We start from the raw sequence: 40,649 nt of genomic DNA on the forward strand, positions 1-40,649 counted from the left end.
TCCAGGTAGTACCAGTCGTTGCCCTGCTTGGTCCAGCCGGTGACCATGGCGCCGGACTCGTTCAGGAGGTACCAGTCGTCACCCTGCTTGGTCCAGCCGGTGGCCAGAGTGCCGTCTTCACCGAGGAAGTAGAGCTTGCCACCGACAGCCTGCCAACCGGTACCCTGAGCGCCGGACGGCTGGTAGTACTCCCACTTGCCGTCATTGTTGTACCAACCGGTGACCATGTAACCATTCTCGTCAAAACGGTAGGTCTTGCCGTCGATCATCTGGACGGCACCCTTCGGGTAGCTCTTACCATCCTCGTTCTGGTACCACCAGCCGTTAACGTCGTACTTCCACTCGCCCTTCTTGGGCTGTTCGGTGGTCGGCTCGGTGCCGGGGGTGGTCGGCTCGGTGCCGGGGGTGGTCGGCTCGGTGCCGGGGGTGGTCGGCTCGGTGCCGGGGGTCGTGGGCTCGGTGCCGGGGGTGGTCGGCTCGGACGCGACTGGGCTGGTTGCTCCGGCGACCGGAGTGTCATCAGCATACGTCGGCAGGATGACGCCGGCGGAGACAGCGGCAGCGCTCAGCGTTGCAATGGCGGCGCGGCGAAGATTGGAGGCACGCATATTGTTTCCTCTCGGGGAAAGTAGTGAAGACGAATGTGTCACGTGCCGTGACATATCCACACATCATTAGTGTCATCGGGGTGAACCTACGACGGTCACTTGTTGAGTATGTACGACAGTTTGTTGCAAATCAAACGATAAGGGGTATCGTTGGTCCAGTTTTCCATTCAGTTAATGCAGATGCACGTAAATTGATTAACCGGTCGATAGCTTGGCAGTTGTTGACTAAAGGTTAGCAATTTGCCTTATATTCTCGAAGAGTGACCATCGGGTAATTCGTAGAATGTGAGGTATGTAATCAAATATCGTGTGACTCTCTATATGATCAACCAACAGGTCGGTATTGTTAGATATACGGTGGGGTAAAACAGGAGTCTCGCTAGGCCTTAAAGACTGTCATGTCATTGTTGCGGAGAGTTAAGTTGTTCTTCGCATTTAAGGGTGTGGAAGGTGTTGGAATCCGCCGGAGTGGAGGAGGCAGTGTAGACGGTAGTTACGGTGGCTGACGAATCCTTGAGCGATGCCGCGTAGGTGTTGAAGGGGCCGTTGCTGGTGTGGGGGTCGTCGAAGTAGGCCAGGATGTCCCCGGCTCTGCGTGTGAAGGTTGTGCCCATGCGGGCTAGTTCGATGCATGTGTGTGGCAAGCCCGGGCGGGTGAGCGTCGTGATGAGCTGGCGGAGGGTGTTTTTGCCGCGCCTGGGGTCACGGTCACGGTAGGCCGCTAAGAGGTCCTGGTAGATCCTCCAGGTGGCGTGCACGTCGGCGTGGTCGGGGCAGGCGAATACGGCATCTAGGCGCGCCTGGGATGTGTCTGTGAGGATGTCGGTGCCGGTCAGCAGTGTTTTGCGGGCCGCGTACAAGGGGTCGCCCTTGCGGCCGCGATGCCCCAGGGTTTCTTGCTGGACGCGCTGGCGGCACTGCTCTAGGGCGTCGATGGCGATATGAACAACGTGGAAGGGATCCATTACCGTCACCGCCCCTGGTAGCTGGCTGGCTGCTGCGCTCTTATAGCCACTGAACCCATCCATTGCCACGATCTCAATGTTGTCTTTCCATTCTTGGGGGCATGCGGCCAGCCAGGAAGACAAGACATATTTGGAGCGGCCTTGCACCACGTCTAGGAGGCGGGCCGGGCCAGTATGGTCGCGTACAGGGGTCACCTCCACGATCACCGTGGCGTACCTGTCCCCACCCCGATGACGCCACACGTGCTCATCGACCCCAATGACGCGCACTCCTTCAAAGCGAGTCGAATCCGCCAGCAGGAGTTCTTCCTCATAGGCCTGTATCGCCTCGTTAGCGGTATGCCAGGCCACCGCCAGGTGAGCGGCAATGCGATTAATGGACATATTGTCAGCGATCAAGCACACAAGCCCCCAGCGCAAGGCCCCAAAGGAGAGCTTGGCGCGTGGGGGAGCCGCCTGGCTGATGTCATCACACCAGGAACGAGAACACGCACGACAGCGGTAACGCCCTACATACACCACCAGCATCGTGGGCTGATGCCCCCGCGGTTCGTACGCTAAACGCCTGGTACGCGACCCCAGCGCATCCCCCGGGCGCCCACACCCTGGACACAACCGAGCCGGATTAACCGCACGGCACTTCAGGACGAACCCGCCCTCCTGACAACGCATCCCCACAGCCACCAAGCCCAGCTCCACCAACCCGCAATAGGTCGTCATATCCAGAGCAGAAAAGGTACCATTACCCATGTCGGGGCCTCCCAGCGTTTGAAGTGCCGCAACCCCAATCATCGGGCAGGCCCCGACCCCATGCCAACACCACTAGAACCTAGAACGAGCCAGTTACGTTTCGCTGCACACGACACAAGGAATCGGCGTGCCTAGTTATCTGATCGTCACGCAACGTTCCATGATCCTGACTTGAACCTGCGTCGCTCAGTCGCATCATCGACGTCATGGTGTGTGCTCGTATCCTCCTCCCCACTGATGAGATGAACCACTTCACTGTGCCTGACTGCCTCTTTCTGTAACTGCCCAGACGAGACGCCACTGCCGGGATTGTCGCTCCCGCATCATGATCGGTAATGCGATGATGTCCAAGAAACGGAAGGCAGTTCATGACGAGGCAGGGGTTCCCTCGTACCTTTACGCGCTGAGACGGGAACAGACAGCGCCCGGAGGCACGACTTTGATTGCCTCCGGGCGCTTGTCGTGATGCACTCAGCCCGCGTCGACCGCCTGGTTGGCGATCTGGCGCTCACACACGTCGATGAGCTCGCGGATGATGCGCAGCGTACCGGCAGAGGCGTCGGCGTGAGTGTCGATCCACGCCTTGCCCGACGCGACCACGTCGACCTCGGTTGTGTAACCGGCCAGAGCGGTCGGGAACAGCAGCGTGGTCAGGTCTTCGGCGGTGTGGAAGGTGAAACGCTCCCAGATGCCCGCCAGTGCGTCGAAGTATTCTGCGACGTAGGGGGCGTAGGCCGAGGGGTTGGTGCGTGCCTGTGCCCAGAAGCCTGAGATCATCGCCCAGCGGGTGTCGTTGGGGATTGAGGTGTCGGTGAGGACCTTGTCCCACACGTCGGCCTTGATCCATTCGCCTGCGCGCGCGGCGCGGCAAGCCGCAGCGTTCTGATGGCCGGTCATCGTGTCGTCCTCGGCCTCGAGAGCGTCGATGTCGGACTCGGTGGCGACGCTGCCGCGCACGAGCGAGACCAGGAGATCCCACTTGAGGTCGACGTCCAGGTCCAGGCCGTCGAGGGTCTGGGTGGCGTCGAACAGGCCACGGATGGCCTCGAACTGCTCCTCAGAGGAGGCATTGCGCGCGGCTGCGGCCACGAGCATGCGCTGCGTGTCCGAGCCGGAGGCGGCGGTGCGAGCCAGGAGCAGCAGGCGACGGCCCGTGTCCTCGGCTGCCTCGGGGCGAGCCTGCGGTGCGACGAAGGTGCGCACGGCCTCGTCGATGTGGCGCAGGGTCAGCATGAGCAGGCTCATGTTGTCCTCAACCGGGATCGAGGTCAGCGCGAGGTTCAGGTAGTCGCGAGCCGGCATCTCGCCGTCGCGGGTCATGTCCCACGCCGAGGCCATGACGACGCCGCGCGTGAGGGAATCCGTGAACTTGGTGATGTTAGCGACCGCGAAGGCCAGGGACTGTTCGTCCAGGCGCACCTTCGCGTAGCCGAGGTCACCGTCGTTGACAAGGATAAAGTCCGGACGAGCGATGCCCGCAGCGGCCTCGACGACCGTGGACGCGCCGTTGACATCGAGCTCCTCGCGGAAGACCTGGGCGAGCGTCCCCTCCTCGGTCAGTGAGTAGCCCGCGACGCCCAGGCGATGCGGACGCAGGGAGGCACCCTCGGAGAAGGCTTCCTGCGTGATTTCGAGGCGCTCAATCGTGCCGTCCTCGGCGGTCGTGACGACCGGACGCAGCAGAGTCACGCCGGCTTCCTCCAGCCACACCTTCGACCACGAGGCCAGGTCGCGGCCCGACGCAGCGGCCAGCTCGGTGAGCAGGTCGTCCAGGGTCGCGTTGGCGTAGGAGTGCTTCGTCAGGTACTCGTGCAGGCCCGCGAAGAAGGCGTCGCGTCCCACGTAGGAGACGAGTTGACGCAGCACGGAGGCACCCTTGGCGTAGGTGATGCCGTCGAAGTTGACCTCAACGTCGGCCAGGTCGCGGATCTCAGCCGTGATCGGGTGCGTCGTGGGCAGCTGATCCTGCTTGAGGCCCCAGTCTTTGCGGACCATGAAGCCGGTCCAGCCTTCGGTGTACTTGGTGGCCTCGGCCAAGGCCAGGTGGCTCATGAACTCAGCGAAGGACTCGTTGAGCCACAGGTCGTTCCACCACTTCATGGTGACCAGGTCACCGAACCACATGTGCGCCAGCTCGTGCAGGATCGTGTTGGCGCGAGCCTCCATCTGAGCCTCGGTGGGACGGGTACGGAACACGTAGGCGTCGCGGAAGGTCACGCAGCCCGCGTTTTCCATGGCACCCGCGTTGTACTCGGGCACGAAGATCTGGTCGTACTTCGTGAAGGGGTAGGCGATACCGTAGGCACCCTCGAAGAACTCGAAGCCGCGACGGGTGATGTCGATGATCTCGTCGGCGTCCAGGTGATCGACGATCGAGGCGCGCGCGTACACGCCCAGGTCGATCGTACGGCCGTCGGAGGAGGTGAGCGAGGCCGTGGTGCCCTCGTAGGGGCCGGCCACGATCGCGGTGATGTACGTCGACATCTTTTCCGTGGTCGCGAAACGGTAGGTCCACGCGTCGCCGTCTTCCTCGGGGGTGGGGGTGGGGGCGTTGGAGAAGACCTTCCAACCCTTGGGGACCTTGACGGTGAGAGTAAAGACCGACTTCAGGTCGGGCTGCTCGAAGGTCGTGTAGACGCGGCGCGCGTCCGGGACCTCGAACTGGGAGTAGGTGTAGGCCTGGCCGTCCGCGGGATCGACGAAGCGGTGCAGACCTTCGCCCGTGTGCATGTACTGGCAGGACGCGTCGACCTCGAGGACGTTGTGCTCCGCCAGGTTGTTCAGCGCGATGCGGTTGTCCTGGTGGGTGGAGAACGGGTCGAGGCCGACGCCGTTGAGCCGAATCGAGTGCACGTTGTTGGACACGAGGTCCGCGAACGTGGACGCGCCTTCGCGCGCGTCAAACTCGATGCGGGTGAACGATCCGAAATCGGTGTCGCCGCGCGTGAGGTCCAGTGAGATCTCGTAGCGTGTCACGGAGGAGATGACCGAGGCGCGCTCGGTCGCTTCCTCGCGAGTGAGGTTCAGGCCTGGCATGGGGTGCCTTTCCGTCGATGGAATGGGGGCGCTGTCGCGCCAAACATTCCTATGGTGTCATGTGTTGCAGGTGAATGCGAGGGGCGCGCCGAAATGTGTCCGCTGGGACACGCTTTTACCAAATGGTGACGCGTTCGGCCGGATCGAGCCACATGCCGTCCCCGGGCTTGACATCAAACGTCTGGGCGAAGGCATCCAGGTTGCGCAGCACCTGGTTGCATCGGAACTCCGCGGGGGAGTGGGGGTCGACTGCCAGCATCTGTCGGGCGAACTGGGGGCGGGTCGCGGTCCGCCAGGCGCGCGCCCACGAGAGGAAGAAGCGCTGAGCTCCGGTGATCTCGTCGATGACCGGGGCCGTTCGCGGGGTGAGTCCCTGCTCGGCCAGCGCGGCCACCCACGCCTTCCATGCGATTGTCATGCCGCCCAGGTCGCCGATGTTCTCGCCGATAGTCAGGGCGCCGTTGACGTGGGGGAGCGAGCGCTCGGTGCCGTTTTCGCTGTCGTCGGCCACGGCCTCGTCACCCTCGGTGGGCAGGAGGACGGAGGGCGTGAGGACGTCGTACTGTCCGATGAGGGCGTGGGTGCGTTCCTCGAAAGCGGCCCGGTCCTCCTCGGTCCACCAATTCGACAGGTTGCCGTCGCCGTCGTATCGGGAGCCCTGGTCGTCGAAGCCGTGGCCGATTTCGTGGCCGATGACCGCGCCGATCGCGCCGAAGTTCACCGCGTCGTCCGCCTGCGCGTCAAAGAACGGGGGCTGGAGGATCGCGGCGGGGAACACGATCTCGTTCTGGGTGGGGTTGTAGTAGGCGTTGACCGTCTGGGGAGTCATGTACCACTCGTCGCGGTCGACGGGGCCGCCCAGCTTGGCCCACTCGCGGTCGGTGGCGTGCGCGTTGGCGGCCCGCACGTTGTCCACGAGCGTGGCGGAGGAGTCCAGGTGCAGTGTCGAGTAGTCGCGCCACTTCACGGGGTAGCCGATCTTCGGGTTGAAGGTCGCCAGCTTGGCCAGCGCCTTGACCTTAGTGTCCTCGCTCATCCAGTCGAGGCCTCGGATCGACTCGCCGTAGGCGTCGAGGAGGCGCTGGACGAGCGCATCCATCGCTTCCTTTGCGTCGGGCGGGAAATGGCGGGCGACCCACGCGCGGCCCATGGCGTCGCCCAGGTAGGACTCGATGAGGGACAGCGCGCGCTTCCATCGGGGACGCAGCTCCTGCGTGCCCGAGAGAGTGCGGCCGTGGAAGTCGAAGTTCTCCTCCACGAAATCGGCCGAGAGCAGGGAGGCGCGCACGTCGATGGTCGATGCGCTCAGCCACTCTTTGAGGGTGGCCAGGTCGGTGCTTTCCCACAGGGAGGCCGCGCCGCGCAGGAAGTCGGGCTGGTCCACGTTGACGACGAGGCCGCAGACCGGCATGCGGGCTCCGCGCGCCCAGGCGTCCCAGTCGAAGCCGGGGGCGAGCGACGCCAAGCGGGTCCACGGCGTCGGGTTATCTGACAGGAGCGGGTCGCGGTTGGACACAGAGTCACGGTGATGTGAAGCCAGGGCTGTCTCCAGGGCCATGATGCGGTGTGCGGCACCTTCGGGGTCGGCCACGCCCGCGAGGGCCAGGAGGCGTCCGGTGTGGGCGACGTAGGCCTGGCGAATTGACTCGTAGTCCTCCTCACGGTAGTAGGCCTCATCGGGCAGGCCAATGCCGGACTGGACGAGGGAAACCATGTAGGAGGAGGAATCATGAGGGTCAGTACCCACGTAGGCACCCACCAGACCACCGATGCCGGCGCGCATAAGCGCGCCCATGGCCTCGGCTAACTCCTCTCGCGTCGCGCAGGCGTTGATCGCGTCGAGTTCGGCGCGCAGGGGAGCGGCACCAGCGGCCTCGATAGTGTCCTCGTCGAGGAACTGCGTCCACAGGGTTGCGATGCGGTCCGCGTCCGGATCGTCGAGTCTGCCGGCGGCCGCGTCCTGCGCAATTGCGCGGGCATATTTTTCGGATGCGTCGCGCAGTGCGTGGAAGGCGCCGTCCATCGGGCGGTCGGCCGGAATTTTGTGGGTCGCCAGCCAGGTGCCGTTCACGTGGCGGTAAAAATCGTCTTGGGGGCGCACGGAGGGGTCCATGTTCGAAGATTCGAGGACGCGTGCGAGCAGTGTGTTTGTCATGCTCTCACTCTAGGGGGTCTGGTGCCTGTGGCGTGGATCGTAGCGATGTCGGCGAGGCGCAAACGGAATTACGTGACACGTATTGGTTGTTATTCCCGGTTTTGCGGGGTATTCAAGGCAAAGACGTGCGAATGAAACTTTGGCGCACGCCGCGGATGCACATATGTGCATAGGGGTCTGCGAATTCGTTCAAATGGGGGCGTTTGGGGCAGAATTGTGAGCGCAATGAGGCACATCCTCATGAAGACGTGAAGGGAAAAACACGGTGAAGACACTTCGCACTGACGTGTGCGTCATCGGTGGCGGATCCACCGGTGCCGGCGTCGTCCGCGACGTCGCAATGCGCGGCTTTTCTGTCGTCCTCGTCGACCGGGCCGATATCGCTCAAGGTACGTCCGGTCGCTTCCACGGTCTACTCCACTCCGGTGCGCGCTACATCGCCTCCGACCCCGAGTCGGCCACCGAATGCGCCGAAGAAAACGAGATCGTCAAGCGCATCAACTCCAACGCCATCGAGGCCACCGGCGGCCTCTTCGTGGTGACCGCTCACGACGATGAAGATTACGCGGACCAGTTCCTGGCCCGTGCTGCCGCTGCAAAGGTGCCGGCAGAGGAAATCTCCATCGCTGAGGCCCTACGCCGCGAACCCCGTCTGGACCCGCGCATCAAGCGTGCGTTCGCAGTCGAAGACGGAACGGTCGACGGCTGGCAGATGACCTGGGGAGCCATCCGCTCCGCACAGGCCTACGGTGCCCAGATCCTGACCTACCACCGCGTGACCAATATTGAGCGCGACGGTGACCGCATTTGTGCCGTCATCGTTCGCGACGAGCGCGGCGGCGAAGACGTGCGCATCGAATGCGGATTCGTCCTGAACTGTGGCGGCCCATGGGCTGGAAAGATTGCTGGCCTGGCCGACTGCCACGGCGTCGACGTTGTCGCCGGTGCCGGCATCATGATCGCCATGAACCACCGCCTTACGCACTCGGTCATCAACCGCTGCGTGTGGCCCGCCGACGGTGACATCCTGGTGCCCGACCACACGGTGTGCATCATCGGCACGACGGACCTCAAGTCCGACGACGCCGACAACCTGCCGATCCCCGCTGACCAGGTCCAGCAGATGCTCGACTCCGGCGAAGCCATGATTCCCGGCTTCCGCAAGGCTCGCGCGGTGCACGCGTGGGCGGGTGCTCGTCCCCTCATCAAGGACTCTCGTGTGTCGGAGACCGACACCCGCCACATGGCGCGCGGCATGAGCATCATCGACCACAACTCGCGAGACGGCGTCTACGGCATGCTCACCATCGCGGGCGGCAAGCTCACCACCTACCGCCTCATGGCCGAGCGAATCGTCGACATCATGTGCACCGAGATGGGGGAGACCCGTCCGTGTAAGACCGCCGACGAGGCTGTGCCCCCCGCCAAGGAAGCGCGCCTCTACACGATCGGCCACCGCCTCGAGAACGTCGAGTCCCGTAACGAGGGACCCACGCACGAGCAGATCATCTGTGAGTGCGAGATGGCCACCCGTGCCATGCTCGAAAACGTCATGGATACGCTGCCTAAGGGCCAGCTGGACGACGTGCGTCGCCAGATGCGCCTGGGTATGGGGCCGTGCCAGGGCGGCTTCTGCTCCCAGCGCGCCGCGGGCATCGCGCACGAGCGCGGTGATATCGACTCGGAACGCGCCAACGGGCTGCTTCGCCTGTTCTTGAAGAACCGCTGGATCGGCCTGTGGCCCATCCTGTACGGCAAGCAGGCCAGGCAGGCTGTTCTCGATGCATGGATCCACGAGGGCACGCTCGACGTCGAGCACCTGCCCGCAGCCAAGGAAGAGGTCGTTCGATGAGAGACGTCGTTGTTATCGGTGCCGGCCTGGCCGGTCTGTCCGCCGCGATCAAGGCCGCCGATGCGGGTCTGAGTGTCACCCTCATCACCAAGGGTGTGGGCGGTATTCAGCTCGGCACGGGCACGGTCGATATCCTCGGCTACGGCCCCGACCTGATTGACAAGCCTCTCGAGGCGCTGGAAGCCCACGTCGCCTCTCGTCCCACGCACCCCTACGCGCATATCACCCCGGCTCACGTCGGTGCGTCCGTCGCGTGGCTGCGCGACACGGTTGGCCCAGACGCCCTCATCGGCGACGAGACGCGCAACGTGCGCATCCCCACCGGCGTCGGCGCGCTGCGCCCCACCTGCCTGATCCCGCCCTCCATGGAGGCCGGTATCCCTCAGGCGGGTGCCCGCTACGCCATCGTGGGACTGAAGCGACTCAAGGACTTCTACCCCAGCCTCGTCGCCGAGAACCTGTCGCGTCAGACCGGCCCCGACGGCAAGGCGATCACTGCGCGTGCCCTGAGCGTCGACTACGTCGTGCGTGACGGTGAGGTCGACTCCGTGGGCACAGTGCACGCTCGCAGCCTTGACCACGAGGAGAACCGCGCGCGCCTGGCCGCCCAGATCCGTCCTCTCCTTCAGGACGGCGAAATCGTTGGCCTGCCCGCCGTGCTCGGCCTCGACGATCCGAACGCGTGGCGCGACCTGGCCGACAAGCTCGGTCACCCGGTCTTCGAAATCCCGATCCAGCCCCCGTCGATTCCCGGCATGCGGCTGAACGCACAGCTGACACGCATGGCTTCCGCCAAGGCGCGTGTCATCCTCGGCTCGCCCCTCACAGCGATTCACGCCGCGGATGGGCGCATCCAGGCCGTCGACTACGCCAGCGCTGGACGCGCCACACGCGTCGAGACACGCGCTGTGATCCTGGCGGCGGGCGGCTTCGAGTCCGGTGCCCTCGAGCTGGACTCCTACGGTGCCGTGGCCGATACCGTGTGCGGCCTGCCCGTCATGGGCCCCACCGGCCAGCTGCTGCACGCCGATTTCTGGGGCGACGAGCAGCCCCTGTTCCTGGCAGGCCTGGCCGTCGACGACTCCATGCGCGTCGTCGATGATAACGGCACGCCCGTGTACACCAACCTGTTTGCTGCGGGCGGCAACCTGGCCGGTGCCACCCGCTGGCGTGAAAAGAGCGGCGAAGGTATCGCGCTGGCCAGTGCCCTGGCCGCCGTCGACGCAATCGTGGAGGAGCTGAAATGACCCTGGAAATGTCAACGCTGATGGGACCGGGCGTGGAAGAAACCGACGTGCTCTCCCTGGAGGGTGACGCGGCGCTGCGCGCCAGCCTGGACGCCTGCGTCAAGTGCACGATCTGCGAGACGCAGTGCCCCGTCATGCGCGTCACTGACCTGTTCGGTGGCCCGAAGTACTCCGGCCCGCAGGCCGAGCGCTTCCGCAAGGACGGGCAGATGGTGGATAAGTCCATCGACTACTGCTCCTCGTGCGGCACCTGCTCGCTCGTGTGTCCCCAGGGCGTGAAGGTCACCGAAATCATTCACCACCGTCGTACCGCGATGAAGGAAGCGCACGGCATTCCGTTGCGTGACCGCCTCATCGGCCGCACCTCACTGATCGGCACCATGATGACCCCGGTCGCTCCGATTGCGAACTGGGCGCTGGATGTCAAGCCGATCCGTGTGGCGATGGAGGCCGTTATTGGTGTGCATCGCTCGGCTCCCATGCCGCGCGCCTACGGGCGCACCTTCGAGTCCTGGTTCAAGAAGCACACGCCGCTGCCCGGCTCGGGCACGCGCGGCCAGGTGATCTTCTTCCACGGATGCGCCGGCCAGTACTTCGAGGTCGAGACCTCCATCCACTCGGTCATGGTGCTTGAGCACCTGGGGTACGAGGTCTTGGTCCCCAAGCACGGCTGCTGCGGTCTGGCGCTACAGTCCAACGGCCTCTATAAGGATGCGCGCAAGTACGTCTCGAAGCTGACCAACGACCTGCGCAGCGTCAACCGCGATGCGCCGATCATCTCCGCGTCCGGTTCGTGTGCGGGCATGCTGCGCCACGAGGCGCACGAGATCCTGGAGATGGACACGCCTGAGCTGACGGATGTGGGTAGCCGCATGTGGGACATCAGCGAGTTCTTGCTGCACCTGTACGACAAGGGTGAGCTGGATACCAACTTCCAGCGCATCGACGTCACTATCCCGTACCATGCGCCCTGCCAGGTCAAGTCTCAGGGCCTGGGCAAGCCGGCCATCGAGCTCATGAGTTTGATTCCCGGCGTGACCGTCAAGGATTCCGAGCAGCCTTGCTGTGGCATCGCGGGCACGTACGGCATGAAGAAGGAGAAGTACGCGATCGCCCAGGCCGTGGGCGCTCCCGTCTTCGACTTCATCAAGCAGGTCAACGCCGAGCTGGCGGCATGCGACACGGAGACGTGCCGTTGGCAGCTGCGCACGGCCACGGGTGCGAATGTCGTTCATCCGATCTGGCTGATTCACAAGGCTTACGGTCTGCCCAACGGCTGAGACGCAAGCGAATATCCCCGGGCGCGCACGACGATGCGTGCCCGGGGATATTACTGTGTGCTCATGAGCATCTCTCGCCGCGTCGTCGTCACTGGAGCCTCTACCGGAATTGGGCAGGCTACCGCCCGCCTGTTGGCGAAGCGGGGGTGGAGGGTCGTTGCGGTGGCCCGTCGCCGCGAGCGCCTGGAGGCTCTCGCCGCCGAGATCGGTTGCGAGTACTGGGCGGCTGACCTGAGCGATGAGGCGCAGGTGGAGGAGATGGCCGCCCGCGTCCTGGAGGGTGGCCCCGTGGATGCGCTGGTCAACAACGCCGGTGGAGCTATCGGCGTGGACAGCGTCGCCGACAGTGACCCTGCCAGGTGGAGTGCGATGTTCGACCGTAACGTGCTGACTGCTCTGCACTGCTCGCGCGCTTTCCTGCCGGGTATGCGCGAGCGCGGGGGAGACCTCGTGTTCGTGACCTCGACTGCTGCCCACGACACGTATCCGGGTGGCGGTGGCTACGTGGCCGCCAAGCACGCTGAGCGCATTATTGCCAATACCCTGCGCCAGGAGCTGGTGGGCGAGAGCGTGCGCATCATCGAGATCGCGCCCGGCATGGTGCGCACCGAGGAGTTTTCTCTCAACCGCCTGGGCTCCCGGGAGGCGGCCGACCGCGTCTATGAGAGGGTTGCTGCCCCGCTCGTCGCCGAGGACATCGCCGAGGCGATTGTGTGGACCCTGGAGCGCCCGTCCCACGTCAATATTGATTCGATGATCGTGCGCCCGGTGGCTCAGGCGACGAATACTCTCGTGGCCAGGAACGCCCTCGAGGCGTAGGCGGCGAGGCCGAGCACCGAAGTGGGACGAGGCCGGGGTGGGGTGGTCCGTGGCGAGCGTGCCGTTCGTGGAGACCACGGCCATGCAAAGCACACGTCATTCAGTGATCGATAGGGCCTAAACGTTCATAGGTTGTTCACAGTTTCGCCACAACGTCCCCTCATGAGTGGTCTGTAGGCTGCGAGGCAATGATGCATGGATGAACAGAAAGGAGCGTCCTTCATGTCGGACGTCAGCAAGAACCTGGTGGGTGACACGGAGCGCACCTCGGTTCTGTCCCGGTCGGGTGAGCAAGCAGCAGAGCAGACCGAGGTTCTCCCCACCCACGTGCCTCAGGTCGAAACGGTGCAGATGCCTCCCATCACTCATCAGGAGAGCGCCAATGCGTTTGCTGGTATGCCTCTGGAGTCTGTTGCGCAGTCTTCTGCCGACGAACAGGAGAGGGACGAGGCCGTAGCACCCGCTGCGCAGGTGAGTGAGCCTGCGTCGAAGAAGACCTCGTGGGGCAAGCGCGCGGCTATCGCCGGAGCGGCCGCCGCCATCCTCTCCGTCGGCTTTGGTGCGGGTATGATCACTCACGCCACCGTGATGGGGGATGGACAGGACTATTACGAACAGGGATACGAGGACGGTGTCAACGACCAAGGTGGCGGGACTGAGGGCGATAACTTCGGTCCGGGTCACGGTCAGGGCCCTGACAACGATCAGCAAGGCCCCGCTGATGACCAGCGAGGTTCCGGTAACGATCAGCAGGATCGTGGCAATGACCAGCAGGGGACCGGTTCGCAGCAGGGGGATACCGGTAGCAGACGGCCCGGTCCTCCGCCGGAGGGCGGACGAGGCCCCGGTAGCTTCCGCGGCAGTAGTCAGGATACGACCGGCGAGAACAGCGATACGAGTGCCAGTTGAGTGAAGCGGGCGCGCGAGACGGTCCTAGTCTCACGCGCCCGTTACGCGAGCGTGGCCGCCAGCGTTGATGCGGCCACGATGATGAGGAGGGCAGCAAAGACTAAGCCGAGGACGCGATTCGACACGCGCGCAGTCAGGCGCGCTCCCACGAACCCGCCCACCATCGAGGCACCGTCGAACAGCGCGACCATTGCCCCGGCCTCGGCGGTGATCGTCAGAGTTCCGGAGAGTGTGCGCGAAGCCAAGCCGAAAACAGCCGTGATGACCATGACCAGCAGGGATGTGGCCGAGGCGCGCCTCATCGGGTATCGCAGCGCGAGGTGTAGGGCAGGCACGATCGCGAAGCCTCCGCCGACGCCGAAAAATCCCGTGAGGAAACCCGTCAGCGTCGCGAGCGCGACGACCTGCCCCACGGTCGCGAGCGTCCACGAGCGTTGACCACGCAGCTGTGCCCCGGCCTCGTGCGACGAAGGCGAGGCGGATGGGTGCAGCTGGGAGCGAACCATGAAGATCGCGACCGCTACCAGAAGAGCGCAGAAGGACAGCATGAGGGTCCGGGCTGACACGAGCGGGGCCAGTGCCGCTCCCGCCCACGTGCCCGCCAGGCCAGCGAGCGCGAAGATCGTTCCCTCACGCCACGCGACGCTCCCGCTGCGAGCGCGCGTGGCCAGGGAGACGGCGGCTGTCAGCCCCACGATGATGAGGGACAAGCCCGTGGCCTGGTGCGGGTTTTGGCCGAGGATGTAGACGAGAATGGGGACGGAGACAATGCCACCTCCTGCGCCGAGCGAGCCGACGACGACGCCGACGAGCGCGCCGATGAGGAGGGCGTGAAGGATCATCGGAGCCCCTGCCCGGGTGCAGGCGTGGGAGGACGGACCCCCAGGGAGGCCGCGAGCGCGGGGTCCATGATGTCGCAGGCCTGCCTGCCCGCCGCGATGAGCATGCCGATGGCGCGCAAGGCGGGGGTAGCGTGCTCGTAGAAGGCGCGGTAGCCCTCGCACAGGTAGTTGTGTGCGCGCTCGCCCCGGCGGACGAAACGGTCTTTCGGACACCCGCCCCAACACAGGCGCAGGTACGCGCACGCGCGGCACTCCTCGTCCAGGTCGGGCTTGAGGCGCGCAAAGTCACGCATCTTATCGGAGGCGGCCAGCTCCGACAGCGACGAGGAAGTGATCGAGCCGACCAACCAGTCCGGCTCCACCCAGTGATCGCAGGCGTACACGTCGCCGTTAAACTCCATCGCCATATTCGCCCCGCACACCGGCGCGTGCACACACACCGACGCCGACCCGAACATAGCCGACAGCGTCGAATCCACGTCCTGAATGAAGACCTCACCCACGTCGGAGGCCAGCCACTGGTCGAACACCTCGCACAGGAAACGCCCGTAGGAGGCGGGGGACGTGGAGCGGCTCGTCACGCAGTCCCCGTCCTGTCGGTACAGGAGCGCCGAAGCCCCGGAGCGCCAGCCGCGCTCGGCCTGAGCCAGGTAGGCGGCGCGCACACGCTCAACAATGGGAATGAACTGCAGGTAGCGAGCCCCAAGCTCGTCACGGAAGTAGCGATACACCTGCGCCCCGTGCTCCTCGTTCGCGGCGTTGACCGTGCACAGGATGTTCGTTTCCACGCCCGCGCGAGCCAGAGCCTCCCAGCCGCGCACAACCATCGCGTGGGTACCGCGCCCACCACGGTTCAGCCGGTAAGCATCGTGCATGTGAGCGGGTCCGTCGATGGAGACTCCCACGAGAAACTCGTGGTCCGCGAAAAAACGCGCCCACTCATCGCTCACCAGCGTCCCGTTCGTCTGCAGGGCATGACGCACACGCTGGGTGGGGCGACGGTAGCGCTCACACAGCTCCACGAGGCGCTCGAAAAAGCCGAGGCCGCGCAGGGTCGGCTCCCCGCCCTGCCACAGCATCGTTACTTCGCCGTCGGGGCTCGACTCAAGGAACGACTGCACGTAGCGCTCCAGCGTCTCCTCCGACATGGTCTGCGCCGCCGCATCGTAGAGCAACTCCTTAGACAGGAAAAAGCAATACTGGCAGTCCAGGTTACATGCCGCACCCGTCGGCTTCGTCACCACAGAAAAGGGGATCTGGGCACTCACGAACGCTCACCCCCAGCGCACACCCCCACCCCAGGCGAGGCCGTGGCCCCTCCCCGGTGAGGCGCGCGCTCGCGGTCGGCGTCCTCGTCGCCCGACGGGTGGGCCGCGATGTAGGCGCAGCCCTGGGCGGCCCCGAGCGGTCCGAGCGAGGCCGCGACCACGTCGATGTCCCACTCCATGACGGGAAGGAGTTCCGCACGCATGTGGGCGGCGATATCCTCCTTAATCTGGGGGAAAGCGTCCACGATCTCGCCCGCCACAATGATTGCTTTCGGATTGATGAGCAACGCCGCCGACCCGAGCACGTAGCCGATCGCCCGTGCGGCTCCCTCCAAGGCCGCCAGCGCACGCTCATCGTCGGCGCGCACAGCCGCGCGCAGTTCCCTCAGATCGCGTGCCCCCGCTCGCTCGCATAGGGCAGGCACCGACGCGAGCGTCTCCACGCAGCCGCGCTTCCCGCACCCGCACAGTGCATCGTTTCCCGCCACCGTGATGTGTCCCAGCTCCCCGGCCAATCCCGTCGCCCCGCCCACCAGACGAAAATCGGAGACGACGCAGCCTCCCACGCCGCCCGACAGGCGCAGGTAAATGAAGGACGACATGCCCGACCCCGCGCCCCAAAGCCCCTCCGCGAAAGCAGCCATCCGCACCGTGTTGTCCACCACCGGGACAGCCTGCCACCACCGTCCCGTCACTGACGCGACGTCCTCTACGCTCGGATAGGCATCCGACGCTACTCGCGCATGACGGCCCATTGGAATCGGAGCCCCAACGCCCACTGCACGCACCCGCGACACGTCGATCCCCTGGGAGGTGGCGCTCGCAGACAGTGCCTCGCAGGTCTGTTCGAGGCACCCCAGGAGCGTCGGGGATGCGGGGGAGACGATGTGGGCGGAGGCCAGGACGGTGCCGGAGCGGCTGAGCATGACGGCGGCGCAGGAAGTGCGTGTGACCAGGAGGCCGACCGCGTGCGCGGCGGATGCGTTGAGGGTCAGGAGCTGGGTGGGGCGACCGCGCCCGGGCGCGTTGGAGCGGACGGGCACGACCGATCCTTCGTCGAGGAGGGTGGTCAGGGCGCGGCCGAGGTTCGTGCGGGAGGTGTCCAGGGCTTCGCAGAGCTGCGAACGCGTCGCCGGGGAGAAGGAGAGGTGGGCGACGATACGGTCCTCGAGGGTGGGGAGGGGGTGGCGCGTGGGGTAGTGCATGTCCGTCCTTCCCGGGTGTGTGCCGTGAGCGGTGCCCCGCCACGGCCTCGTTACTTTTATGATACGCATCACTGAGTGTGTCTCGTGGGTGGCGTGCGTCTGTGTGGGTGTCGCGGCGGCGGAAGTCTGGAGTCCCTTCCGCCGCCGCGCGTCTAGTCGCTCGTGACCTCGTCGAGGTCGGAGCGAGCCGTGTTGACCAGTGGGATGTCGAAGTCCGTCATTGCCGCCATCCACTTGGCGAAGGAGTGGTCTCCGCGCTCGCGCAGCTGCAGGTAGAGGTTCGTGGCCAGCTCCCTGCGGATGTCGTCGTACACGGGCACGGTGTAGACGTTGTTCATCTCGGCGGGGTCCAGGCGCAGGTCGTAGAGTTCGTTGATCGACTCGGGGTTGATGACGAGCTTGAAGTCCCGCGTGCGAAGCATGCGCTGCTGGAGGGGGAAGTGGTGGCCGTGGAACTCGCACACGATGTCCTCGCGCCAGCCCTCAACGTCCTCGCCGCGGGTGAGGTCCACGATCGAGCGGCCATCCTCCACGAGCGAGGTGTCCAAGCCCGCGATGTCCAGGACCGTGGCCGGCAGGTCGATGAGGGAGACGAACGCGTCGGAGCGGCCCACCGTGGACACGCCGGGGATGTGGGCGATGAAGGGGACGTTGTAGATGTCGTCGTACATCATCGGGCCCTTGTCGTTGAGGCGGTGCGAGCCTGTGAACTCCCCGTGGTCCGCGCAGAAGAAGACCGCCGTGTCGTCCAGGATGCCCAGCTCGCGCGCCACGTCCATGATGCGCCCGATCTCGAAGTCGATCATCGCCGTGTATCCCCAGTAGACCGCGATGAGTTTCTTCCACTGCTCGTTCGTGAACGAGGACGTGGACCAGTAGGTCGCGTAGTTCTCCTGGATCGGGGGCTTGCCGATGAGGGGGTCTCCGAAGTTTTCCGGCAGCTCCACGAGGTCGGGGTCGATCAGGTCGAACCACTCGTCGGGCAGGAAGTAGGGCAGATGAGGGCCGAAGAAATGCACGTCGAGGCAGAAAGGCTGTCCCGAGTTTTTCCAGTCGGCCGCGTACTCGCGCAGCTTCTCGATCGCGCGGTCTGCCAGGAATCGCTCGAAGGTGGCCTCCTCAGGCTGGTCCAGGCGTGCGGCGATGATATGCCCGTCGCGCCCGCCGGGGAGCTTGCCGCGCCACAGGTCGTGGGCGCGCACCGGCGGGAGGTTATTGGCCTCGAGCCAGGCGACGTACTTCTCGTTGGCCACGGGGTTTTCGGCACCCCAGTAGGTGTCGTCGTCCGCGCCGAAGGCGTCGGGCAGGTTGTATCCGCAGTGGTACTTGCCGACGATGCCGACGTTGTAGCCGGCGTCGCGCAGCTCCTGCGTGTACGTCCACGTGCCCTTGGGGATCGAGACCTGGTAGGCGATGTTCCACTCGGGGTTGGCCAGCACCTGGTGCTTACCCGGGCGCTTGCCGGTCATGAGTGAGGCGCGCGCCGGCGTGCAGATCGCTGTGGGGGTGAAGCAGTGGGTGAAGGCGAAGCCCGATTCGCCCATTGCGTCGATGACGGGGGTGTGGGCGTGGGGGTTGCCCAGGCAGCCGATTGTGTCGGTGCGGTGCTGGTCGGTCATGATGACCAGGACGTTACGTACGTTGTCGGGAATGTCCCGAGTCTTGTCGGTCATTGGTGTGCCTTTTCGTCGTTGAATTCGGGGGTTGGCCAGTTACTTCTGGGAGACGACCGCGTCCATGTCTTCGAGTTCGGTGCCGCTGGTTTCGGTCAGGAAGCGAGCGGTGAAGATGACGGCGAGGACGCCGAAAGCGCAGTAGATCCAGTAGGTGCCGGCCGGCGACCAGGCGATGAGGAATGGGAAGAGTAGAACGACCAGGAAATTGACCAGGAAGTCTGCGCCCGACGCGAGCGACATAGCGCCGCCGCGGATCGAGTTGGGGAACATCTCGCCCATGACGATGGAGAAGATCGGACCCCACGAGGAAGTGAAGCCCAGGAGGAAGGTGCACAGGGCCGCGACCGCCAGGAACGCCAGAACGGGGGAGTGTGCGACGTCCGGCTTGCCATCGACCGTGGGGGCGACCGTGAAGACCGTGGCCACAACGCCGAGGGAGACGAAGATGAGGGTGCCGCCGTAGATCAGCATGCGCTTGCGGCCCACACGATCCACCAACATGATGCCCGACAGAACGCCGACGATCTTGAAGGCCGTGATGAGCAGCGTCTGGGCCAAGGCCATTGACTCGGTGAAGCCGACGGCGGCGAACAGGGAGTTCGAGTAGAAGAACACGCCGTTGATACCGGTGAGCTGCTGGAAGGCGGCGATCGCCATGCCGACGAAGACCAGGCCGCGCCACTTCGAGGACAGGATCTGGCCAATCGACAGCTTCGCGCCGCCGGTGGCCGTCAGAGACTCGGCGATGGCGGTGACGCGAGCGGCGGGATCTGCCTCTGCGCTGACCTTCGCCAGGATGGCCTCGGCCTCGTCGGTGCGTCCCACGGAGACCAGGTAGCGTGGGGATTCGGGGATCTTCGCCGTGAAGACGACGAAGAGAAGCGCCGGAATGATCAGGCACGCGAAGAGAACCTGCCAGGTCATGAGGCCTCCGAACGCAGGCCGCGCCGCGCCGCCCGTGAACGAGACGACCGCCGTGTTGATGAGGCCCGCGAAGAACAGGCCCAGAATGATCGCGAGTTGGCGGAATCCGATGAGGCGCCCGCGGATGTCGGCTGGGGCGATCTCGGCGACGTAGCCGGGGGCAACCGTGGTCGCCGCGCCAAAACCGATGCCGCCAATGATGCGGGTCAGGAGCAAGAATGGGTAGCCGAAGCCGCCCAGCAGCGGAGAGATTGGGCCGAGGAGGGCCTCGAACAGGAGGAAAGGCCCGACCCACATGAGCGTGGTCTTGCGGCCGATCCGATCAGAGATACGGCCCGCGGCGAGCGCCCCGAACAGGCCACCGATGACGCCAGCCGCGCCCGCAACCCCCTGAAGAATAGGGCCGAGTTCGAAGGTGGTACCCACCGCCTTGATGGCGGCGTTGAGGACCATGCCCTCAAAACCGTAAAAGAACGGGCCGAGGGTGGCGATGATCGCCAGCGTTGTCGCATAGCGCCTCGCGTTCTTCTCGCGAGGCGTGAGTGAGGGTGTCGTAGACATGTCTTCGTCCTTGAAGGTGAGGAATGCGCCCGCGCCTGCCGTGTGCGCACTCCTCACGCTACGCGCCTCAATTTGTGTCCGAGCTAACGGACATAAACATAATAAGTGATCTAAGTCACTCACCATGTTGGTGTTCACCGCTTCTGAATCACAAACTCCGGATCCGGAGCACTCGTCACCTCCACCGACTCAGCATCAATAACCAACGCCTTCGCACCACGCAGACGCAACGTCCCACGCACCCGCACCCAACTATCCGCCGCAGGAACCGCTCCGTCCCACCGCACCGCAAAACCAATCGCATACGCGTCCGCCGCACAACACCAAATCGCCATACGCGCCACCGCGAAACTCTCCTCCTGCGTCAACCGCGGAATCGACGCCTGCCCCCGCGCCGAAGCCTCGCTCATCACAAAACCCGTCAACTCCACACGCTGACCATCATGCACCTTCCCATGAGACGCAAACTCCTCAACCTGAGCAGCAAAATTCTCCGTCGTCAGCTCCAACACCCCACTCGACGAGGCCTGGGACCCACCCCCGCTCTGGCTCCCACCCGGGGTGGCCGACTGCGCGCCCCCATCCGCGCTCGCGGGGGGAGCGGAGGGGCTGTCCTCGGATGGTGCGCCGGGGTCCGCCTCGGCCTCGTCTTCGGTGTCTGCGGCGCGCGCGCTAATCGTGGTTGCGGCCAGCTCAGAGGGGGACACGCGGAAGGGGAGAATCAGGATGAGGGCGGCCAGGATAGCCACGCAGGCGCGCGTCAGTCCACGACGCGACGACGCGGGCGCATGGGTGTGCTCCCCATGGGTGTGCTCACCTTCGCCCACCTCCAAACGTGACGACAACGCCAGTGCGCACGCCAACAACCCGACGCCCGACACGAGGATGCCCAGCCGCGCCGACGGTGGCACGAATGACCCGTAGCGTCCCGACAATGCCATCCACGCGAGCGCCGCGCCCAACCCTGCCAGTGACAAAGCCTCCAGGGTGGGAGCAATCCGATCCAACAGCTTCACGAGAGAACCCCCATCCACCAGGAGCCGCCAACAACCAACGCGGCAACTGTTGTCACCGTCACGAACAGGCGCGCCACAAACATTCCGCGGAACTGCGACGACAACAACGCCACGTTCTTTACGTCCATCATCGGCCCGTACACCATGAAGCCCATGAGAGCACCTGTCGGTGCCAATGAGGCGAACGAGCGTGCAATCAACGCGTCAGACGATGAACACAGGGACAGGGCGAAACCCGCTCCCATCATCAGCGCCAACACGCCCGCCGCAGGCAGCCCCGACAGCAACGACGACACCGGCCACAGCACCTGTGCCACCGTTGATGCGGCCACGCCTCCCAGTAAGAACGGCAAAATTCGCCCAAATGAGCGACCCGTCGCCGCCAGCACGCCAGAGACGCTCCGGTCGGGCATCTCGCACCCGTGCTCGCAACAACACGCGTCGCCCCCGTGATCGGTGTCCGACAGGCTCTCCTCGCGCAGTGCGCGCGGGGGAATGACCAGCATAGACAGGCCGACCGTGAGGGCGACGACGACGGAGAGGCCGACGCGCGCCGCGACGAGCGACCACGACCCGAAGGCGTAGAGCGTCGAGGCGAACACCAGCGGGTTGATCGCGGGGGAGGCCAGCATGAGGGTCGTCGCCGCCGACAGGGGAACCCCCTTGCGCAGGAGGGAACGGAAAATCGGAACGGCCGAGCAATCGCACACGGGCAGCACGAAAGCTGCGAGGAGCGCAGTCAGCACCGAGGCGAGAGGGTTCGTCGGGAACACCCGGGCGATGAGCGCGGGGGAGAGGTAGGCCTCGATGAGTTCGGCGACGAAGACACCCAGGAGGAGGAAGGGGATCGCCTGCAGGGTCATGCCCACCGCAATCGTCGCTGCGCGCCCAACCGGGAAACCCGCGCCGGATAGGGACCCCTGCAACGCCCAGACGACCAGCAGCGCGGCGATCACGCACACGCCGACGAGCGCACCCCAGGGGCGCATGGGGCGTTTCGTTTCCGTTTCAAACACCCCACAACTCTAGTGCAGGGTTGCGCGCTCCCCGAAAGCACGCGCCGTGGCAACGAGGCCGTGGACCCGGGAAGAGGAGAGCACGCCTGCGCTGTGGGCAGACAGACGCGCCCCCGATGGGCATCTGAACAGTCGCTTCGCTACACTGGTTTTTCGCTACGATCCGGCCCGCGACAGCGGGGTATCACCGGGGAGCATCCGGAAGAAAGAGGGCAGCGATAGCCGGCCACGGCCTCGTCCCCTCCAGTAGAACCGGACGGGAGGGCCCGACACAGCCCCAACGAAGCGGCCGCGCCCGACCAACGGGAGCGGCAAGCGGGGTGGTACCGCGGGTGCCGGCGACGCCGGTCCTCGTCCCTGTATAGGCGCGAGACGAGGACACTCATGACGAAGCACGGTTTCTATCCCCGCCACCGGCAAGACGAGGTGGACCCCAGCCCTTCCTTCCCGACCATGGAAGCATCCACGCTGGCCTTCTGGGCGAGCGACGACACCTTCCGTAAGTCGATTGAGATGCGCGACGCCGGCGAGCACGGCTCCAACGAGTTCGTGTTCTACGATGGCCCGCCTTTCGCCAACGGCCTGCCCCACTACGGTCACCTCCTGACCGGCTACGTCAAGGACGTGGTGGGCCGCTACCAGACCATGAAGGGCCACCGCGTCGAGCGCCGCTTCGGCTGGGACACGCACGGCCTGCCTGCCGAGCTCGAGGCGCAGCGCCAGCTCGGTATCGAAGACGTCACCGAGATCACCCGCGAGGGCGGCATCGGTATCGAGGCGTTCAACGCGGCCTGCCGTTCCTCCGTCCTGCGCTACACGAAGGAATGGGAAGAGTACGTCACCCGCCAGGCCCGCTGGGTGGACTTTGAGCACGACTACAAGACCCTGGACAAGTCCTACACGGAGTCCGTGCTGTGGGCATTCAAGCAGCTCTACGACAAGGGACTGGCCTACCAGGGGTACCGCGTCCTGCCCTACTGTTGGAACGACCGCACGCCTCTGAGCAATCACGAGCTCAAGATGGACGACGAGGTCTACCAGGACCGCACCGACAACACGGTGACGGTGGGCCTGCGTCTGGAGAAGAAGCTGCGTGAAGACTCGGCGCGCCCCGAGCTGGCGCTCATCTGGACGACCACGCCCTGGACCCTGCCCTCGAACTCGGCCGTCGCCGTGGGGCCGCAGATCGAGTACTCCCTCGTCGAGGTCGCGGCCGACCATGAGGGTAACCTTGCGGGTGAGCGTGTCCTCATCGCCACCGACCTGATCTCGTCCTATGCCAAGGAGCTGGGCGAGGACCACACCATCGTCGCCACCTACAAGGGCCACGAGCTGGTGGGCCTCCACTACCACCCGATCTACGACTACTTCGACACGCCCGAGCGCCGCGCCGAAGGCGGCGCCCCCGGCCCCAACGGCTGGTCCATCATCGCCGCTGACTACGTGACGACGACGGATGGCACCGGCCTCGTCCACCAGGCACCCGCCTTCGGTGAGGACGACATGTGGACGTGCATGGAGTACGGCATCGGCCTCGTCATGCCCGTCGACGAGGGCGGCGTCTTCACCTCGGAGGTCCCCGACTACGAGGGCATGCAGATCTTCGACGCGAACCGCTACGTGGTCGCCGACCTGCGCGAGCAGGGCGGTCCGATTGCGCGCCGCGCCCCCGAGATCCGCGCCGTGCTGGTGCGCGAGAAGTCCTACGTGCACTCCTACCCGCACTGCTGGCGCTGCCGCAAGCCCCTCATGTACAAGGCCGTGTCCTCCTGGTTCGTCCGCGTGACCCAGATTCGCGACCGCATGGTCGAGCTCAACCAAGAGATCACCTGGACCCCCGCGCACACCAAGGACGGCATCTTCGGCAAGTGGCTGGAGGGTGCCCGCGACTGGTCGATCTCGCGTAACCGCTTCTGGGGCGCGCCGATCCCCGTGTGGGTGTCGGACGATCCGGCCTACCCGCGCACGGACGTCTACGGCTCCATCGCGGAGCTTGAGGCCGACTTCGGCGTGAAGGTCACGGACTTCCACCGTCCCTTCATCGACTCTCTGACGCGCCCGAACCCGGACGACCCGACGGGCAAGTCGACGATGCGTCGTATCTCCGACGTGTTCGACTGCTGGTTCGAGTCCGGCTCGATGCCCTTCGCGCAGGTGCACTACCCGTTCGAAAACCAGGAGTGGTTCGAGAACCACTACCCGGGCGACTTCATCGTCGAGTACATCGGTCAGACGCGCGGCTGGTTCTACACGCTGCACGTCCTGGCGACCGCCCTCTTCGATCGTCCCGCGTTCCGCTCCTGTGTCTCTCACGGCATCGTGCTGGGTGACGACGGCCTGAAGATGAGTAAGTCGCTGCGTAACTACCCGGACGTGGCCGAGGTGTTCAACAAGTACGGTTCCGACGCGATGCGTTGGTTCCTCATGTCGAGTCCGGTCGTGCGCGGCGGCAACCTGATCGTCAAGGAGGAGTCGATCCGCGACACGGTCCGTCAGGTGCTGCTGCCGATCTGGAACACGTACTACTTCTTCACGCTGTACGCGGGTGCCTGCAACAAGGGTGAGGGTTACGAAGCGAAGCGCATCGACCTGTCCTCGCCCGAGGCCGTGGCCGCGCTGGTGCAGATGGACCGTTACCTGCTGGCGCACACCCGTACCCTCGTTGAGGACGTGCGTGGTGCGCTGGATGCCTATGACGTGGCGGGTGCGTGCGAGGTGGTCCGCGACTACCTGGATGTTCTGACGAACTGGTACGTGCGTACCCAGCGTCAGCGCTTCTGGGACGAGGACAGTGCCGCGTTCGACACGCTGTACACGGCTCTCGTGACGCTCATGGAGCTGGCGGCACCCCTGCTGCCGTTGCTGGGCGAGGAGATCTGGCGTGGCCTGACGGGCGGAGAGTCCGTGCACCTGACGGACTACCCGGTTATCGACGAGGCCGTGGATGCTCCCGAGCTGGTCGCCGCTATGGACGAGGTTCGTTCGATCGTGTCGTCGGCTCACGCGCTGCGCAAGACGCATCAGCTGCGCGTGCGCCAGCCGCTGGCCTCCCTGCAGGTCGTCTCCGAGCACTTTGCTGCCCTGGAGCCCTTCGCGGACCTGATTGCTTCCGAGGTGAACGTGAAGTCCGTGGTGTTCTCCGCGCCGGAGAATTCGGGCTTGAGCGTGCGCACCGAGCTTTCGCTCAACCCGCGTGCCTTCGCCCCGTCGGTTCGTAAGCTGACGAGCCAGCTGTTCAAGGCGCAGAAGTCCGGGCAGTGGGAACTGACGGAAGATGGCGCGTGCCGTTTCCCGGGCGTCGTGGTTGACGGCGCTCCGCTGGAGCTGACGGGCGACATGTTCTCGGTGTCCACCTCCGTGGACGCTGCCGAGGGGCAGGTCGCGGACGTGCTGGCGTCGGGCACCTTCGTGGTGCTCGATACGGAGCTGACCCCCGAGCTGGAGGCCGAGGGCTACGCCCGCGACGTCGTGCGCGCTGTCCAGGACGAGCGTAAGAACGCTGGCTTGCACATCGCGGACCGTATCGACCTGTCGCTGACGGTTCCGTCCGATCACGTGGCCGACGTGGAGACCTGGCGCGACATGATCGCCGCCGAGACCCTCGCGCTGTCGCTGACGATCGAGGCTGGCGACAAGCTCGCGGTGAGCGTTGCCAAGCACTGAGTGCTGAAAACTCAGGCGGGCGGGCTGCGCGAAGGCGCGGCCCGCCCGCTTTCATAGGTAGGGGCCGGGAGGAGGCTCCCGGCCCCTATGTTGTGCGTCAGTCGTCGAGTGGATTCACGAGCGTCAAGGTACTGTTTGTCTCTTCTGTTCGTCAGCTACCCCTGACGACAGTGCGTGTCCCACCATATAGCGGGACACGCACCTCCGGGAGTCTCACTCGCATAACACGCGATCAGCTCTCTCCCGCGGTCATCTCCTGGTAGCGCTTGAAGAGGAGCGCCAGGCGTTCCTCGTTGGTCTCCAGGGGCTTCTTCGCGCCGAAGGCCCGGTCGACCGCGCGATCGAGGACGCGGTGAGCCTTGAGCAGGCTCGGGGCCATCGCCAGCGGGTTGTACATGTCGGCCAGGCTCGCCCCCGGCTGCTCGGCGCGAGCGTCCAGAACGCCCTGCCCGGCCGCGATGATTGCGGCGCGCTCCTTGTCGGATACCTCGGGCAGTGGGAGGGTGTTCCACACGATCTTGTTGGAGAAGTTGAGATCAGACTTAAGTCTCCCGCCTACGGCCTTTTGCCACGTAATAAACATCGACGAGCTGATAATGGCGAAGAGAAAACCGTCTGTATCAATCGCAGTAAAAACCTTATTGCCGGCAATTACTGATTCGCTATAGTGGGCACAGGTGAAGAATTGACGTGATCCAGAGACAACGGCGGGGATTGCCGCATAGGGGTGTAGAGGACGATTTTTATTGGGCCTCATCAAGTATGGAATGTCGCGCAGCTTCCAGGCGTCGCCCGTGTGTGATTGCTTCTCGCGCCAAGTCTGACATGCTTGCACGCGCTCCTTCAAGAGTCGGCTTCTTTCGATGTCACGAGGATCGAAGTCCTCTGTATCCATCCACAGGCACCAGCGGTCTAAGCCCTGCACCACTTCACGGCCCATGCGGAAGGGGCGCAGATACTTGGCCGCGATCGGATCCGCCGCGAAGCGGGGATAGTCCTCCGCTTCAACGATGAGGTGCCCGCCGTCTGCCGGTTTCGAGCCGTAGTGGACTGCTGGAAGGCTCGGAGAACGGGGGGACGTACGCTTCTCGATGAAAATGTCGGGCCCCTCGACCAGGTAGGGGTTGATGTGGTTGACCGGCAGTGCCTCGGGCTGTGCCTTGAGGGTCGAGTACGTGAAAAGCACGGGGCGTGACTTCTCGTGCGGGGCTCCCCGGTCGAAGCCCGTGATGACGCAGTGGACGGCGGCGGCCCCCGGCGCCTCGGACGTCCACGCGAAGGTCTGGTGCGCGAAACGGATCCTCCAGCTGCCTTCGAGGAGGGGACGGAAGAGGGCCGCGACGGGCGCTCCTTGTGCGATCGAGTTGGTCGAGACGAAGGCGAAGCGGCCGCCGTTCGGGACGGACCGGAAGTAGCGGGAGGCCTTGATGAACCATCCGGTCACGTAGTCCAGGTACCCGTCGTAGCCATCGCCCCACACGAGGCGGAGGTCATCGGTCTGATCCTCGGAGCGCATGTACTGGCCGATGAAGGGTGGATTTCCGACGATCCTGACGGATGGGGAGGGGGGACATACCTGCGTCCAGTCCGTGCGCAGCGCGTTGCCGATCATGATGTGGGCGGACGCCTTGAGGGGAAGGATCGAGGGGGCCTGGCCGAGAAGGCGCTCCATCTCGCGATTCGCCTGGTGGTGAGCGAGGTGTAGGGCGGTCTGCGCGATCCGTGCCGGCCATTCCTCGATCTCGATGCCGAAAAAGTGATCCAGCTGGACCATGATCTCAGCATGTTCTCCCCGGTCGTCGAAGAACATCGTGGCTTGGAACTCGTCGTTATTCTTGCGGGCGAGTTCCAGCTCCCGGATACGCACCAGGATCTCGGTGTCCAGACTGCGTAGTTCGCGGTAGGCGACGACCAGGAAGTTGCCGCAGCCGCAGGCGGGATCCATGATCCGCAGCTCGCCGAGCTCTTTACGAAGGTCCGTCAGCTTTTTCGCGTCGTGCACGTGGTCTGCGAATTTTTGGCGCAGCTCATCGAGGAAGAGCGGACCAAGCGTCTTGAGGATGTTTGTCTCGCTGGTGTAGTGTTCGCCGAGCTCGCGGCGTGCCTCGGGGGACTTGACGGCCTGGAAGAGCGATCCGAAGACGGCTGGGCTGATGCCCGACCAGTCGAAGGCGCACGCGCGCATGAGCTCGTCACGCATCGTGGAGGAGAAGCTGGGGATGTTGAGCCGCTCCTCGAAGATCCCGCCGTTGACGTACGGGAAACGCGCGGTCAGCTCGTCGAGGGTCGACTGACGGCACTCCATGGGTGTGTTCAGCGTCTGGTAGAGGACTGCGAGCTGCGCGCCGAGGTCGCTGCCGTCTTCACGAGTTCGGGTCTCGAGAAACTCCGTGAACAGGTCGCGTTCCCACAGGCCTGCGTCGTCACCGTAGAGACAAAAGAGCGTGCGGATGAGGAAGATGGAGGCCTCGTGGTCGCTGTAGCCCGACCCGTCCAGGGCCTCGTAGAGGTCGGCCATGACGCGGGCGGCTCGAATCGAGGCCTCCTCTTGCTCGCGTGAACCGACCTGGACCATTCCGTATCCAGCGAGGAACTTCAGGTCGTCAACGTGATCGGGGAGCTTTGCGAGCTCGAACTCCGTGCGCCCAGATTCCACGTTGTCAGCGCTCGTCATATCCTGGTCGAGATCGACGATTCGGATACGGTGGAAGTCGCTCATAATCAGGAGGCGCGGAGTTTCGACGTCCGCGAGATCGTGGATGTAATCGAGCGCCTGCTCCTCAGCCTCGTTCAGGTTCTTACCCGCGGACTTCATCTCGATGAGCGCCTTGCCCGGGATGAGGGCGTCGATATAGCCCTGACGTCCCGTCGACGCTCGGTTCGAACGCCTCTCGTAGGAGATAGCTTTGCGTTTGGTGATACCGAAGCACTGCATGAGTTCACGCATGAACTCATGGCCCTCCTGTTTCTCATCACCCACGCAATCGCTCCACTCGTGAGCAAACTTCACGCATCTGTCGCGGATGGTATTAAGCGAGAGCGTTGCAGACACGGACGACTCCTGGGGTTAATCGAGGGATGAATGTCAAACGGCTTATGTTGCTCGATTAGTATATGTGCACCGGATGAACAACAAGGAAGCCTCGCGAGGGGTGCCCAGAATCCAGGAGAGAACGAGTGGGTGCCGAAGCGCTAGCGCGACGCGATGTAACGCAGGTCGACGGTCGCCTCGCGCAGGCGTTCGAGGTAGGCAGAGTTCGACGTCATCCACGGTGAGAGGACGGGCTGGCCGTCCTGCTTCATGAAGGAGTTCAGCAGATCCTCGCGAGAAAAACGAGTGGCGAAGAGGATCTGGCGCAGCTCAAGGCTGTTCGCCGCCTCGACGCTCAAGATGGGGTAGGTCGCGTGCGTGTAGCGCTTGACCCTGGGCCACGGCGTGTCGGTGATGCGCCAGCGGCCATCGGTCGGCGGATCGCTCGGTAGGACGATGGGACGCAGACGAAGATTGGCGCGGCGCAGCGCACCGAGCTGCGTGATCAGGACGTAGCTGGCGAAGGCCTCGCTGCGCGTGTCCATCGTGAAGCGCGTGCTCGGGTGGCGCTCGGACCAGCTGAAACGGTAGTAGCCCGATATCTCCCACATCGTGAAGAAGTCGGTGTTGTAGGACGAGAATGAGTGCCCGTAGCCGTATCCGTTCTGGAAGTCACTTTGTGCGACGGAAGTACCCGAACAGAGCTTCCCAATCAACGTCTCTAACTTCTCCAACATGCTCGGAGACTCCTTCGATGATGTTTTGCGTGATGAGTTCGTCAATCGTCATGGCAACCCATGCGCCCAGAGCGACCTTCTCGAGGATACGAACTTGTGGAGCATATCCGTAGGACCCGTGGTCTTCGTCGAGCAAACAGATCTCGATCATGACGTCCTCAGGCAGAGCGTTGCCCGTGAAACGGAACTGGTGGTAGAGCTCGTTGAAGTTGGCCGGCGGCCCCGAGCGGAACTCGGAGGGGAAGATGCCGCCGTTCATGATGGGGGTCAGATGGCGTCCGCCGACGTGGCCAATATGGTCGAGGCCGGTGATGTCGAAGGCTTCGATGAACTCGGCTTTGGAACGGAAATATCGATTGGTTCCGGGGACCTCGCCGTGGTCGCGATCCTGGCGCCACGCGGGGAACGTGGTCTTCGGTTTGGCGTATCGGGAGCGAAGCCAAGCATTGGTCGACACCAGTTCGGGGTCAGTGCCGTCGGACATCTGGGCCGCCATGGAACCGGTGACGTCCATGCCCGCGCGATAACGTTGCCCGAGTCCCGCCTCGGCGTGGGGGAGCACGTCCCCGGGGCCGGGAGCGCGCACGGGGAACATCGCGCTCATGGGGGTCACGACTTCGTCTGGGTGCGGATTGTGCGGCTCGGGGGGCATGGAAGCTCGATTCTCTGTGGTGATGTCAGGTCAGGAAACGGCGGTCCCGGCCGCTATCGTCCTGGCGGCAGCGGGATTGGGGGAACTACGGACGGCTGTGGGGGAGTCGGGGACGATTGAACAGGGGAAGAAAGGATTGGGGACACGGCACGCGCGGGAGCCTGAGGGCCGTGCGCAGGCCGTGCGGGCCTGTCCGCTGTGGGACGCTGGGGCGCGGAGCTGCCCCTGTCGCTGTGCGCGTGCGCTCCTGCATGGGAGACAGTACTCGCTTGGGTTTGCTGTCCGGTATCCGCGACTTTTGACGCCACGGGCGAAGAGGCCGTGTGCACGGGCTTGTCTGTTTTGCTGCGCCGCGGCCCCTTGCTTCCCTTATGCCCGCGGCTGGGCTTAGCGGGCTTTCTGAACATTGCCAGCTCGAGGGCGTTCATGAGCGGACAGACCATCTTGTTGTAGCGCTCGTAGTCCAGGCCGTAGAGTTCTTCGCTCACGCATTTGAGGCGCACGTTGGAGAATTGCACCTGCGTGTAGAAGAAGATCGACATGGGGACTTTGAACACCGTGGAGATGCCAGCGATTGCGATGCTTGAGGATTCGGGGATCGTCAGGACGTCGTCGCGTGACTTGATGCGCTGGCTTTTCTCATCCACGAAAATCACGATTTCCGTGAAGTAGTCGAATGCGGCGTAGATCGCTTGGAGCATTTGCTGCCACGAGACGCGGTGCGTCAGCGTGAACGTTGACCGAATCCAGCCGCTATCGACATGTTGTCCTTCAAGATACATGGCACTGCTCCTCTCGCGTCGTTGTTCGCCGAAGGTGTGTGGGTGTTCAGCCGTGGGTGGGGGCGGCGGACCCGTTGGGCTTGGCCGCGGGCACGTGCATCATGATCTCCATGGAGTCCATGAGCTGAGACATCGACTTGTTGTACTTCTCGTAGGTGGTGTTGCGGAACTCTTGGTTGACGCAGCCGACGGATACCGCCACGGCTTGGCTCTGATTGCGGAACGTGACCATCAGGGGGGCGTTGAGGACCGTGGAGATGCCGCGCAGTATGATCGCGCGGTCTTCGGGGATTGCGAGGATGTCCGACTGCTTGGTCACGGAGATCTGCGTGCCGTCGACCAAGACCTGTGGGTTGGCGAAGTACGGGTACGCCCCGTGCACGGCCTGGAGCAGCTGGTTCCACGTGACGCGGTACGTCAGGTTGAACGTGGAGCGGACCCAGCCGTTTTCCTCACGTTCTTCAACGAGCAGCATGTCTCATCCTTATCGTGTCACGCGCGCATGAGAGCGCGCGTGAGGGGCATCCTATCAGTGAGCGCTCAGCGAGCCGCATCGATAGTTGCTTTCGCGGTTTTCAGGTCGACGCCGGTGCGGTCCCTGTATGCCTTGATGGCGCTGACGAGGCGGCCGTCGGCCACCATCCGGAGTTCGGCATCCGTCAGCTCGAGGCTGGTAGAGACGATCGCGGATGTGGGCACGGGCACGGCGTCAATCGCGGCCTTGGCTGCCTTGAGACTTACGCCGGTGCGATCCTTGTATGCCTTGACTGCCGCGATTTTCGGGCCCGTGGCCAGCAACTCCATTTCGGCGTCGCTCACTTCCAGGGACGAGGCCGTGGCGGGGGCGAGTGAATCAGTGGAAGCAACGGGGGAGGAGGGACCGGCCAGAGCCGAGATCCCGGCGTCCGCGTAGGCGGCGCGCAGGCGCGCCTCAAGGTTCGCGACCTGCTCCTTCAGTCGGCGGTTTTCGGTGCGCAGCTCCTCAATCTCGCTTGCTTGGCTGAACCACTTGCCCATGGAAATCCTCCATATCTCATTCTTACTTGTCCCTCCCATCCTACTCGCCCCGTCAGGACAGCGGACCACCGTTCGGGCCACGGCCTCGTCGATGAGAGGACCGCCGGGGCACAAACGCGCCGTGACCGGCAGAACAAGCCGCTCGCGCCGCGCGGGCCGGTAAAATAGCGAAGACACTGCGAGCCGCGGAGGAAACATGGCAGGCGAATCGTTCTTCGGGCAAGAGCCCACCCACGACGACCAGCGAGGCGGCATCCCCGCCGACCTGATCCCGTATCTGGAAGCGGCCGACGAGGCCCCCGAACCCGAGGACGGCGGCACGGCTGCCGACCCGCAGGCTGATGAGAGCGAGCGCGAGGCCGCCCTGCGCGCCCTCGTCGAGCACTCGCTGCTGCTGGGTCCCGACCCCTCCGTCCTCGCCGAGATCGAGGGTGAGGTGGACGAGGACTTCGCCGACGACGCCGCCGAGGAGCGCGAGGAACGCGCCTCCCACGAGGCAGCGCTGGCCAAAGCCGAGGACGACATCGCCCTGGACGCCCGCGTGCAGGAGATCTACCAGTCCATCGTCGCGCGCGCCCCCGAGCACGACATCGACCCCACCCTCGACCGGGTGAAGCTCGCCCTGGACATCCTGGGCGACCCGCAGAACGCCTACCCGTCAATCCACATCACGGGCACGAACGGCAAGACATCCACATCCCGTATGATCGACTCGCTGCTGACCGCGTTCGGCATGAAGACGGGCCGCTTCACGAGCCCGCACCTGCTCGACGTACGCGAGCGCATCTCCCTGGAAGGCCACCCGATCACGCGCGAGGGCTTCGTACGCGCCTGGGAGGACATCGCCCCCTACGTCGGCATGGTGGACGAGCGCAGCCTGGAAGAGGGCGGCCCGCGCCTGTCCTTCTTCGAAGTCTTCACGATCATGGCGTACGCGGCCTTCGCCGACTACCCGGTCGACGCCGCCGTCGTCGAGGTCGGCATGGGCGGACGCTGGGACGCCACGAACGTCATCGACGCCGGCGTCTCCGTCATCACCCCGATCGCCCTGGACCACACCAAGTGGCTCGGCTCCACAATCAAAGAGATCGCGCGCGAAAAAGCCGGCATCATCAAACCCGGCCAGGTCGTCGTCATCATGAAGCAGCAGGAGGCAGTCCTCGACATCCTCCTCGAACAGGCCCGCACCGTCGACGCCATCGCACGCGTCGAAGGCCGCGACTTCGAGGTCGTGGACCGCCAGATGGGAGTCGGCGGCCAGATGATCACCATCCGCACACCCTCCGCGGTCTACGAAGACGTCTTCGTCCCGCTGTTCGGCCAGTATCAAGCGCACAACGCGGCCGCAGCCCTCGTCGCCGTCGAAGCCTTCATGGGCGGCCGCGGCCTGGATGGACGCATCGTCGAACAAGGCCTCATGAACGCATCAAGCCCCGGACGCATGCAAGTCGTGCGCCACTCACCCACGATCATCGTGGACGCCGCACACAACCCCGCAGGCGCAGCAACCCTGCGCGAAGCCATCGAATCCTCCTTCGCCTTCGCGCGGATCGCAGGCGTCTACGCAGCGATGGGAGACAAAGACGTCGAAGGCGTCCTATCCGAAGTCGAACCCTTCCTCGACCACCTCGTCGTCACGCAGATGCCGGGCGAACGCGCAGCCGACGTCGCCCGCCTTGCCGACATCGCACAGGAGGTCTTCGGTCCCGACCGGGTAGATGTGCGCGAGTCACTGGCCGACGCGGTCGATCGTGCAGCCGAAATCGCCGAGGCCGGGGCGCAGCCCTCGGATCGCAGCGGAGTCCTGGTGTTTGGCTCAGTGATGCTGGCCGGTGACATGCTGGCGCTCGCGGGCCACTCCCCGCGATGAACTGAATCACCCCTGAGGCGGTCGCTCTGTGGCGGCCGCCTCAGTTGGGTTTTTGTATGGAACGTGGCACGATTATCTCAACTACAAGAAAAGATGAGCATTTTGCAAGGAGGCACCATGAAGAAGCTCGTCAATGATGTTCACGCCGTTGTCCGCGAAACCCTGGAGGGATTCGCCCTGGCCCACCCCGACCTCGTCGATGTCCACTACTCGCCCGATTTCGTCACCCGCGCCGTTCCTAAGGCCGAGGGCAAGGTCGGCCTCGTCTCCGGCGGCGGATCCGGGCATGAACCCTTGCATGCGGGCTTCGTCGGAGAAGGCATGCTGGACGCAGCCGTGCCCGGCGCGGTGTTCACCTCGCCGACCCCCGACCCGATCCTGGAAGCCACGAAGGCCGCCGACCGCGGGGCAGGCGTCCTGCACATTGTCAAGAACTACACGGGCGACGTCCTCAACTTCGAGACCGCGGCCGAGCTGGCCGACATGGAGGACATCCAGGTCTCCACGGTCATCGTCAACGATGACGTGGCCGTCGAAGACTCCCTCTACACGGCGGGTCGTCGCGGCGTCGCCGGTACCATCTTCGTGGAGAAGATCGCGGGCGCGGCCGCCGAGCGCGGCGACTCCCTGGAGGAAGTCACCCGCATCGCCACCAAGGTCAACGACCAGACCCGCTCCATGGGCCTGGCCCTGGGACCCTGCACCGTGCCCCACGCTGGCAAGCCCTCCTTCGACCTGGGTGAGGACGAGATCGAGCTGGGCATCGGTATCCACGGCGAACCCGGATACCGCCGCGGCTCCATGGAAAGCGCTGACGCCCTCATCGCCGAACTCTACGAGCGCGTGCGCGGTGACCTCGGCCTGATCGAGGGCGAGAGCGTCGTCGCCCTGGTCAACGGCATGGGCGGCACCCCCATCTCCGAGCTCTACATCTGCTTCCGCGCGCTCGCGGCTCTGCTGAAGAAGGACGGCATCGAGATCGCCCGTCAGATGGTCGGCAACTACGTCACCAGCTTGGAGATGCCCGGCGTCTCCGTGACCCTTATGCGCGCGGACGACGAGCTGCTCGAGCTCTTCGACGCACCCGTGAACACGGTCGCCTGGAAGTAAGAAACGGTAGGAAGGAAGAAGGAGAGAGACGATGAGCCTGGATGCGCAGTGGGCACAGCGGTGGATCGAACTGTCGGCGAGTGCGGTTGCCGAGCACCGCGATTACCTGGTGGACCTGGACCGAGCGATCGGGGACGGCGATCACGGCGAGAACATGGACCGAGGCTTCCGCGCTGCGGTTGAAGCCCTCAGCGAGGCCCAGCCGAGCAGCGTCGCAGAAGTCCTCAAGACGGTCGCCAAGACCCTCATGTCCACGGTCGGCGGTGCCGCCGGACCCCTGTACGGAACCGCCTTCCTGCGCGCATCCAAGGCCGCCGGTGGCGGCGACCTGGACGGCGTGGGCGTGGCGGCCGTCATCGAGGGAGCACTGAGTGGCATCCAGGCGCGCGGAAAGGCCACCACGGGTGAAAAGACCATGGTGGACGCGTGGACCCCGGCCCTCGAGGCCGCCCGCGCGGTCGCTGAGGCGGGCGGAGACGCGGGCGTCGTCCTGGAGGCAGCTGCCACGGCCGCCGAGGCAGGGGCCGCCGCCACCGAACCCCTGCGCGCCACAAAGGGCCGCGCCTCCTACCTGGGTGAGCGCTCCATCGGACACCTCGACCCGGGTGCCGTCTCCACCTCCCTCATCCTGCGCGCCGCCGCGCGCGCAGCCACCGAGGGCCAGGACGCATGAGCGCGCGCGTCTCCTTCGTCATCGTCTCCCATTCCGTCTCCCTTGCCGTCGGCGTGTGCGAGCTGGCTGCCCAGATGGCCCCCGACGTGCGCTTCGAGGCTGCCGGGGGCACGGACGATGGCCGCATCGGCACCTCCTATGATCGCGTGGAGGCGGCCCTTGAGGCCGCCCTCGCAGCCGTGGACGGGGAGGGCAGCGGCGTCATCGTCCTGACCGACCTCGGCTCGGCCACGATGACCGTCGAATCAGTCATCGAGATGAGTGACGACCCCGAGCGCGTGCGCTTCGTCGACACCGCCCTCGTCGAAGGAGCCGTCGCCTCTTCGGTTCGCGCCCAGGTCGGCGACGACCTCGACCAGGTCGCCGAGGCCGCAGCCGCCCTCGCCCCGCGCCTGAACGACGCGCCCGCCCAGGAGGCACCCAGCCCGGCCACCCCACCTGTCAGCGGGGGAGCGGGGGAGGCCACGGCCTCGTCGGAGCGATGTGTTCCCCACGCCGAAGGAGACGCCGTCGTTGCGGATCCCGTCGGCCTGCACGCGCGCCCTGCTGCCGCCTTCACGCGTCTGGCGGAAACCTTTGACGCGGAGATCACGGTCAACGGCGTGGACGCAACCTCTATGCTCCTCCTGATGACGCTCGGTGTTGGGCAAGGCGCGACCGTCCACATTGAGGCCAATGGGGCCGACGCCACAGCCGCGGTCCAAGCGCTGACGGATATGCTTGAAAGGACCAATTAGGTAACCCTCACTATCACAGGAGACAACGTGAGCGCCAAGAGTGTTCTGCTGGAACCCCAGCACCTTCTCGACCCCACCCTCGAGCACACCCTCATCGTCGTCAAGCCCGACGGCTACGCCCGCAGCCTGACCGGCGAGATTCTGCGTCGCATCGAGGCCAAGGGCTACACGATCAAGGGCCTCAAGCTCATGGTCGCCACCCGTGAGCTGCTGGCCGAGCACTACGCCGAGCACAAGGGCAAGCCCTTCTTCGATGGCCTCCTTGAGTTCATGAGCTCCGGTCCCGTCGTCGCCATGATCGTCGAAGGCCAGCGCGTCGTCGAGGGCATGCGTGTCCTCATGGGTTCGACCGACCCGACGACCGCCCCCGCCGGCACGATCCGCGGTGACCTGGGGCGCGCGTGGAACAGCCCCCACATGGAGAACCTGATCCACGGCTCGGACTCCGTGGACAGCGCGATGCGCGAAATCGCCCTGTGGTTCCCCGAGATTTACTGAGGGGCCTGTAACCTGCAAGGATGCATCTCAAAACCCTGACGCTGCGGGGATTTAAGTCCTTCGCCAGTGCGACCACGCTCGCCCTCCAGCCGGGCATTACATGTGTCGTCGGCCCCAACGGGTCAGGTAAATCGAACGTCGTCGACGCTCTCGCCTGGGTCATGGGCGAGCAGGGAGCACGCGCGCTGCGCGGCTCGAACATGGCGGACGTTATTTTCGCGGGGACATCTGGGCGCGCGGCGTTGGGGCGCGCCCAGGTGGACCTGACGATCGACAATGCTGACGGGCTGCTCGACATCGAGTACTCGGAGGTGACGATCAGCCGCACCCTGTTCCGCGGGGGCGGCTCGGAGTATTCCATCAACGGCTCGCCCGTGCGGCTCCTGGACGTCCAGGAGCTGCTCTCCGACACGGGCATGGGCCGCCAGATGCACGTCATCGTGGGGCAAGGGCAGTTGGACGCGATCCTGTCTTCCACGCCCGAGGAACGGCGCGGCTTCATCGAAGAGGCCGCAGGCGTCCTCAAACATCGCCGCCGCAAGGAGCGAGCGCTCAAGAAGCTCGCGGACATGGATGCGAATCTCGTGCGCGTCCTCGACCTGACGGCTGAGATCCACCGCCAGCTGAAGCCGTTGGCCCGCCAGGCGCGCATTGCCCGGCGCGCCTCCCTCATCCAGGCGCGCGTGCGCGACGCGAAGGCCCGTCTGCTCGCGGACGACCTGGCGTCGGCTCTTTCGCGCTTGGCTGCTCTCGAAGCTTCGGATGAGTCGGCCGCGCAGCAACGCGCCACGCTGGAGGCGCAGATCGCTGCGTCGCGCGTGTCGCTGTCGTCCCTCGAGGAAGCTGAGCGCGTCTCCTCGCCCGCGCTCGAGCAGGCGTCGGCGGACTGGCAGTCGCTGACCACTCTCACTGAGCGCCTGCGCGGAACCCTCATGGCGGCCACACAGAAGGTTGCTCTGCGCGCAACCCCCGAGCCTCCTCCGGCAGGTGAGGATCCCGATGTGCTCGACGAGCGCGCCCGCGTCGCCGGCACCGAAGACGCCGCCTTGGCCGGGCAGGTTGAAGTCGCGCGCTCTGCATTGACGTCCGCGACTCGCGCACGCGAGGCAGCTGAGGACACCGACGAGGCAGCCTCCCGTGAGCTGGCCCGCGTCAACCGCGTCATCGCCGACCACCGTGAGAAGGTTGCACGTCTGACGGGTGACGTCTCCACGGCCGCGTCACGCCTGGAGGCCGCCCGCGCCGAGGCCGAGCGTGCGTGGAGTGCGTACCAGGGCGCTCAGGAGCGCGCCGCTGCGGCGGAGGCCGCCGTGCCGGGGGCAGCGGGATCGGCGGCTGACAGTGCGTTCGATAAGGATGGGTTATCCGCCGATTCAAGCGGGGGAGCGGCACGCGCACATGCGGAGGCGTCCGCGCGCCGCGACGCCGCGCGCGCCCGCGTGGACGAGCTGCTGGGCGTCGAGCGCGAGGCTCGAGCCGAGCGGGCCCGCTGGGAGGCACGCCGCGACGCGCTCGAGCAGCTGCTGGCCCCCGAGGACGGCACCTCCGAGCTGTTGGGGAAGCCCGGAGTGCTCGGCCAGGTCGCGCCCCTCCTGCGCATCACCCCCGGGTATGAGGACGCCGTCGCTGCCGCGCTCGCCCCTTTCGCGGATGCCGTTGTCGTGGATTCCCTGGCCCGAGGCATGGGCGAGCTGGACGCGGCACGCGCCGCCGGTCGTTCGCTGCGCCTCGTCGTTGCGCCCGGTGACCAGGGGCGCGCGGAGGAAACCCTGAAGACGGGGGAGGCCACGGCCTCGTCGCCTGTTGCTGCTTCCCCCGGTGCTCTCGGTGCTGCGGAGCTACCCGAGGGTGCCGCGTGGCTACGCTCGGTCGTCACCTGCGAGGGCGGCGCTGCGCCGCTAGCGGCATTGCTGGATGGGGTCGTCGCGTGCTCCGCTGAGTGTGCGCCTGCCGTGCTCGCCTTGACGGGCGTGCGGGCCGTCGTCACGCCCGGCGGCGACGTGCTGCGCGCGTGGTCGGTCGAGGGAGGTCGGCAGGCCTCGTCGGTGCTGTCCGTGCGCGCCGACTTCGAGCAGGCAAGTGTGCGAGCGAAGGACGCAGGTGCCTGCATGGACGCAGTCGCCAATGAACTCGCCCATGCGAACGTGCAGCTGGATCGGTGCATCAAGGAAGCGAACGAAGCGCTCAAGGCCCTGCGTGCGGAGGACGCGCAGCGCGCGAAAGAGGCCCAGGAGTTGGCTCGTGCCCAGTCGGCGGCGCAGGCAGCCCGTGCCGAGGCCGAGCGCGCCCGCGACGTCGCCCGCCGCGCCGACGAACAGGTCGAATGGGCCCGCGAGCAGGACGTGGCCGCTCGCGCACGCCTCGAGAGGGCCGACTCGGTGGGATCGCCCGAATCCCTCGAAGACACTCAGGCCCGTGCGGATGCTGCGTCCCGCGCCGCGCGCGAGGCCCGCGAGACAGAAAACGAGGCTCGGCTGAGCTTACGTACCCTCGAAGACCAATCGCGGCGCGCCGCCGCCCGCGCCCGCTCCCTGCGCCAGGCTGCCGCCGCCGAGCGCGAGGAGCGCGCCCGCTATGCCCGGCACGAGGCGGTGAGACAGACGGAATTGGCCACGGCCTCGGACGTGGAGGCGGCCGCGCGCATCGCGCTGGAGGCGGCCGAGCGTGCCCTGTCCCGGGCTGCTGCCGAACGCGACCGGTTGAGCGCTCGACGTTCCCAGGTGTCTCGAGAGGTCTCGGATGCGCGCCGCGCCCTGGATCGGATGAGCGCGGAGCTGGCGGATGCGATGAACTCGGCGAACCAGGGCAAGATCGCGGCCGAACAGACGAGGGTGCGCGTCGAGGACCTGCAGCGGCGCGCCCTTGAGGAACTTTCGCTTGAGCCAGAGCAGCTGATCGCCGAGTTCGGGCCGGAGGTGATGGTGCCGGTGCTGCCTCTCGATCCCGACGACGTGGAGAAAGCCGAAGCTGCCAAGCCACGCGCGTACGTGCGCGCCGAGCAGGAACGTGCGCTCGCCACAGCACAGAAGGACCTGGAGAAGCTGGGGCGCGTGAATCCGCTGGCGCTCGAGGAGCACGAGGCGCTGGCGGCACGGCACAAGTTCCTGGTGGATCAGGTGCAGGACCTCAAGGCATCGAAGGCGGATCTGCTGCGTATTGTGCAAGACGTGGACCGCCTGGTTCAGGAGGCTTTCACGGCCGCGTTCGCGGAGACACGCAAGCAGTTCGGGCATGTGTTCAGTGTGCTCTTCCCGGGCGGCCAAGGCGACCTGGTGCTCACCGATCCGGAGGACATGCTCTCGACCGGCATCGAGATCGAGGCCCGGCCCGCCGGCAAGAAGGTGAAGCGCCTGTCGCTGCTGTCGGGCGGCGAGCGTTCCCTGGCCGCGATTGCGTTCCTGGTCGCGATCTTTAAGGCGCGCCCATCCCCGTTCTACGTCATGGACGAGGTCGAGGCCGCCCTGGACGACATGAACTTGACGCGCCTGCTCACCATCTTCAAGGAGCTGCAGGAGACGTCGCAGCTCATTGTTATCACGCACCAGAAGCGAACCATGGAGATAGCGGACGCCCTGTACGGCGTCACGATGCGTGATGGAATCACGAGGGTGGTGTCCCAGCGCTTGGCGGACTAGGGGAGTGTGGAGGCAAGTGGATGTGGAACAACAGGCATCCCTCTACCACTAGCTTCATCGCGAATGTCGCTAATGCAATTCTGGAGGCCGCTGCTGCCCGATCTGAGCTGGATGT

Annotated in this window: 27 protein-coding genes and 2 pseudogenes; 12 read left to right on the top strand and 17 right to left on the bottom strand. The window is 65.2% G+C overall.

Annotated elements, in window-relative coordinates; all coding sequences use genetic code 11:
- The 4 genes and pseudogenes from O3932_RS08795 to O3932_RS08810 all read right to left on the bottom strand — a co-directional run.
- Positions 1–608 (bottom strand): annotated as a pseudogene (locus tag O3932_RS08795) (N-acetylmuramoyl-L-alanine amidase family protein); the annotation flags it as partial.
- Positions 609–1,043: 435 nt separating this feature from the next.
- Positions 1,044–2,323: pseudogene (locus O3932_RS08800) on the bottom strand (ISL3 family transposase).
- Between the two features lie 471 nt (positions 2,324–2,794).
- Entirely contained in the window at positions 2,795–5,359 is a 2,565-nt protein-coding gene (pepN, locus tag O3932_RS08805) for an aminopeptidase N (RefSeq protein ID WP_371537792.1), read from the bottom strand.
- 115 nt (positions 5,360–5,474) lie between these two features.
- The gene (locus O3932_RS08810) at positions 5,475–7,514 is read right to left on the bottom strand and encodes a M13 family metallopeptidase (RefSeq protein WP_371537794.1); all 2,040 of its coding nucleotides are present in this window, start codon (positions 7,512–7,514) and stop codon (positions 5,475–5,477) included.
- Between the two features lie 265 nt (positions 7,515–7,779).
- On the opposite strand from O3932_RS08810, the gene glpA reads away from it, so the two are divergent.
- From glpA to O3932_RS08835, 5 genes are all read left to right on the top strand, one after another.
- Positions 7,780–9,366, top strand: coding sequence for an anaerobic glycerol-3-phosphate dehydrogenase subunit GlpA (gene glpA, locus O3932_RS08815; RefSeq protein WP_371537796.1), 1,587 nt, complete (start codon positions 7,780–7,782; stop codon positions 9,364–9,366).
- Entirely contained in the window at positions 9,363–10,613 is a 1,251-nt protein-coding gene (glpB, locus tag O3932_RS08820; RefSeq protein WP_371537799.1) for a glycerol-3-phosphate dehydrogenase subunit GlpB, read from the top strand. Before glpA ends, glpB begins: the two co-directional genes overlap by 4 nt.
- Entirely contained in the window at positions 10,610–11,893 is a 1,284-nt protein-coding gene (locus O3932_RS08825) for an anaerobic glycerol-3-phosphate dehydrogenase subunit C (protein ID WP_009647466.1), read from the top strand. The genes glpB and O3932_RS08825 overlap by 4 nt, the downstream gene beginning before the upstream one ends.
- A 63-nt stretch (positions 11,894–11,956) precedes the next feature.
- Complete coding sequence (locus tag O3932_RS08830; RefSeq protein ID WP_371537801.1) at positions 11,957–12,712, top strand: SDR family oxidoreductase; 756 nt, start codon at positions 11,957–11,959, stop codon at positions 12,710–12,712.
- 195 nt (positions 12,713–12,907) lie between these two features.
- Entirely contained in the window at positions 12,908–13,621 is a 714-nt protein-coding gene (locus O3932_RS08835; RefSeq protein ID WP_371537804.1) for a hypothetical protein, read from the top strand.
- A 41-nt stretch (positions 13,622–13,662) separates the two neighbouring features.
- Here the strand turns inward: O3932_RS08835 and O3932_RS08840 are convergent, their stop codons facing one another.
- From O3932_RS08840 to O3932_RS08870, 7 genes are all read right to left on the bottom strand, one after another.
- Positions 13,663–14,463, bottom strand: coding sequence for a sulfite exporter TauE/SafE family protein (locus tag O3932_RS08840; RefSeq protein WP_371537806.1), 801 nt, complete (start codon positions 14,461–14,463; stop codon positions 13,663–13,665).
- Complete coding sequence (locus O3932_RS08845; protein WP_371537808.1) at positions 14,460–15,731, bottom strand: anaerobic sulfatase maturase; 1,272 nt, start codon at positions 15,729–15,731, stop codon at positions 14,460–14,462. The genes O3932_RS08840 and O3932_RS08845 overlap by 4 nt, the downstream gene beginning before the upstream one ends.
- Positions 15,728–16,936 carry an ROK family protein gene (locus tag O3932_RS08850; RefSeq protein ID WP_371537811.1) on the bottom strand — a complete coding sequence of 403 codons (1,209 nt, stop codon included), beginning with the start codon at positions 16,934–16,936 and terminating at the stop codon, positions 15,728–15,730. The genes O3932_RS08845 and O3932_RS08850 overlap by 4 nt, the downstream gene beginning before the upstream one ends.
- A 152-nt stretch (positions 16,937–17,088) precedes the next feature.
- Positions 17,089–18,609 (bottom strand): sulfatase-like hydrolase/transferase, encoded by a 1,521-nt coding sequence (locus O3932_RS08855; RefSeq protein ID WP_009647460.1) that lies wholly within the window; start codon positions 18,607–18,609, stop codon positions 17,089–17,091.
- 39 nt (positions 18,610–18,648) lie between these two features.
- A complete protein-coding gene (locus tag O3932_RS08860; RefSeq protein ID WP_371537812.1) occupies positions 18,649–20,097 on the bottom strand; it encodes a sugar porter family MFS transporter in 1,449 nt (482 codons plus the stop codon).
- A 134-nt stretch (positions 20,098–20,231) separates the two neighbouring features.
- Positions 20,232–21,113, bottom strand: coding sequence for a TIGR03943 family protein (locus O3932_RS08865; RefSeq protein WP_371537813.1), 882 nt, complete (start codon positions 21,111–21,113; stop codon positions 20,232–20,234).
- Positions 21,110–22,102, bottom strand: coding sequence for a permease (locus tag O3932_RS08870; RefSeq protein WP_371537838.1), 993 nt, complete (start codon positions 22,100–22,102; stop codon positions 21,110–21,112). Before O3932_RS08870 ends, O3932_RS08865 begins: the two co-directional genes overlap by 4 nt.
- A 411-nt stretch (positions 22,103–22,513) precedes the next feature.
- Here O3932_RS08870 and ileS point away from each other — a divergent pair, with 411 nt between their 5' ends.
- Complete coding sequence (gene ileS / locus O3932_RS08875; protein WP_371537815.1) at positions 22,514–25,792, top strand: isoleucine--tRNA ligase; 3,279 nt, start codon at positions 22,514–22,516, stop codon at positions 25,790–25,792.
- A gap of 232 nt (positions 25,793–26,024) precedes the next feature.
- Here the strand turns inward: ileS and O3932_RS08880 are convergent, their stop codons facing one another.
- The 6 genes from O3932_RS08880 to O3932_RS08905 all read right to left on the bottom strand — a co-directional run bounded on the left by O3932_RS08880 (position 26,025) and on the right by O3932_RS08905 (position 32,011).
- Positions 26,025–28,844, bottom strand: a complete 2,820-nt coding sequence (locus O3932_RS08880) for a DNA methyltransferase (RefSeq protein ID WP_371537817.1) — start codon at positions 28,842–28,844, stop codon at positions 26,025–26,027.
- Between the two features lie 140 nt (positions 28,845–28,984).
- Complete coding sequence (locus O3932_RS08885; protein WP_034504854.1) at positions 28,985–29,560, bottom strand: hypothetical protein; 576 nt, start codon at positions 29,558–29,560, stop codon at positions 28,985–28,987.
- Complete coding sequence (locus tag O3932_RS08890) at positions 29,496–30,212, bottom strand: hypothetical protein (RefSeq protein WP_232204172.1); 717 nt, start codon at positions 30,210–30,212, stop codon at positions 29,496–29,498. Before O3932_RS08890 ends, O3932_RS08885 begins: the two co-directional genes overlap by 65 nt.
- Before the next feature lie 53 nt (positions 30,213–30,265).
- Positions 30,266–30,994: a hypothetical protein gene (locus tag O3932_RS08895; protein WP_371537820.1), complete on the bottom strand. Its 729-nt coding sequence runs from the start codon at positions 30,992–30,994 to the stop codon at positions 30,266–30,268.
- A gap of 46 nt (positions 30,995–31,040) precedes the next feature.
- Positions 31,041–31,469 carry a hypothetical protein gene (locus tag O3932_RS08900; protein ID WP_371537822.1) on the bottom strand — a complete coding sequence of 143 codons (429 nt, stop codon included), beginning with the start codon at positions 31,467–31,469 and terminating at the stop codon, positions 31,041–31,043.
- A gap of 65 nt (positions 31,470–31,534) precedes the next feature.
- Positions 31,535–32,011, bottom strand: a complete 477-nt coding sequence (locus O3932_RS08905) for a 50S ribosomal protein L7/L12 (RefSeq protein WP_371537824.1) — start codon at positions 32,009–32,011, stop codon at positions 31,535–31,537.
- A gap of 196 nt (positions 32,012–32,207) precedes the next feature.
- Here O3932_RS08905 and O3932_RS08910 point away from each other — a divergent pair, with 196 nt between their 5' ends.
- From O3932_RS08910 to smc, 6 genes are all read left to right on the top strand, one after another.
- Positions 32,208–33,881, top strand: coding sequence for a folylpolyglutamate synthase/dihydrofolate synthase family protein (locus O3932_RS08910; protein WP_371537826.1), 1,674 nt, complete (start codon positions 32,208–32,210; stop codon positions 33,879–33,881).
- Positions 33,882–33,998: 117 nt separating this feature from the next.
- Positions 33,999–34,991 (top strand): dihydroxyacetone kinase subunit DhaK, encoded by a 993-nt coding sequence (gene dhaK / locus O3932_RS08915; RefSeq protein WP_371537829.1) that lies wholly within the window; start codon positions 33,999–34,001, stop codon positions 34,989–34,991.
- Positions 34,992–35,022: 31 nt separating this feature from the next.
- Positions 35,023–35,664, top strand: a complete 642-nt coding sequence (gene dhaL / locus O3932_RS08920) for a dihydroxyacetone kinase subunit DhaL (RefSeq protein WP_371537831.1) — start codon at positions 35,023–35,025, stop codon at positions 35,662–35,664.
- Positions 35,661–36,401 carry a dihydroxyacetone kinase phosphoryl donor subunit DhaM gene (gene dhaM, locus O3932_RS08925; protein WP_371537833.1) on the top strand — a complete coding sequence of 247 codons (741 nt, stop codon included), beginning with the start codon at positions 35,661–35,663 and terminating at the stop codon, positions 36,399–36,401. Before dhaL ends, dhaM begins: the two co-directional genes overlap by 4 nt.
- A 27-nt stretch (positions 36,402–36,428) precedes the next feature.
- Positions 36,429–36,899 (top strand): nucleoside-diphosphate kinase, encoded by a 471-nt coding sequence (gene ndk, locus O3932_RS08930; protein WP_299239747.1) that lies wholly within the window; start codon positions 36,429–36,431, stop codon positions 36,897–36,899.
- Between the two features lie 20 nt (positions 36,900–36,919).
- A complete protein-coding gene (smc, locus tag O3932_RS08935) occupies positions 36,920–40,534 on the top strand; it encodes a chromosome segregation protein SMC (RefSeq protein WP_371537835.1) in 3,615 nt (1,204 codons plus the stop codon).
- The last annotated feature ends 115 nt before the right edge of the window (positions 40,535–40,649 follow it).

The sequence above is a fragment of the Pauljensenia sp. 20925_1_25 genome (assembly GCF_041433955.1).
Taxonomy (GTDB): Bacteria; Actinomycetota; Actinomycetes; order Actinomycetales; family Actinomycetaceae; genus Pauljensenia.

Excerpts from the sequence above, each read along its gene's own strand:
- pepN (WP_371537792.1), bottom strand. The coding sequence starts at position 5,359 with ATGCCAGGCCTGAACCTCACTCGCGAGGAAGCGACCGAGCGCGCCTCG.
- O3932_RS08810 (WP_371537794.1), bottom strand. The coding sequence starts at position 7,514 with ATGACAAACACACTGCTCGCACGCGTCCTCGAATCTTCGAACATGGAC.
- glpB (WP_371537799.1), top strand. The coding sequence starts at position 9,363 with ATGAGAGACGTCGTTGTTATCGGTGCCGGCCTGGCCGGTCTGTCCGCC.
- O3932_RS08825 (WP_009647466.1), top strand. The coding sequence starts at position 10,610 with ATGACCCTGGAAATGTCAACGCTGATGGGACCGGGCGTGGAAGAAACC.
- O3932_RS08830 (WP_371537801.1), top strand. The coding sequence starts at position 11,957 with ATGAGCATCTCTCGCCGCGTCGTCGTCACTGGAGCCTCTACCGGAATT.
- O3932_RS08835 (WP_371537804.1), top strand. The coding sequence starts at position 12,908 with ATGGATGAACAGAAAGGAGCGTCCTTCATGTCGGACGTCAGCAAGAAC.
- O3932_RS08840 (WP_371537806.1), bottom strand. The coding sequence starts at position 14,463 with ATGATCCTTCACGCCCTCCTCATCGGCGCGCTCGTCGGCGTCGTCGTC.
- O3932_RS08850 (WP_371537811.1), bottom strand. The coding sequence starts at position 16,936 with ATGCACTACCCCACGCGCCACCCCCTCCCCACCCTCGAGGACCGTATC.
- O3932_RS08855 (WP_009647460.1), bottom strand. The coding sequence starts at position 18,609 with ATGACCGACAAGACTCGGGACATTCCCGACAACGTACGTAACGTCCTG.
- O3932_RS08860 (WP_371537812.1), bottom strand. The coding sequence starts at position 20,097 with ATGTCTACGACACCCTCACTCACGCCTCGCGAGAAGAACGCGAGGCGC.
- O3932_RS08870 (WP_371537838.1), bottom strand. The coding sequence starts at position 22,102 with ATGCGCCCCTGGGGTGCGCTCGTCGGCGTGTGCGTGATCGCCGCGCTG.
- ileS (WP_371537815.1), top strand. The coding sequence starts at position 22,514 with ATGACGAAGCACGGTTTCTATCCCCGCCACCGGCAAGACGAGGTGGAC.
- O3932_RS08885 (WP_034504854.1), bottom strand. The coding sequence starts at position 29,560 with ATGTTGGAGAAGTTAGAGACGTTGATTGGGAAGCTCTGTTCGGGTACT.
- O3932_RS08890 (WP_232204172.1), bottom strand. The coding sequence starts at position 30,212 with ATGCCCCCCGAGCCGCACAATCCGCACCCAGACGAAGTCGTGACCCCC.
- O3932_RS08895 (WP_371537820.1), bottom strand. The coding sequence starts at position 30,994 with ATGTATCTTGAAGGACAACATGTCGATAGCGGCTGGATTCGGTCAACG.
- O3932_RS08900 (WP_371537822.1), bottom strand. The coding sequence starts at position 31,469 with ATGCTGCTCGTTGAAGAACGTGAGGAAAACGGCTGGGTCCGCTCCACG.
- O3932_RS08905 (WP_371537824.1), bottom strand. The coding sequence starts at position 32,011 with ATGGGCAAGTGGTTCAGCCAAGCAAGCGAGATTGAGGAGCTGCGCACC.
- O3932_RS08910 (WP_371537826.1), top strand. The coding sequence starts at position 32,208 with ATGGCAGGCGAATCGTTCTTCGGGCAAGAGCCCACCCACGACGACCAG.
- dhaK (WP_371537829.1), top strand. The coding sequence starts at position 33,999 with ATGAAGAAGCTCGTCAATGATGTTCACGCCGTTGTCCGCGAAACCCTG.
- dhaL (WP_371537831.1), top strand. The coding sequence starts at position 35,023 with ATGAGCCTGGATGCGCAGTGGGCACAGCGGTGGATCGAACTGTCGGCG.
- dhaM (WP_371537833.1), top strand. The coding sequence starts at position 35,661 with ATGAGCGCGCGCGTCTCCTTCGTCATCGTCTCCCATTCCGTCTCCCTT.
- smc (WP_371537835.1), top strand. The coding sequence starts at position 36,920 with ATGCATCTCAAAACCCTGACGCTGCGGGGATTTAAGTCCTTCGCCAGT.